Source organism: Desulfosporosinus sp. FKA (assembly GCF_002196785.1).
Lineage (GTDB): Bacteria > Bacillota > Desulfitobacteriia > Desulfitobacteriales > Desulfitobacteriaceae > Desulfosporosinus > Desulfosporosinus acididurans.
On the sequence record NZ_NAHZ01000032.1, the window covers coordinates 288,358 to 346,028 of the forward strand.

49 protein-coding genes (1 of these 49 running past the window's edge) are annotated in these 57,671 nt (G+C 42.1%); 35 read left to right on the plus strand and 14 right to left on the minus strand.

Annotation, left to right across the window (positions count from 1 at the left end; all coding sequences use genetic code 11):
* Window positions 1–69: 69 nt before the first annotated feature.
* Window positions 70–1,320, plus strand: coding sequence for an HD-GYP domain-containing protein (locus B5771_RS18315; protein WP_088188809.1), 1,251 nt, complete (start codon window positions 70–72; stop codon window positions 1,318–1,320).
* Window positions 1,321–1,529: 209 nt separating this feature from the next.
* On the opposite strand, the gene B5771_RS18320 is transcribed toward B5771_RS18315, so the two are convergent.
* The 8 genes from B5771_RS18320 to B5771_RS18355 all read right to left on the minus strand — a co-directional run bounded on the left by B5771_RS18320 (window position 1,530) and on the right by B5771_RS18355 (window position 8,177).
* A complete protein-coding gene (locus B5771_RS18320; protein WP_088188810.1) occupies window positions 1,530–1,895 on the minus strand; it encodes a hypothetical protein in 366 nt (121 codons plus the stop codon).
* Between the two features lie 4 nt (window positions 1,896–1,899).
* Window positions 1,900–2,418 (minus strand): hypothetical protein, encoded by a 519-nt coding sequence (locus B5771_RS18325; protein WP_088188811.1) that lies wholly within the window; start codon window positions 2,416–2,418, stop codon window positions 1,900–1,902.
* A gap of 133 nt (window positions 2,419–2,551) precedes the next feature.
* Window positions 2,552–2,923 (minus strand): hypothetical protein, encoded by a 372-nt coding sequence (locus tag B5771_RS18330; RefSeq protein WP_088188812.1) that lies wholly within the window; start codon window positions 2,921–2,923, stop codon window positions 2,552–2,554.
* A 2-nt stretch (window positions 2,924–2,925) separates the two neighbouring features.
* Entirely contained in the window at window positions 2,926–3,369 is a 444-nt protein-coding gene (locus B5771_RS18335; RefSeq protein WP_088188813.1) for a hypothetical protein, read from the minus strand.
* Between the two features lie 537 nt (window positions 3,370–3,906).
* Window positions 3,907–4,566, minus strand: coding sequence for a response regulator transcription factor (locus B5771_RS18340; RefSeq protein WP_088188814.1), 660 nt, complete (start codon window positions 4,564–4,566; stop codon window positions 3,907–3,909).
* Between the two features lie 24 nt (window positions 4,567–4,590).
* Window positions 4,591–6,927, minus strand: coding sequence for a sensor histidine kinase (locus B5771_RS18345; RefSeq protein ID WP_088188815.1), 2,337 nt, complete (start codon window positions 6,925–6,927; stop codon window positions 4,591–4,593).
* Window positions 6,928–6,990: 63 nt separating this feature from the next.
* A complete protein-coding gene (gene comX / locus B5771_RS18350; RefSeq protein WP_088188816.1) occupies window positions 6,991–7,152 on the minus strand; it encodes a competence pheromone ComX in 162 nt (53 codons plus the stop codon).
* Between the two features lie 110 nt (window positions 7,153–7,262).
* Complete coding sequence (locus tag B5771_RS18355) at window positions 7,263–8,177, minus strand: polyprenyl synthetase family protein (RefSeq protein ID WP_088188817.1); 915 nt, start codon at window positions 8,175–8,177, stop codon at window positions 7,263–7,265.
* A 324-nt stretch (window positions 8,178–8,501) separates the two neighbouring features.
* Here B5771_RS18355 and B5771_RS18360 point away from each other — a divergent pair, with 324 nt between their 5' ends.
* The 18 genes from B5771_RS18360 (at window position 8,502) to B5771_RS18450 (ending at window position 30,554) form a co-directional block, all read left to right on the plus strand.
* Window positions 8,502–9,833, plus strand: coding sequence for a HAMP domain-containing sensor histidine kinase (locus B5771_RS18360; protein WP_088188818.1), 1,332 nt, complete (start codon window positions 8,502–8,504; stop codon window positions 9,831–9,833).
* On the plus strand, window positions 9,830–10,456 hold the full coding sequence (locus B5771_RS18365) for a response regulator (RefSeq protein WP_088188819.1): 627 nt from the start codon (window positions 9,830–9,832) through the stop codon (window positions 10,454–10,456). The genes B5771_RS18360 and B5771_RS18365 overlap by 4 nt, the downstream gene beginning before the upstream one ends.
* 335 nt (window positions 10,457–10,791) lie before the next feature.
* Window positions 10,792–12,366 (plus strand): ABC transporter substrate-binding protein, encoded by a 1,575-nt coding sequence (locus B5771_RS18370; protein ID WP_088188820.1) that lies wholly within the window; start codon window positions 10,792–10,794, stop codon window positions 12,364–12,366.
* 150 nt (window positions 12,367–12,516) lie between these two features.
* Window positions 12,517–13,533, plus strand: coding sequence for an ABC transporter permease (locus tag B5771_RS18375; protein WP_088188821.1), 1,017 nt, complete (start codon window positions 12,517–12,519; stop codon window positions 13,531–13,533).
* A gap of 5 nt (window positions 13,534–13,538) precedes the next feature.
* Window positions 13,539–14,468, plus strand: a complete 930-nt coding sequence (locus B5771_RS18380; protein WP_088188822.1) for an ABC transporter permease — start codon at window positions 13,539–13,541, stop codon at window positions 14,466–14,468.
* A gap of 13 nt (window positions 14,469–14,481) precedes the next feature.
* Entirely contained in the window at window positions 14,482–15,465 is a 984-nt protein-coding gene (locus B5771_RS18385; RefSeq protein ID WP_088188823.1) for an ABC transporter ATP-binding protein, read from the plus strand.
* Window positions 15,462–16,430, plus strand: a complete 969-nt coding sequence (locus B5771_RS18390) for a dipeptide ABC transporter ATP-binding protein (protein WP_088188824.1) — start codon at window positions 15,462–15,464, stop codon at window positions 16,428–16,430. Before B5771_RS18385 ends, B5771_RS18390 begins: the two co-directional genes overlap by 4 nt.
* Before the next feature lie 560 nt (window positions 16,431–16,990).
* Window positions 16,991–17,527: a PadR family transcriptional regulator gene (locus B5771_RS18395; protein ID WP_088188825.1), complete on the plus strand. Its 537-nt coding sequence runs from the start codon at window positions 16,991–16,993 to the stop codon at window positions 17,525–17,527.
* A gap of 85 nt (window positions 17,528–17,612) precedes the next feature.
* Complete coding sequence (locus tag B5771_RS18400) at window positions 17,613–20,780, plus strand: efflux RND transporter permease subunit (RefSeq protein WP_088188826.1); 3,168 nt, start codon at window positions 17,613–17,615, stop codon at window positions 20,778–20,780.
* 2 nt (window positions 20,781–20,782) lie between these two features.
* On the plus strand, window positions 20,783–22,024 hold the full coding sequence (locus tag B5771_RS18405) for an efflux RND transporter periplasmic adaptor subunit (RefSeq protein ID WP_242966881.1): 1,242 nt from the start codon (window positions 20,783–20,785) through the stop codon (window positions 22,022–22,024).
* Window positions 22,025–22,678: 654 nt separating this feature from the next.
* Window positions 22,679–23,044, plus strand: coding sequence for a GntR family transcriptional regulator (locus B5771_RS18410; protein ID WP_088189001.1), 366 nt, complete (start codon window positions 22,679–22,681; stop codon window positions 23,042–23,044).
* Window positions 23,041–23,937 carry an ABC transporter ATP-binding protein gene (locus B5771_RS18415; RefSeq protein WP_088188827.1) on the plus strand — a complete coding sequence of 299 codons (897 nt, stop codon included), beginning with the start codon at window positions 23,041–23,043 and terminating at the stop codon, window positions 23,935–23,937. The genes B5771_RS18410 and B5771_RS18415 overlap by 4 nt, the downstream gene beginning before the upstream one ends.
* Window positions 23,921–24,652 (plus strand): hypothetical protein, encoded by a 732-nt coding sequence (locus B5771_RS18420; protein ID WP_088188828.1) that lies wholly within the window; start codon window positions 23,921–23,923, stop codon window positions 24,650–24,652. The genes B5771_RS18415 and B5771_RS18420 overlap by 17 nt, the downstream gene beginning before the upstream one ends.
* On the plus strand, window positions 24,649–25,368 hold the full coding sequence (locus tag B5771_RS18425; RefSeq protein WP_088188829.1) for a hypothetical protein: 720 nt from the start codon (window positions 24,649–24,651) through the stop codon (window positions 25,366–25,368). Before B5771_RS18420 ends, B5771_RS18425 begins: the two co-directional genes overlap by 4 nt.
* A 426-nt stretch (window positions 25,369–25,794) precedes the next feature.
* Entirely contained in the window at window positions 25,795–27,438 is a 1,644-nt protein-coding gene (hcp, locus tag B5771_RS18430) for a hydroxylamine reductase (protein ID WP_088188830.1), read from the plus strand.
* A gap of 321 nt (window positions 27,439–27,759) precedes the next feature.
* A complete protein-coding gene (locus B5771_RS18435) occupies window positions 27,760–28,416 on the plus strand; it encodes a hypothetical protein (protein WP_088188831.1) in 657 nt (218 codons plus the stop codon).
* Window positions 28,417–28,675: 259 nt separating this feature from the next.
* Window positions 28,676–29,965, plus strand: a complete 1,290-nt coding sequence (locus B5771_RS18445; protein WP_172408309.1) for an HD domain-containing phosphohydrolase — start codon at window positions 28,676–28,678, stop codon at window positions 29,963–29,965.
* Between the two features lie 28 nt (window positions 29,966–29,993).
* The gene (locus B5771_RS18450) at window positions 29,994–30,554 is read left to right on the plus strand and encodes a DUF5317 domain-containing protein (RefSeq protein ID WP_088188833.1); all 561 of its coding nucleotides are present in this window, start codon (window positions 29,994–29,996) and stop codon (window positions 30,552–30,554) included.
* 280 nt (window positions 30,555–30,834) lie between these two features.
* Here B5771_RS18450 and B5771_RS18455 read toward each other — a convergent pair whose 3' ends face one another.
* The 5 genes from B5771_RS18455 to nuoE form a co-directional block, all read right to left on the minus strand.
* Window positions 30,835–31,413 (minus strand): Uma2 family endonuclease, encoded by a 579-nt coding sequence (locus tag B5771_RS18455; RefSeq protein WP_088188834.1) that lies wholly within the window; start codon window positions 31,411–31,413, stop codon window positions 30,835–30,837.
* 114 nt (window positions 31,414–31,527) lie between these two features.
* On the minus strand, window positions 31,528–32,298 hold the full coding sequence (locus B5771_RS18460; protein WP_088188835.1) for a tRNA threonylcarbamoyladenosine dehydratase: 771 nt from the start codon (window positions 32,296–32,298) through the stop codon (window positions 31,528–31,530).
* A gap of 336 nt (window positions 32,299–32,634) precedes the next feature.
* Window positions 32,635–34,377: an NADH-dependent [FeFe] hydrogenase, group A6 gene (locus B5771_RS18465; protein ID WP_088188836.1), complete on the minus strand. Its 1,743-nt coding sequence runs from the start codon at window positions 34,375–34,377 to the stop codon at window positions 32,635–32,637.
* A 23-nt stretch (window positions 34,378–34,400) separates the two neighbouring features.
* A complete protein-coding gene (locus B5771_RS18470) occupies window positions 34,401–36,284 on the minus strand; it encodes an NADH-quinone oxidoreductase subunit NuoF (protein ID WP_088188837.1) in 1,884 nt (627 codons plus the stop codon).
* On the minus strand, window positions 36,281–36,790 hold the full coding sequence (gene nuoE / locus B5771_RS18475) for an NADH-quinone oxidoreductase subunit NuoE (protein WP_088188838.1): 510 nt from the start codon (window positions 36,788–36,790) through the stop codon (window positions 36,281–36,283). The genes B5771_RS18470 and nuoE overlap by 4 nt, the downstream gene beginning before the upstream one ends.
* A gap of 471 nt (window positions 36,791–37,261) precedes the next feature.
* Between nuoE and B5771_RS18480 the strand changes: the two genes are divergently transcribed.
* The 8 genes from B5771_RS18480 (at window position 37,262) to clpP (ending at window position 47,507) form a co-directional block, all read left to right on the plus strand.
* Complete coding sequence (locus B5771_RS18480) at window positions 37,262–37,720, plus strand: MarR family transcriptional regulator (RefSeq protein ID WP_088188839.1); 459 nt, start codon at window positions 37,262–37,264, stop codon at window positions 37,718–37,720.
* 94 nt (window positions 37,721–37,814) lie between these two features.
* Window positions 37,815–39,002 (plus strand): MFS transporter, encoded by a 1,188-nt coding sequence (locus B5771_RS18485; protein ID WP_088188840.1) that lies wholly within the window; start codon window positions 37,815–37,817, stop codon window positions 39,000–39,002.
* A 103-nt stretch (window positions 39,003–39,105) separates the two neighbouring features.
* Window positions 39,106–40,377, plus strand: coding sequence for a DUF445 domain-containing protein (locus B5771_RS18490; protein ID WP_088188841.1), 1,272 nt, complete (start codon window positions 39,106–39,108; stop codon window positions 40,375–40,377).
* Window positions 40,374–41,681: a DUF445 domain-containing protein gene (locus B5771_RS18495; protein ID WP_088188842.1), complete on the plus strand. Its 1,308-nt coding sequence runs from the start codon at window positions 40,374–40,376 to the stop codon at window positions 41,679–41,681. Before B5771_RS18490 ends, B5771_RS18495 begins: the two co-directional genes overlap by 4 nt.
* Before the next feature lie 733 nt (window positions 41,682–42,414).
* Window positions 42,415–43,644, plus strand: coding sequence for an ammonium transporter (locus B5771_RS18500; protein ID WP_088188843.1), 1,230 nt, complete (start codon window positions 42,415–42,417; stop codon window positions 43,642–43,644).
* Window positions 43,645–43,693: 49 nt separating this feature from the next.
* A complete protein-coding gene (locus B5771_RS18505) occupies window positions 43,694–44,032 on the plus strand; it encodes a P-II family nitrogen regulator (protein ID WP_088188844.1) in 339 nt (112 codons plus the stop codon).
* A gap of 667 nt (window positions 44,033–44,699) precedes the next feature.
* Complete coding sequence (locus B5771_RS18510; RefSeq protein WP_242966882.1) at window positions 44,700–46,799, plus strand: PAS domain S-box protein; 2,100 nt, start codon at window positions 44,700–44,702, stop codon at window positions 46,797–46,799.
* An 84-nt stretch (window positions 46,800–46,883) separates the two neighbouring features.
* Window positions 46,884–47,507 carry an ATP-dependent Clp endopeptidase proteolytic subunit ClpP gene (gene clpP, locus B5771_RS18515; protein ID WP_088188845.1) on the plus strand — a complete coding sequence of 208 codons (624 nt, stop codon included), beginning with the start codon at window positions 46,884–46,886 and terminating at the stop codon, window positions 47,505–47,507.
* Window positions 47,508–47,649: 142 nt separating this feature from the next.
* On the opposite strand, the gene B5771_RS18520 is transcribed toward clpP, so the two are convergent.
* Complete coding sequence (locus tag B5771_RS18520) at window positions 47,650–48,090, minus strand: hypothetical protein (RefSeq protein WP_348982961.1); 441 nt, start codon at window positions 48,088–48,090, stop codon at window positions 47,650–47,652.
* A gap of 170 nt (window positions 48,091–48,260) precedes the next feature.
* On the opposite strand from B5771_RS18520, the gene galU reads away from it, so the two are divergent.
* From galU to B5771_RS18560, 8 genes are all read left to right on the plus strand, one after another.
* Entirely contained in the window at window positions 48,261–49,148 is an 888-nt protein-coding gene (gene galU / locus B5771_RS18525; RefSeq protein WP_088188847.1) for a UTP--glucose-1-phosphate uridylyltransferase GalU, read from the plus strand.
* A gap of 195 nt (window positions 49,149–49,343) precedes the next feature.
* Window positions 49,344–50,150, plus strand: a complete 807-nt coding sequence (locus B5771_RS18530; RefSeq protein WP_088188848.1) for a hypothetical protein — start codon at window positions 49,344–49,346, stop codon at window positions 50,148–50,150.
* Window positions 50,151–50,621: 471 nt separating this feature from the next.
* The gene (locus tag B5771_RS18535) at window positions 50,622–51,362 is read left to right on the plus strand and encodes a hypothetical protein (protein ID WP_088188849.1); all 741 of its coding nucleotides are present in this window, start codon (window positions 50,622–50,624) and stop codon (window positions 51,360–51,362) included.
* Window positions 51,363–51,600: 238 nt separating this feature from the next.
* Window positions 51,601–52,665, plus strand: coding sequence for an acyltransferase family protein (locus B5771_RS18540; protein ID WP_088188850.1), 1,065 nt, complete (start codon window positions 51,601–51,603; stop codon window positions 52,663–52,665).
* A 119-nt stretch (window positions 52,666–52,784) separates the two neighbouring features.
* Entirely contained in the window at window positions 52,785–53,903 is a 1,119-nt protein-coding gene (locus B5771_RS18545; RefSeq protein ID WP_088188851.1) for an acyltransferase, read from the plus strand.
* Between the two features lie 161 nt (window positions 53,904–54,064).
* Entirely contained in the window at window positions 54,065–55,936 is a 1,872-nt protein-coding gene (locus B5771_RS18550; RefSeq protein WP_088188852.1) for a nucleoside-diphosphate sugar epimerase/dehydratase, read from the plus strand.
* Window positions 55,937–55,953: 17 nt separating this feature from the next.
* Window positions 55,954–57,309 (plus strand): nucleotide sugar dehydrogenase, encoded by a 1,356-nt coding sequence (locus B5771_RS18555; protein WP_088188853.1) that lies wholly within the window; start codon window positions 55,954–55,956, stop codon window positions 57,307–57,309.
* Window positions 57,310–57,617: 308 nt separating this feature from the next.
* Window positions 57,618–57,671, plus strand: the beginning of a protein-coding gene (locus B5771_RS18560) for a Gfo/Idh/MocA family oxidoreductase (protein ID WP_088188854.1). It continues 993 nt past the right edge of the window; 54 of the gene's 1,047 nt are visible here — the first part of the coding sequence; its start codon is at window positions 57,618–57,620; its stop codon lies off the right edge, out of view.

The following is a 57,671-nucleotide window of genomic DNA, read 5'->3' on the forward strand; positions in this document are numbered from 1 at the left end:
ACGATGACATAGCTAATTATTTCATGCTATTATGGGTTTATAAGCTTCAAGAATGATGGGGTTTGAAAAATGACTAACTTGCCCATTAAATTTAAGCGTTTTCTCCTGCTGATAACGGTTTTGGCGTCAGTATTTCTCATCGCTTCAATAGTTCATACAAAATGGACCTCAGCAATGATAACACATCTCTTGATCTTAGGGATACTTGCCGTACTTTGTGAATCATTTCCTGTAGCCTTACCGCGAGGTGGGTTTGTCACAGTAAGTTTTGCCGTTTTCTACACGGCGTTAATTTTATACCCTGGAGGCGTTGCTTTTTCAGTTTCAGTATTAGGAGGTCTCTTTCCGTTGGGGAGGGGCGCCAAAGAACAGCCTTTGTTTAAACGGCTGTATAACAGTTCTCAGTATTTGTTATCTCAAGCTGTTGCTCAATATGTTTTGTGGCTTGCGGGAATTGGCGGCGGTTTTCATAATAAGTTTCGTTCCCTCATCATATATGTCATGGTATCTCTAATTTACTTGGTTACCAATATTTCCCTTGTAACAATAGGCTTAAGTTTTCTAAAAGATAAGCCGCTGCGGGCAGTTTGGCTGAGCAATATGCGCTGGGTGCTGCCAAATATTATTATTCTCGCCCCTGTAGGGTACATAATGGCTTTGATTTATTATCACCATGGACCTTTGGGACTTTTACTGCTTTTAATACCTCTCTTAGCAGCGCACAGGTCTTTTCAGCTTTATATTACCATGCGAAAAGGTCATCTCGAAACCGTTGGCGCTCTTGTCCAGGCTCTTGAAGCAAAGGACATTTATACCAGCGGGCATTCGTCCAGAGTTGAAAAACTTGCACTCCTCATAGCCGAGGCCATTGAGATGAGTGAAGATAAAATTGAATTTCTGAAGTATGCGGCAGTTTTGCATGATGTTGGCAAGATCGGGATAAGCGATGCTATCCTTAATAAGGAAGGTGAACTTCTGGAGACAGAGTGGGATTTGATTCGCAGCCATCCCGTTATCGGACAAGGGATCATTGAAAATATTAAATTCATGTTTGATATTGGGAAAGTGATACGTCATCACCATGAACGCTATGACGGAAAAGGATATCCCGACGGAATTAAGGGGGAAGAAATACCCTTAGAATCACGGATCATCGCCGTTGCTGATACATACGATGCAATCATCTCTGATCGAAGTTATCGACCAGGTAGGTCACATGAAGAGGCGGTTGCAGAATTAATGAGAGTGTCAGGATCTCAACTTGACCCTGAATTAGTAACTATTTTCTGTAAGTATGTAGTTAATCATGCTCTGTTCTAGAGCAATTCGCCATTTGACGTTAGGAATAATGAGTGAAGGGGTTGTTGCAAGATGCATAAACGCCCCTCATTAAACAAAACCCTGCATAAATAGTGGTTTGAATTCTCCACTTATATGCAGGGCTTTATTTATAAAAACTGATAGATATTCATTATGCAACGGCCCCTTCTCAATGCTTCCATAGAATTTTGGATAGGTTAAACCATGGTTTAGGGATTGAAAGTATAAGAATCACTACTTTCTTTGTAAGTGTAACTACCGTTTGCTACATGCCTACCATCAATCATCCAATAATGGGTTTGCGATCTATCGGCATTACTGCCTACATCTGCCTGTGCGTAAGTAACTCCAGCTCCGTATTTATCGTCCATTAGCTCACCATCACAATAAAGTGCTGAAGTTACACTAACAGATTGGGTGCCAGAACCTGAGGTATATGAATAACCACCTACATATGAACTTTTATTAGTAAATTTTGAAACACCTGAATAAGAATACGCATATACTGGAATTGAATATAAACATAATACAATTAATGTCGATACAATAATTGTATATTTTTTTTTGCTTTTCATAATTTTAGTTTACCTCCTTCTTATCTATACGATCAGTTTTAGTTGGGTATTGTTTTGATACATTTGATACATCGTATTTAATAAGAGACATATTTCCATCCTTATGCTTAATTGCTACTAAAACTTCATCGCCATTCTCTCCAAGAAAAAAGACCGGAATTTTATCACCTTTTTTAAGGATGTGTTCCTTTACTAGCATAAAATCAGCAGCCGATACTTTGTTTTTTACATCTGATTGCAAACTGCCGGTAGTAAGACTGTCACTGGTAGTGCTATTTTTAGCATCAGATAAATCATCCATAAAAAAAGTTTTATACTTTTTAGTGTCTATAACAAATGTTTTAATAGCAGAATCCCTGACTTTTTGTTCTACTTCTAAATTTTTAGCTTTAACTGCTTTATTCATTTCTAATTGTGATTGTTGTATAGTTTCTGAATAGGCAACGTTTCCAACTAATAGAACAGTTAATAAGGATAATATGCCCGCAATTATTACAAGCTTTTTGGGTTTCGTTTTAATCATTTATCATTACACAACCTTTCAATTAAACTTCTTTCGAGGCGGTCTGCTTTGCTTCGTTTTTCTCGCGTTTTCGCTGGATTACTAGCTCAGAAAATAATTAGAGTATGGATATTTTAAATCACTTAAATTTATATCACTTCGATATAACAGCTGAATCTCCAACGTGGGCATTATATAAATTTCCCTGATAAACGATACCCGTCCCCTCAATATACCAATTTTGATTGCCCGCTGGATTATTAATACCTACATTAGCTTGCGCATAAGTAAGATTATTTTGATCGTTGTCAACATCAGTGGATACTATTTGATTATTTTCGTAAAGCACACCATATTCGTCAAGTTTAGTGGCACTAAAATTCAAACTCACAGATGAATATCCCCCTATATATGCACCCGTGTTGGTGAACGACTCAACTTGGGAGACAGACGCATACACAGGAATCGCAAGCGCACATATTAAGCTTAATGTCAATGGAATTAAAGTTAATTTTTTACCTTTCATAATCATTTTGCCTCCTTAGAATCTTCATGAATTTTAGTAGGTTCTCCGTTTCCTGATATGTCAAATTTCGTCATTGTCATAGAGCCATCAGCATGCTCGACTGCTATAGAAACATTGTTACCTTCCAAGAAATAAATTGGGGTATAATCACCTACTTTTAAACCCCCATCTCTAAGTAGTTCTGTATAAGCAAGCACCACTTTATTCTTTATTTCTTTAGACACAACATTACTATTATCATGTAAATCGCTCCTATAAAGTTGTTTAACTTTTGTTGTATCAATATTAAAGTTTTTGACAGCTAAATCTTTAATACCAATTTCCCTAGATGAATGAATAGTTTCAGAATTAGCATGATTAATATTCCCAAATAGTATAACTGAAGTTAATACTCCTACACCCAGTACACTTGTTGTAACCCATTTTAGAATGTTCCTTTTATTCATTTATCATTACACAACCTTTCAATTAAACTTCTTTCAAGTTATATGTTTATACAACTTATGTATATATCATTACACCTCCCACCACGCGAATCTCCCTTCACAAACACCCTAAAGTAGGTTTACAATATAAAGACCTACTATTTTGTGTAGGGGCGAACGCCTCCAGATCATTGGTTACTTTGCGGGTATGGATGATCTGGGGGCGTCTTTATTTAAATGGCGCAAACCATTTAAATGCAACAATGTTCTCTAGTATATAGCGATGTTGAACACATCATAAGATTACATAAATTTTAATTTTAATTTTTAAATTTAAGTTTCTGCAGGTGTATGTATGTTGCAAATTAATCGCTACATTTTCTACATCATTTGGAATATTAAACCTTATTCCTAATATTTACTTTACTATAATTCAAATACTTTTGCACCGAAAAAATGTTGCGGTTTACCACAATTATTTTTGTGGTAAACCGCAATCGAATTGATGGTGCTTGCATTTAAAAAGAGCCTCGCGGCTCTTAAATAATTTTACGTTATCTATATGAAGTCCTCATTTGGAATAACTCCAAGTTGTTTAGCTTCAAATATTGCTTCTGATCTCGAGCGAACATTCAATTTCCCAAAAATCCGAGTCAGATTATATTCAACAGCACGCTGACTTATTAACAAATAATCCGCAATTTCCTTGTTACCCTTACCTTTGGCAACTCCTTTAAGAATCGATAGCTCCTTTTCATCGAACGATACTCCTTTTAGGATTTCATTATTTCCCAATGCTTTAATCTGTACATCTTGACGCCTTAGCTGACGTAATAGGGATACGGGGATAACCGTTTCACCACGTAAAGCACATCGAATCGCAGTGACAAGTTGCTCTCTGGAAGCAGTCTTGCTGATAAACCCTGAGGCTTGTGCTTCTACCAAGATATTAAAGTAAGGTGTAATCTCATATCCTGTATAAATGATTATGGGCGTATTTGAACCGGTTTCAATGACTCTCCGAGTTAATTCTAATCCATTGATTTCTGGCAAGTTCAAATCAAACATCAGCACATCAAACGTCTGACTTCTCAATACTTCTAGAGCTTCCGAACTTGAAGTGACAATCGTTACGTTCATATCTTCTTCTTGTTCAATCATACTTTTGGTACCTTCACCAACAGAAGGATGATCATCAACTAATAATATGTGAATCATCTTTTTCCTTCCTTTCTGAATTACTTATTCCGTTACTACGGAATAAGCGTCAAGATCTAACTCTATTGAAATGTCAAAGCCTTCACCTAACGTTGAATAGAAACGTGTTTCGCCTCCAAGGCTCGAAACTCGCTCTTTGATTCCGGATAAGCCCATATGACTCGATGTGAATTCCATAGATTGGAGATCCATGCCCATACCGTTATCGTGGTAATTTAAGGTTAATAGACTATTGCTATTAGCTAATGTAAGATTAAGTTCTGTTGCTTTTGAATGTTTTGCCGCATTTGTCAGGAGCTCTTGTATAATTCGATAAATCGCCAATATATGTTCATAATCTAAATCCAAACCAAAATCCGTGGCATTGAAATTCACAACATAATCCGTTCGCAATTGAGCATCAGCGATTAAGTTCCTTATTGCTTCTACAATCCCTGACTCATTTAATAAAGTCGGAAATAGATCATTGCATGTGATCCGAATTTCATGGGTTACATCGAGCAGCCCTTCGGCAATCTTATTTAATTCTTCCCTTAGATCTAGAGGTAATCGGTCATCCGATGATATTATTTGTAGTTTACGATACCACAATATTTGCTCTTGAAGTACAGAATCGTGCAGGTCTGAGGCAAGACGGCGTCTTTCCTTTTCCGATAAGTTAAAGAGAAGGCGGGAAACCCATGGACGAGCAGTGTCTTTTTGTCTGACCGCCTCCTCTAATTTATCGATTAAACCCTCAATCATATGTAGGTTTTCATAAACAACGCTAACATAAAAAGAGATGGTTTTAAGCCATACCCTTTCGTCTTGGTTATAATGGGTTCTATTGATTTTCCCCCTAATCCATAGAAGGAGATATTTGTTCTTCTCTTGACTCACTGTTAGTAAGACCCCATTGTCTATATCTATCAACTCTCCTACCGAAATTAAGTTGACATTGTTTTTTAACCAGTCTAGAATAGTTGATTCCGGTACATCCTGAGTTCCTGCTTTTATTAATAATGAGTAGTCCGAGTCCGTTAAATCCAGTTCTAATAAGGAAATAGATTTGACGGATAAAACGTCTCTTACTTCCGTTATTAATTGTTCTTCTAAATCGGATGTCTTCATTACTTTAGTAATATTCTGAGAAAACCGATTTAAACTCGCTTGAAAGTTAAATTTTTCTCTAAATAGTTTCGAGCGAAGGCTCAAATCAAGTTCTTCTTTGGCATAAAGAAAGGCTATAATCCCAATATAAGTCACAAGACCAATCCGAACTCTCTCGACAAACGTAAATCCCTTGGCAAGATTGAATAAGAACCAAAGGTAACCTGAAGCGGGAATGAGGCTTATTATACAGTAATAACGTATCCGATTAATGATAAAGTCAATATCGAACAGACTGTTTGCAGTGATTAGATAAAAAAATACAATAGGAATAAAAACTAAAAAAGCTGCGCCTAAAGCTCCGGGTATAAGTTCCACACCAAAAACAAGGCTCGGGAAACCAACTAAAAAGATGAATGGGGAAAACGCAAGTATTACACCGACAATAATGATAGTAAAAACCGATCCATGTATAGTATTCCTATAACGAATATAACGGGTTGCTAAGATGTAAAAACAAAGGAACGTCTCGATTATAAAGTTAGCAAGGAAACAATACCTAATATTTAATGAATATAATCCGAAAATTTGAAACAACAAGTTAATACTAAACAGTAACCCATTAACTATATAGAAGATATACAAATATTTTCTGCTATATAAAATAAATCCATACCTTTTAAAGTAAGCAATTAAAAATTCCACAATTAAAAGGGGGATTAATGAGAATGTAATCCTATTGATGGTTATTCCCGGAATATCCATCCTTGAGGACGCTCCAGCACTAATATAACTTAATCCAATAGTAAGAAAAAAAAGAATTAGTATACGTGCTGAAATATCATTACCTTTTTTTAGATACAAGAAAATGGAAAAGGATGACAATATACCAAACAAAACTAATGGCATTACTAGATCGTACTGAACTTGCTCAGGAGTTATAGTGTTGGTCACTTTATACACTATAGATTCCTGGTTTTTACGTATAACTAATGTTTTTGCTCGTTCAATAGCATTATATTGTACTATGGTTGGATAATTACTTGGTTGGATTTCGTCAATTAATGAAACAATATCTCCAGTTTTTATGCCTTGATGCTCTGCCCATCCTAGTTCATCCACATCAGTTATCTGCCATATGCCTGAGGGATTCTTTTCAACACTTATACCAATGTATGGGATATTAATTATTACTGACAGTAAGTGGTATAGCAAAAATAGTATCATTATTGCAGAAGCTGAGAACGCGAAAACCCTTTTTAAGTCCCCCATGTAAAATTCCTTCCTAAAAAAAGAGCCAGGAGCTATCCTGACTCATCATGAATCTTCTTTTCTTTACCAATACAATAATGGTGAGATAACATCCGGACTTTGGAGAACATCGAGGACAGCCTTTTGTTCAATTTTCGTTAAGCCGATTAAGTTTAGTTTACCCTCAATTAATTTTTCCTTTTCATCAGGATTTTGTACCAGATATTCAACGACTTTTTGTAACAATACCCTTTCCCCCTTTATAAATTTACCCAAATAATAACACAAAATTTTCCTTTTAACACCGAAAATATAATGCGGGTTTCCGCAATTTTTTTGCGGTAAACCGCAACTATTTAAAAGTAGCGTAATAATTTATTTTTCCATTCTTTCTGAACACTCATTTTATCGATCAGTTCAATCGCCTGAAGCTGATTTATCCTAATAATGATTTGGGCATATTCAAGAACACCTGATTTCCTAATTAACTCTTCATGTTCTGTACGTGCGTTTAGCAATTCATTTTTAGTAGTTTTTTCGGTAAAATAATCCCTGACAAACTGATACTGGGATTGTTGTAGATTTAGCAAATATAAAGTAGGGAGAGTTTTTCTTTTATTAACCAGATCATTTTTGGGGTCCAATCGAACGATATCGTTGATATCGTTTTTAATTTGAGCGATAATTCCTAAATGCTCTGCATAGTTGTTCACTACATCATGATGATTTTCACTTGCTAAAGCCGTTCCTACGAGACATGCAGAAGCCATGAGGGAGCCCGACTTTGATCTTACCATTTCAATATAATCCTTCTCGGATTCAATCAAATCCACAAGATCAAGGTGTTGTCCATTAATGGCTTTTATAACACACGAATTGAGGTAATTAGTCGCCTTTACTTTTTTATTTAGTTCAAATGAAGTATGTTCTAGACTTTTTGTACTTAGCATTAATAGACCCGTAGCTATGTTCATAACTATTGCATGATCAATATTATTCCATGGGACTGAAAAGTTGTCATTGTCCTGCAAATCGTCAAAGATATCCAACGAAAGAATCATTAGCTCCACCGCAGCTGCAGCTCGGAAAATATCTGTTGACTGACCACCAAACATCTGATAATGGAAAATAACAAGCTGACCGAAAGGAAAGTGACCTTCCGTTTTGTATCTAACGAATTCTGACATATACTTTTTAAGTTCTTGAGTTGGGAAATAGTCATGTATTAACTGTAACATCACTTGTTCGATCATGGTCCAATTATCTTGCAAAAAAGCTACCTCCTAATTCTCGCAAAAAGTGAATAACCAAGCGCAAGCTGTACTACAAGGGATAAATATCTGATTAGCTTTGACAGCCTTTTAAGAATTTGGCTATTTTTAAACACAACCTACTATATCCTTACATTCAAATACTATTATCACATATCATTCATATAAAACGTGTCATAAGTGGTCGAATTATTAAGACTAAGAAACATAAAATAAGAAAAGTCTTGAAGAGGATTATTGTTCCCTTTCAAGGCTTTTTTGATATCCGGCTTTCTTTTTCATGGTATACTTATAATAATAATAATAAGCGAAGGGAGGCAAGCTGTGAGGAAAATTCTTAAGTCTATAAAAATATGGATAGGAATTATATTGTTCCTATTGGGAATATTAATACCTTATTGGATAAAACCGCAGCTTATTGGCTTGGACCAACTACTGCAAACGATGCATCATAAGACAGACGGAAGTGCCTTGATGGTAAATGCCTTCCTGATCGTGTCTATAAATACGATTATTTCTATACCTCAGTTTCTCAGCGTGGTTATGTTAGGGGATGGAATGGCGGAGGTCTTTGAACGGCCTGCCTTAAAAACCGTCATCCCTTTGACCGTTGTTCCTTGCGCTTATGTAATTGTAAACTTGGTTACTCCTTTAAACTACAGTTTTGGAGCTACGGACATTTTTTTATGGCTCATGATTGTAGTGATGCAGACCTTAAGCAAACAAAAATTGAATATTGGGATGAAACTCTTGGTTTTTTCTCAATTAATTTTTGGCGTCGCTTGGTTAAATCAAGTTCCTTTTCTAACACCTTACGGCTTTGGTCAGGGTTCCTTATCGTTTAAATTAAAACAATCGGCAATTCAAATTGGATTTGGCGAGGTTTTAACGCTTTATGCCAATGTGCTGTTCTTTATCTTCGTTGCCAGTGCAATCACGTTGTGGGTTTATTTGATTTTATATATGGAGAAATGGGCGATTTCTCAGGATTTGCTTCGTGCCCAGCTTGAAGCAAACGAATCCCGTTCGGGACGAGAGGTGCTTCATTTAGTTCACGATCTAAAAACGCCGTTAGCGACCATTGAGGGGCTGGTTTCTCTTATGGAGACGCGCTGGCCGGATTCAAAGATGCAGGAATACTGTCAAACGATTTATCGTTCCATTAATTCTATGAGTGCCATGGTATCGGAGATCTTATATGAAGATCGCAAAAATTGGTGTGAACTAAAAGACCTAATTGACTATATCCGAGCCACCCGTCTAAGTGGGACAAACTTATCCGTGGATATTGAATTAGAGGGAGAACCGCGCTCAAATCTCTATATTAATAAAATCAGGTTAACTCGGGCAATCATAAATTTGATTGACAATGCCTTAGATGCAGTGCAGAATCGTGAAAATGGGAGGGTTATTTTGCGTGCCAAAACATTGGAAAATACAGTGAACCTTGAAGTGGAAGACAATGGCTATGGTATAACAGCAAGCGATGTTAAAAGAATCTGGAAGACCGGCTACAGCACCAAAAACCATCCTGGTTTTGGCCTGGCCTTTGTACGACAGGTCGCTGAAGGGCATGAAGGATTTGTTAATATAAAAAGCGTCGTCGGTCAGGGAACTAAGGTTTGGATAACCTTGCCTTTGGGAGAGAGCCAATGAGAATAATAATTATGGATGATGAGCAGTCACTGCGCTATACCTTAAGTGAAATATTCAGTTTTGCCGGCTGGGAGCCTATAGCTTATCCCAATGGCAGAGAAGGAATCGAAGGCTTCCTTACCCATGGAGCAGATATTATTTTAGTCGATTATCATATGCCGGAAATTGATGGTCTTGAAACGGTTCGCTTGATTAGAGAACATGATCAAGAAATCCCTATCCTTGTTCTCACTGTGGATGAACGGCAGGAAATTGCTGATCGTTTTCTGGATGCAGGCGCTACTGACTTTGCCCTTAAACCGGCCAAGGCACCGGATTTAATTGCCCGGGTCCAATTGCACATGCGGCTGCTGTATATGACTAAGGCGGTACAAGCCAATACCAAAGTACAAAACGAAGTTTTTGTTACCAAAGGAATTAGTAAATCAACGCTTTCGTATATCGAACGATATCTTACCGATTGTCCTGAACCTTCTACCGTAGAGGAGATCTCCAAAGAGCTGTCTCTGGCGGTCCCTACCGTTTATCGCTATCTTACTTATCTTGTTAATAATGGTAAAGTTCAATCGATACCGAGTTATCAAAAAATCGGTCGGCCCAAAAATCGCTATTGTTGGATCTGATTTGTGATCCAGGAGTTAAATTATAGTTGGGAATAGCAGCGGCACTTACTATGAAGCATATTAGTAAGTGCCGTATTTATTAATCCAGTTTTTAAGGTCCCCACGTCTATAAGTGGGGGGTGGGCCCTTCGTTACTTTTCGAGGGGTCTGTTGAGGTGTCTTATATAATAGTAACCGATTTAGGATTGTATACAATAATCAAACACTTTTTATCTTTTTTATTTCTTTAGTTGGTCAGGTTCATTTGCTATAATTAGGGAAAATAATTTGGAGGTGTTATATAAAATATAGGAAATATGTGATATTTTCTAATTCAACAAAGTAGGAGGAAGAAAATGAGAAAGATAAGAAGAATGATGGCCCTTGCTCTATCTGCAACCCTTGCCCTTGTTTCCTTAACAGGTTGCGGCAGCAGCTCTACTAACGGCAGCGCAGCGAGCAGCGGTTCAGCGAAAGGCAGCGATACCTTGGTTTATGCTCAAGGGGCAGAACCTAGAGGATTGGACCCGGCTCTCGTTGATGACGGCGAATCCGCTAAAGTAATGAGTAATATTTATGAAGGACTTTTAAAGTATGATAAAGATTCCACGAAGGTACAACCCTGCCTGGCTACAAGCTGGGATATAAGCCCTGATGGACTCAGCTATACCTTCCATCTTCGTAAAGGTGTTAAATTCCAAGACGGCACTGATTTTAATGCCGATGCAGTGAAGGCTAATATTGACCGTCAACTGCCGCCTAAGGTTACTCAGGATATGGCATATGCCTCCTTTGTCTTCGGTTCTGTGAAAGACGTACAGGTAGTTGATCCAAATACCGTTAAAATTAATTTGAAGTCTCCCAGTACTCCTTTCTTAAAGAATTTGGCAATGGCCATGGCTGCTCCCATGATTAGTCCTAAAGATCTTAAAGATAATAACAATAACGTTAACCAAAAACCTGTAGGAACAGGACCCTACAAATTTGTTAAGTGGGATAAGGATCAAGACATTGTCTTAGTTGCCAATGATCAATATTGGGGAACTAAGCCTCTGATTAAAAATGTTGTCTTTAAGTTTATCAAAGACAATTCAGCCCGCGTTGTTGCCTTAAACAATGGTGAAGCTGATGTTATTGATGGTATTGACGCTACTGTTGTAAAACAGATTACCGATGCCGGCAATAAGATTTTCCAAGCACCGGGCATGAACATTAACTACATGGCTTACAATACCTCACGCAAACCTTTCAATGACAAAAATCTCCGCGCCGCTATATCTCAGGCGATCAATGTTCCTGAAATGGTGAAGAGTCTGTATAAAGGTTATTCCGAACCTGCAACCTCAATTATGCCAACCTTCATGGAAGGGTATGACAAGAGCATTTCTCAAGTAGCCTATGATCCGCAAGCTGCCGCCAAAACGTTAAAAGCTGCCGGATTAACGACTGTTCACATGATTACGTATACCAACCCAAGACCTTATAACACTGCAACCGGTCAGGTATTGGCCGAAGCTATTCAAGGTTATCTTTCCAAAGTTGGAGTTACCGTTAAAATTGATTCCTATGACTGGACCACTTATAAACAAAAAATTAAAGAAGGAGATTATGATATTGCCTTCTACGGTTGGGTCGGCGATAACGGAGACCCGGATAACTTCATGAACCTCTTATCGGATCCCGATCCGACGATGAATATTGCCCTTTATAACAATCCTCAATTCAACGACTTAATTAAAAAAGGCGTAGCTACCCCTGCCGGTGATGCTCGCAACGCAATTTACACTCAATTAGAGAAAATTGCAGCCGCTGATGCTGTGTGGCTTCCCATTTCCCACGCTCAAACCCTTTGTGCTTACAGACCTAATGTCCAAAACTTCTATTTCCATATGACTGGTATTACTCCTTTTGTAGGTGTATCCAAGAAATAACTTTGGTGTAGTTCTTTAAGAATTTAGACTGCCGAGAACCGGTTTCAAGCCGGTTCCCGGTTTGTTTATTTTATCTTTTAGTTCGATGGGGGGGGGAGAGTTTATCCTTCAGCTTTAGAGAACGAGTTCACTTGGGGAAAGGTGTTGCTAATGCTCAGATATATCATAAAACGTTTATTAATGTTGATTCCCGTGCTTTTAGGGGTTTCGATTATTGTTTTCCTGATCATGCGCGTATTTTCACCGGATCCTGCGCCCATTGTTTTAGGCCAGCATGCCACCCAGCAGGCTGTAGCTGCCTGGCGGCAGGTCAATGGCTTAAATGACCCCATCTATTTGCAATATTATCATTATCTCACAGGCGCATTGACGGGAAACCTTGGAACGTCCTACTATACTAAGCTCCCTGTTGTCAAAGAAATCATGTCACGTTTTCCGGCGACCATTGAACTGGCGATTGTTGCCATCATTTTGGCCTCATTTTTCGGTATAGTGATCGGTGTAATCTCTGCAGTCAAGAAGAACTCGATTTTCGATAACGCCGGTATGTTCATAGCCTTGATTGGTGTCTCGATGCCGATTTTTTGGCTGGGAATATTGTTAATTATTCTTTTCTCAGGTGCCCTGCACTGGCTTCCGTCCAACGGTCGGATTAATCCCCTCTTAGAGCCTGCGCATATCACTGGGTTTTTCCTCATTGACAGCCTGATGGCAGGTAATATGGATGCTTTCTTTGATGCCTTGCGGCATCTTATTTTGCCGGCAAGTGCTTTGGCCATGTATTCCATGGCGATTATCACCAGAATGACCCGCTCCAGCATGCTGGACACGCTGCAGCAGGACTTTATTCGAACGGCCCGGGCCAAAGGAGTTCCGGAGGGCAAAGTGATCCGCAAGCATGCCTTGCGCAACGGCTTGATACCTATTGTCACCGTAATTGGTCTGCAGTTAGGCAGTCTTCTCGGCGGCGCTGTATTGACAGAGACAGTTTTCTCCTGGCCGGGTATCGGCGCTTATACTGTGGAATGTATTTTAAAATCTGATTTTCCAGTGGTTCAGGGTGTGGTATTACTGGTAGCTACGATTTATGTCTTAATGAATCTCATCGTCGATTTGATTTATGCCTTCCTTGATCCACGTATTAAATATTCGAAAAAAGAGGTGTAGCTTGTATGGAACCAAAATATTCTTCAAATTCCGATGAAAATCTACAGGCTGCAGAATACGTGGAAAAACCGGAGTCGCAGCTTAAAGCAATGTGGGAAACACTCAGACAGAACAAAGCCGCAGTTGCCGGCCTGTTTATCATTGGAATTTTAGCAATTATTGCTCTGACCGTTTGGCTAAGTGAGCTCATGGGCAAACAGATATTACCCTATGACCCTAATTATGCCGATATGACGAAAAGTTTTATTAAACCTAATGCCCAGCACTGGTTTGGCACGGATCAGCTAGGCAGGGATATGTTCAGCAGAATCCTTGACGGAACTAAAATCTCCTTGTTCGTAGGTGTTACAGCGGTAGCTATTTCCTTAACCATTGGAGTTATCTTTGGTGCTATTGCTGGTTATCGCGGCGGTAAAACGGATACAGTGATTATGAGGCTTATGGATATGATGCTGGCCATACCGTCGATCCTATTGGCTATCGCCTTTATGGCAGCCTTAGGCAAGGGCTTGGATAAAGCGATTATTGCCATTGGACTGGTATCTATTCCTGAGTATGCCCGTATTGTACGCGGCAGTATTCTTTCGGTTAAAGAAAATGATTATGTTCATGCGGCCAAAATTATGGGCAACAAAACGAGCCGTATTATCTATAAACATATTCTTCCTAATGTCATTTCCGTAATTGTTGTTAGGGCTACTTTGGGCGTTTCTACTGCAGTGTTGGATACAGCAGCCCTGGGTTTTCTGGGTCTGGGAGTACAGCCGCCCTTTGCTGAGTGGGGCGATATGCTTGGCCGGGCCAGGGGCTTCATTTTCTCGGCGCCTTATACACTCATCTTTCCCGGTATTGCCATCACGATTACTGTGTTGGCCTTTAACCTGTTAGGTGACGGGCTGCGGGATGCCCTTGATCCCAAATCCAGAATAAAATAAGGTGGTGAACAGGATGTTGCTGGAAGTAAAAAATTTGACAACGGAATTTAAGCTGAAGCGCGGTATAGTCAAGGCTGTCGATGATATCAGCTTTACGATAGATAAGGGTGAGATTCTGGCTATTGTCGGTGAGTCCGGCTCGGGTAAAAGCGTCACGTCTCTTTCCATCATGGGCCTTTTGCAAAAACCGGGCAAGGTTACCGGCGGGCAGATTTTTTATAAATCTCAGGATTTAAGTACCTTGAGCAAAAGAGAATTGCAAAAACTTCGCGGCAATCAGATTTCCATGATATTCCAAGAGCCAATGACATCTCTTAATCCTGTTTGGCGTATCAAGGATCAGATCATGGAAAGCATTATGCTTCATATGAAACTTTCGAAAAAGGATGCCCTAGCACGGACGATTGAGATGTTAGAAACGGTTGGAATACCATCAGCGACCCAGCGGGCCAACGATTACCCCCATCAAATGAGCGGCGGTATGCGCCAAAGGGTAATGACAGCGATGGCTCTGGCCTGCAACCCCGAACTATTGATTGCCGATGAGCCTACGACAGCTCTTGATGTGACCATTCAGGCTCAGATTTTGGAACTTCTTTATCGCATGAGAGAAAAGTTCCATATGGCAGTAATGCTCATTACTCATGATTTAGGCGTGGTTTCTGAAGCCGCTGACCGTGTTATTGTTATGTACTGCGGTAAAATTATGGAAGAGGCAGATGTTAGAACCTTATTCAATAATCCGATGCATCCCTATACGATCGGTTTGCTGAAGTCCATCCCGCAAATCGATAATGACAGCGACGAACGCTTATATATGATCAAAGGGATGGTCCCTAACCCTCTGAATATGCCTAAAGGTTGTCCCTTTTCTGATCGCTGTGAGCAGAGTATGGAGCGATGTACTCAAGAAATGCCCCAATTGCAGGACATTGACGGCCATAAGGTCCGGTGCTTTTTACATGATGCTAAGGAAGGGGGATCGGTTAAACAATGAGTGAAGTGTTGATGGATATCCAGGACCTTGCGAAACATTTTGTAATCGATACCAATTTCTTTGGTAAGCCTGTCTCGGTCTTAAAAGCTGTTGACGGCGTGTCCTTTAGCATCAATCAAGGTGAGGCCTTTGGCTTAGTCGGCGAATCCGGCTGTGGAAAAACGACTCTCGGCAAGATTTTAGTAAATCTTTACCGGCCGACCAGCGGCAAATTATTTTTTGAAGGTAAGGATTTGACAGTTCTTAATGAAGAACAGCGCCGTGCATATTGTAAGGATATCCAGATGATCTTTCAGGACCCCTACGCTTCACTGAATCCGAAAATGACGGTAGGTGACATCATTGCTGAGCCGATTCTGATCAATGGCCTGCTGCCGAGAAATCAGGTAGAAGAGCGTGTGATCTATCTTTTAAACTGTGTAGGGCTGGCTCGCCACCAGCGTAACCGTTATCCGCATGAATTTTCCGGCGGGCAGCGTCAGCGTGTCGGAATTGCTCGTGCCTTGGCGGTAGAACCGAAGATCATTGTCTGTGACGAACCAGTATCCGCTTTGGACGTGTCCATTCAGGCTCAGGTTTTGAATCTGTTAGGAGATTTGAAGGAAGAGTTTGGCCTGACCTATCTCTTTATTGCCCACGGCTTAAATGTTGTTAAACATATTAGTGACCGCGTAGGCGTCATGTATTTGGGCAAACTGGTAGAAGTTGCTCCGAAGAAAGAACTTTATGCCAATCCTTTGCATCCCTATACCCAAGCTTTGCTTTCTGCTATTCCTGTCATAAATCCTGAGAAGAAAAAGGAACGCATCATTTTAGAGGGGGACGTACCCAGCCCCATCAATCCGCCTGCAGGCTGTCGTTTTTGTTCTCGCTGCTTTAAAAAACTGGAACAGTGTAAACTTAACGAACCAAAACTTAAAGAGGTTTCTCCCGACCATTTTGTCGCGTGTGATTTATTTGATTGAAAAGAAAACTTACAGTTAACTATAGTAAGAAATGAAATATTAACAGTGTTAGTGAACTCGTGGACATTATTGCCGAGCCGCCTTTCCCGATAGGAGTACTTAGCGGCGAAGGAGGACTCTACCCTACCTGAAGTAACCCCGCTTGTAGAAGCGTGGGCCTTAAAAACTGGATAAAAACAAGTAAACTGGTTATACTATCAAAAGCCCCTTAGTTTTAGATTTTAAGTCACAATCAATAATTCAATAATCTTGTCCCAATATTTTATGGTTATCTCTATTGGGGCATTGCGCAAGGACCTCCGGACGCGGAGGTCCTCATTATTTTACCCAACTCACAAATTTATCTCCCATAATAAGGTTTAACACTTTCTAAAGATCTTTTTCATTAAATCCTAACAGAATTCGTTTATCCTATAAAAAGGGCATGTTATAAGCTGATGATACAGAAGAGAATTTAATCAACATAATTTGGAAGTGAAATGGAGGTGATTTCTTCTTGACTGGTACTCCTAATAATACTACTATTGCAAGTAGTACTTAAATGAGGATGGGTGGAATCTATGTTATCAAATAAAGAACTTATGTTATTAAAATTCGTCAAGACTAAACCGTCCTATGCTTATGAAATAGAAAAGATGATTGAAGAACGCGAAATAAGAACATGGGTCAAAATTGGGGGCACGACAATTTATCAGGCCTTAGATAGGTTATGTAATAAGGGCCTTCTCAAATACAAAATTGAAAAAGAGGGTAACATGCCTCAACGGAAACGCTACTACATAACGGAAAACGGCAACAGAGCCTTTGAAAACGCAACTGAAAAAATTTTGAAACACAGTGAGCGGTATTACTTTGATTTAAGCGTCGGGTTGTCCTGCCGCAATTTAATGGAACCGGAAATTTTTAAGCAAAGCATTCAAGAACGCTTAACAAATCTAAATGATTTTGTGAATCATTTTAATGAAAAGTTCGCCAAAACAAAAGAGTTATATCCCATGAAAAGACTTATGGTCAAAGAATATCTCCTGTCTCATTATCTGCTGGAGCAACAGTTTCTGGAAAAAATCTTAAAGGAGATGGACAATAAAGGCGAATAATAGTAAGCGCTCCGTTTCACAAAACTAAATGAAGATTTTAATTTGCAGTTTATGAATGACAATGTCAAGTTTGGAGGTTAATTTGGTGGGTATTACTGAACTATCGATAAAAAGGCCTGCAACTATTATTATCCTTGTAGTTTTACTTCTCGGACTGGGAATTATTGGATACAACAGTATGGGTGTAGACATGCTGCCCTCTATGAATATACCTGTTATTACAGTGTCTACCAGCTATCCGGGTGCTGGTTCCGAGGAGATTAAGAAAGAAATTGTCTTGCCCATAGAGAACGCTGTCTCAGGAATTAGCGGTATTGATACTCTCTCATCGACGGCTAGGCAAGGTTCCGGAACAACGGTTATAACCTTTACTGAGAATACCGATATTAACTCAGCCCTTATGGATGTCGAAAAGGCTGTGGACAGAGCCCAGCGGCAATTGCCCGCAGATGCGGATAAGCCGATCATCCAAAAGATTGATCCTAATGCTTCTGCTGTCATGATCCTTACTGTGTCCGGATCTACGTCGTATGATCAAATCTATAATGTGGCTTATAATGTCCAGCAGGAACTGCAGAATCTTCCGGATATTGGGCAAGTATCTCTAATGGGAGCCAATGCTAAACAGTTACAAGTAAAATTGGATAAATCTGCGGTTGAATATTATGGAATTAACCTCAAAACATTAATGGCCTTAATTGGTTCTGAAAACGTCAATACTCCGGCAGGAGACATCGTTCAAGGCCAAAGTGACTTGACGGTGGACATGGTTGGGGAATTCCAAAATATTGATGATGTCAAAAATATTATGGTTCCTACCAGTAACTCCGGTAGTGTTCGTTTGGGTGATATTGCCCAAATTAATTTCGATTACCCGACGAATGATACCTCAATTAAATTAAACGGTAAAAGTGCTATAGCCATAAGCATTCAAAAACAAAGTGATGCTAATGTGGTGAACACGGTTGACGGAGTTAAAAAAGAACTTGTCAACATTAGAAAAACTCTACCCAAAGGCGTTGATCTGACGATTGCCAACGATACTACAACCTCGATTAAGGCTTCGGTAGCCAATATTAAGGAAAATATTATCGAAGGTATTATTACCACAGCCTTGGTATTATTCCTGTTCTTACGAAACTGGCGCTCATCGCTCATAGTTTTAATTGCCATTCCAACGTCCTTGGTCTCAACATTTTTTGCCATGTATCTCTGCCATTTCACTCTCAATATGATGTCGCTTTTAGCCTTATCACTTTGCATCGGTATTTTGGTTGATGACTCTATCGTCGTTCTGGAAAACATTCTTCGGCACCGGGCTTTAGGTAAAGATTCTAAGCAAGCCGCTCTGGATGGACGGCAGGAAATTGGGATGGCAGCTATAGCCATCACTCTCTGTGACGTTGTAGTATTCACACCTGTAGCGTTTGTATCGGGAACTTCAGGACAATTGTTTAAGCAATTTGGTCTTACAGTGGCTTTTGCTGCACTATTCTCGCTCTTTATTTCCTTTACGGTAACTCCCATGCTTTCGTCAAGAATCTTACGTGATGAAATTAATCCCTTTGATTCCAAAGGAAACAGTAAGTTAAGAAGACACCTTCTCAAGGTCATGGAGCGTTCTGGATTATTCCAAAAGGCCAAGGACATTGGCCAAACGTTACACCCCTTCGAAAGAGCCACAGAGCTTTATAAAAAGACTCTGCTCTGGTCATTGAAGCATAGGCTGAAAATTATCGCCGTCTTTGTAATCGGGGTTATTGTCAGTATTTCTTTGCTGCCCTTAGGAGCTATAAAGACAGAGTTTATTCCCCAGACCGACAATAATCAGTTGTCTGTTAATCTGTTGCTTAATCCTGGGTCCAGTCTTGAGCTAACTGAAAGTAAAGCAAATGTTGTTGAAAAGTATTTGCGGTCTTTGCCGGAAGTTACGAGCATTTTTTCCAGAGTAGGCGGCAGTGATAAATCTACGGCTAATTTCGTCGTGGGACTTGTCGATAAAAGTCAGCGCAAGAAGACCCAAGCCCAAGTGGGCGATGAAATCCGTAGATGGAGTAAAAACCTTACCGGCACCAACGTATTTGTATCTCAAGCATCCATGGGTTCAGGGGGATTTGGCTTTGGCGGCGGCGGCCGAGGCGGCGGAGGTACGATTCAGATAAACCTTGAAGGCAGCGATACTAATGTTTTAAGAACGATCTCTTATAAAGTTGAAAACTTAGTGAAATCAATACCAGGTATCGTTGATGTAAATAACTCCGTAAGACAAAATGAAAATGAAATCAGGGTCAATGTTGATCGTTTAGCCTGTAATCAATACGGTGTATCTCCTTCTGATGTGGCAACAATTTTGAGAACGAGCATTGCAGGATCAACAGTGGGAGAGTACACGGACACTGACGGAACCACCCATGATATCGTCGTAAGTTTTGAAGATAATCAGATAAAGACTCCGGAGGACATCGGTTCGATTAAGATCGTCAATAACGCAGGACAGCAAATTGCTTTGAATCAGGTTGCTTCTATTGTAATGGCAGATAGCCAAAAAACCATCTCCAGGCAGGATAGATTAGATGTCATCAATATCACGGCCAATTTGCAGAATGTGGCGTTGGGAACTGCGAATGCTGAAATTCAGAGCAAATTGAGCACAATCTCCCTGCCCTATGGCTATAGTATCAAATTTGGCGGAAACCAAAAAAGTATGTCTGATTCTTTCGCAAGCCTCGGCGAGGCTTTGGCAGGATCAATCGTACTTGTTTACATGATTCTTGTCGTCTTGTACGAATCCTTCTTAACCCCCTTAATCAGAATGCTTTCCCTGCCGTGTGCCATTATTGGAGCATTTGGCATGCTGGCGATTACAGGGAATACCTTGAACTTGACAACCATGATAGGACTCATTATGCTCGACGGTTTGGCATCTAAAAACGGGACTTTGCTTATTGACTATACCAACACCTTAATGAAGAGAGGCGAACCCTTAAGAGAGGCCTTGATTGAATCAGGAACAACTCGCTTGCGGCCGATTATTATGACATCATTGACGATGATCGTAGGAATGCTGCCCGCCGTATTTACTCACGGGCAGGGAAGTGAGATGAAAGTCGGGATGGCCCTTGTAATTATCGGGGGTATGATCGCCTCAACGATATTCACTCCCATTATCTTACCTGTAGTCTATACCGTCATGGATGATCTGAAAAACCGTCCTCGAAAAAAACGAGAGATTTTAAAACATACGGAGGCTTAAGAATGATGAGGTATATAAATAAGCGTATCGCTATTTCCGTTTTGAGTATTGGTATGTCCTTCATTTTGACAGCTTGTGGGACGGCAGCCCCTAAACAGCAGAAGAGTTTGGTCAATGTTAATGCCGTACAAGCACAGATGGGTTCAATAACAACTAATGTTGAATACTCCAGTCAACTAAAACCAATTCAAACGACAACAATATCCCCGAAGATTGCCGGAAAGGTTGCTTCAATTCAAGCAGATGTCGGAACTGCGGTTCAGGCCGGTCAGGTGCTTTTCACTCTGGATTCGAGCGATCTGCAAGCCCAGCTTCAGCAGCAAGAAGCAAATCTGGAGGGAAGCCGTGTTAATTATGAAAAAACTGAGGGGTCGAGTTATCAGCAGCAGCTGCTTCAAGCAGAACAAACCCAACAAAATGCTCAAATAACTTATAACAGCGCCCAAGACACCTATAACAAAGATCTAAGCTTATATAACGCCGGAGCAATTTCGCAGCAGAGTTTAGAGAATGATAAGCAAAAGCTCGATGAAGCAACTGTTGCTTTAAATTCCGCCAATTCAAATCTAGAACTATTAAAGAATCAATCAGGCCCACAGTCTGTTGAAGCAGCGGCAGCTCAGGTGAAGCAAGCTGAGTCGGCAGTAAATTATGCCCAGCTTCAGCTTCAAAATACAACCATAACCTCACCGATTTCCGGGACTGTTTCAACTCGTAACGTTGAAGTTGGTGAGATCGCATCGAGTGCGGCTCCGGCTTTTACGGTTATTAACACTAAAACTGTCGTTGCTGAGATTAGCGTCCCGGATACAGTAGTCACCCACCTTCAAAAAGGCCAAACAGTACCCGTAAAGATCAGCGCTCTTAATAATAAAACGGTTAATGGAACGGTTAACATCATTAGCCCTGCGGCTGACAAAACGAATTCCTATGTTGTTGATGTTGATTTAGATAATTCTAATAACGAACTAAAGGGCGGGATGTTTGCCAGAGTCGTTCTTCCGCAAGAACAAAAGAATAATATTCTGACTGTACCGAACGAGGCAATAACCGTGGAGGATGGAGTTTCTTATGTTTATGCAGTCGTCAATAATACAGTCAATAAGATTCCAGTAAAAGTTGGAATATCCAATGATAAAGTCTCTGAGATTGTCAGCGGCTTAAAATCGGGGGAAAATGTCATTACAGAGGGGCAAATTTTCTTAAGCGACGGACAAAAGGTGAAAATCTCCAAGACAAAATAATGGTTATCGGCAGCGTGAAAATACTGAAGAGCGGAACTCATGATAATAAATTTGCTCGAGAAGACGTTTATAACGCCTTTTCGAGCATTTTTTTGCTTTGTCCAGTTTTTTAGCGGGGACGTGTAGAAACTTAACATTAAAAATCAAAAGTAGGTTCAGATAGCGAAAGGCGATCTCGCTTCACTAGTATTGTGGAGCGAGATCGTCTCAAATTGAGGGCTTTTAGCCTTCAATCGAAAACAGCCTGCCTGCAAGAGACAGGCCGCTGCCGATTAATAATAAGATTATTATCAATTTCATGTTTCTCACATCCTATAATGGTACTTACTGTATTCATTTAGTAGGTTTTCTCCATGGATTTGGAATATCCTTCCAGTTATATTCTTTATGGTTTTTCGACATTAGCGTACTCGTTCAGCTAAAGCCGAAAGCCCCTAGCCTATAACAAATTCTGTCGCTCTGAAGACTAAACTCTACCCCCACCGAAACAAGGTATGGAAACCTTTTGCAACAGCCACCTTACGATTGGATGAACCAATGTTTACGTTGAAAAATAACGCCAAAGACTATATACTACATTACATCAGTAATGTACTACATGTCCCTAACATCTCTAATTTGGGAAGTGAGAATGTGATCCTGAATTCCGACAGTATGAAACCTATCTACATTCAAATATCCGAATGGCTGGAAACGGAAATTTTACGGGCTAACCTTAAAGAAGGGGAGCGTATTTACTCGCAATACCAACTGGCAGAAATGTTTAATATTAATCCTGCTACCGCAGCCAAAGGGCTCAATATTCTCGTCGATGAAACTATTGCTTATAAGAAGCGGGGCTTGGGTTTGTTTGTAGCGCCGAATGCCAAACAGTTTATTCTTCATAAACGCAGAAGCCAGGTTTTGAAACAGATGATTAACGAACTTGTTCTTGAAGCGAAGCATCTGGATGTTAAAGAGACCGAATTAATGGATTTGATACACCAGGTTTTCAATGAGATTGAGGAGGATAAAGAATGACAGTTATTCAGGGGGAGAATCTTACCAAATCCTATGGCAAAATTTTAGCCTTAGACAATCTGACCTTCCGAATCGAAGAAAATAAACTTACCGGCCTAATCGGCAGAAATGGTGCCGGAAAAACAACACTGCTGAAACTCATCGCCGGGTATTTGAAGCCCAGCCGGGGAGAGATCAACGTCTTTTCTCACAATCCTTTTGACAATCTTCAGGTCTCTGCCAAGATCATCTTCATCGACAATCATATGGCTTTTCCCACTGCCTTTAGTCTCGATGATATCTTAACCGAAGTTGCTCACTTCTATCAAAATTGGAACGCCAAACTTGCCCACGGATTATTTGACTATTTTTCCTTCAATCCGAAGCAGCGTCATAGCAGCTTATCCAAAGGCAATCAAAGCACCTTTAACATGATTATCGGTCTTGCTGCCCGTTGCCCGCTGACCATCTTTGATGAACCGACAAGCGGGATGGACTCTGCTGTACGAAAAGACTTTTATCGAGCCTTGCTTAAGGACTACCTGGAATATCCCCGCACTATAATCCTCTCCAGTCACTTGCTGAGTGAAGTCGAGGATATTTTAGAAGATATTCTTCTTCTCAGGGACGGGACTAAATGCCTTCATCAATCGGTCCTCGAGCTTAAAGAATATGCTCTTGGTCTTAAGGGACCGAAACAAAAAGTTTTAGAACGGCTGAAAGGGCAGGAAGTTTTACATACTGAGGAGTTCGCCCAAGGCAGTTTGTATGCCGTGATAAAAAGTCAAGGGTTAACCTCTCAAGGGTTCCCTAAGCAGGAGGATCTTGAACTTCTGCCGGTGTCACTGGAAGACCTGTGCATTTACTTAACAGGCAATGCCAAAGGGGGGATTGACCATGTCTTTGAACAATAATTTAGTGGCAGTTGCTTCACGACAATATATCTACAAGTTAAAGGCTAATATGTCGGGGGTCTATTCTTTGATCTTTATCCAAGTTTTGGCGTTGTTGTTTTCCCTCAGCGGAATTCAGAGCATGTCTAGTGCTTCTGATACTTTGAGGGTTGATGTTAAATATTATTCCGGAGATATAATGATCGCGTTTACATTCATTTGGATGTTCTTTATGGCCTTAAGATTGACATCAATCAATTCTAAAACCATGGATTTTACGCTTGTTACGAACCGTTTATCAAGTCATTTGTCCAATATAGGACTATTGCTGACAACAATAATCTTCGGCAGCATATCGTCATCTTTAATGGGCTTTGTGCTTAAAATCATTATGTATTTCACCTTTGATCACTCTCAGATAGGGGTTAACGGTTTCTACCCGGTTATGTCAGACATTTTGTTAGGGATTATCACGACAGGTCTCTATATGACCCTGATTGCTTCCCTGGGTTATCTGTTAGGGATCTTAATTCAGATCCATGTGCTCTTTGTAGTATTCTACCCCGCGGCTCTCTTCGGACTGGAAAAAGTAAATCCGCAAATGTTAAAGTCATCCTTTGATTTCTTTGCCTCTGAAACGTCCCCGTTACTATTTGCCATAAGAATTATTCTTTCGTCTCTAATCGCGTTTTCCCTCAGTTGTTTGCTTTCCAATCGCATGGAGGTGAGGAAATGAGTAGTATTATTGGTCTTCCCATAGCTGTTGCCATCTTGGTTGTTGTAATTATGCTGGCTAGGAAATTCGGAACTATAGTTGTGACCTTTATGAGCTGGCGAAAAAGTGCGATTATAGCAGGCGTTTATCTCCTTGGCCTGATCTTAGCCGTTGTGATTGCAGCGATATTGCCCAATCATGGTTTTGGGTTGATGGAGAGAAGCCATCCAAGGGGGGGCATACAAAAAGGAGATGTATGGGTTACTACCTTCCCTTCCATTAGAACTCAGAAGGATTTTGAGAGCCAGCCCGGACTGTATTTGAACAGTCGGCAGACGTTTAAAACAGATCAAGGGACAGTAAAACTTGGTTTTGCCCCGAACCCGGGACACTTTCAAATTTACGTTGAGCAGAAAGAGACGGATGACGGCAAAATTGATGTTTTGACCTATAGTACTCCATTTTATGTTGGAGACACAGACTATACAAAACTGCTTCAGCCGCCCAAAGTTACCTTTCAGGATGGATTATTAGTAATAGAACCTGTTCGACAAACGTTAACCCTTAAATTATTCAAGCCGAATTTTACTCAGAGCCAATTTGAAGGTCAAAATGCGGTGAACTTGCAAGATGGTTTAAGCACTAGTTTTGGTTGTAGTGACGTTTTATTGAGAGTTCCTAAAAGTACGAAGATCGATAAAGGGCAGAATTACTTGCAATACCTCGATAAGGATTAACAGGGATTCAGATCAAGTTAGGATAAAGATTCAGATAATAATTGATAATAATATTGATAGGAATATATTTATATTAATATATTCATGGATATTAATATTAAATGTGGTAAAATCTATAAACTTGGTCCGGTTTTTAAGCGAGGCAGTGTAAAAAACTTAACTCACAAAATTCGAAGTGGGTGGCAGATAGCCAAGGCGTTCTCGCTCAACTAGTATAGTGGAGTGAGAATGCCTTTATTTAATGATTACGAAGCCCCGATGTTCAGCTTAAGCTGAATGAGTTCACTAGCGCGTGATTAGGGTGTGACTTTTATCACACCAAAAGACTTGTCTTGGTCACAGTGTTTTCTCCTAATTTGCTTTAAACTAACTATTGTCAGGTTGAGTTAAGACAAAACTTTAAATAAAATATAGGGGGAAACACGAATGAGTATGTTTTGCTATCAATGTCAGGAAACAGCGAAAGGAACCGGCTGCACCATTAAAGGAGTTTGCGGGAAGACAGAAAATGTTGCTAATTTGCAAGATCTTCTCATCTATACCTTAAAAGGAATTTCTATCTTTGCCCTTCAAGCACGAGAGATGGGGATTGTCAGACCAGAGATTGATAAATTCATTATGGAAAGCCTCTTCACTACGATTACCAATGCTAACTTTGACAGAAGCCGTTTCGTTGCAAGAATTGAAGAAGGACTAAACCTTCGCGACGAACTCAAGCAAGCCATTATTAAAGCGGGCGGCACCATTCCTGCAGACTTGCATGACGCTGCAACATGGACAGGTTCTGCTGGAGAATTTGATCAGAAGGCAGCTCTCGTGGGAATTTTAACGACAGAAAATGAAGATGTTCGTTCCTTGAGACAGTTACTCACCTACGGCCTAAAGGGCATGGCGGCCTATGCGGAACACGCTTATACCTTGGCTTATAAAGAAGATGGAATTTTTGCCTTCATTGAAAAAGCTTTAGCAGCTACGTTAGATGATACCTTAGCAGCAGATGCTCTCGTTGCCTTGAACTTAGAAGCAGGAAAATATGGCGTTGAGGTTATGGCTCTTCTGGACAAGGCTAATACCACAACCTATGGCAATCCTGAACTGACTAAAGTGAATATCGGGGTCAGAAACAATCCCGCTATCCTGATCAGCGGTCATGACCTGAAAGATCTTGAAGAATTACTGATTCAAACCCAAGGTACAGGTGTTGACGTTTATACTCACGGTGAAATGCTCCCGGCCCATTACTATCCGGCCTTTAAGAAATACGACAATTTCGTAGGCAACTATGGAAATGCTTGGTATAAACAAGATAAAGAATTTGAATCCTTCAATGGACCGATTTTGCTAACCACGAACTGCCTTATTCCTCCCAAGGATTCCTATAAAGACCGCCTCTATACAACAGGAGCTGTAGGCTTTGAAGGGATTAAGCACATCTCTGACCGCGGCAACGGCCAAACCAAAGATTTCTCCGCCCTTATTGCACACGCTAAGCAATGCCCGTCCCCCACTGAGATTGAAACAGGGGAAATAATCGGCGGTTTCGCTCACAATCAAGTCCTGGCCCTGGCCGATAAAGTTGTTGAAGCAGTAAAATCAGGTGCCATTAAACGCTTCTTCGTCATGGCTGGCTGCGATGGCCGCATGAAGAGCCGCGACTATTACGCTAACTTCGCCGAGGCTTTGCCGAAAGACACTGTGATTTTGACCGCAGGATGTGCAAAATATAAATACAATAAATTAAACTTAGGAGATATCGGCGGCATTCCCAGAGTTCTTGATGCGGGCCAATGCAACGATTCCTACTCTTTGGCAGTAATTGCCCTTAAACTCAAAGAAGTTTTTGGACTTGACGATGTGAACCAGCTTCCTATTTCCTACAACATCGCCTGGTATGAGCAAAAAGCGGTTATCGTTTTACTGGCCCTCCTTTATCTGGGTGTAAAAAACATTCACTTAGGGCCCACGCTTCCGGCCTTCTTATCCCCGAATGTTGCTAAAGTTCTTGTCGAAAACTTTGGTATTGCAGGTATTACCAATGTTGAGGATGATCTGAAGATCTTCTTAGGATAATTAGAAGTGAGGATCTTAAAAACAGGATAAAAGAGTTGCAGTGAACTGGAGAGCCGGTTTGCTGCAACTCTTTCTTTTGCTTTAGTAAGCCTATTGCTGTTTTTGTTTATATAAACTTCAGGTAAATCCAAAATATCTAATTAATGTAAATACATTGAAGCGTTTCTTTAAATTTGCGAAAATATAATATAAATTTACAAAAGTTTTACATGAAAATTCTGTCATAATTGCCAGTTACCTTAGGAGGAAAAAGAATTTTCGCGTCGAAAATAACTTAGATAGAACTTTAAACTTTATTTTAAAGGATCGAGGAGTGTTTTCATGTCGGAAGTGACTTTTTCTAGCCAAGACTGGGAGCAGGCCATTATGCAAATTAAATCGGTGATTGCTGCTCGTATTAATCTCGATAATCAAGGAGAAATCGAAGAAGTTCATGTTCTGGCTAATTCAGGAAGGCCTCCTAAGCAGGTAGTCCGAGATGTCGAATCAGTGATGGCAGCAAAGTTTGGTATGGCGATTGATCATAAAAAGATTAGTGTGGCACAAGTCGGGGATGATGAGGAAAATAATGCACTCGCTGTTGTTGAGTCAACTCGACCAAAATTGGTTGGCGTTACCCTCAGAACCGTTAATGGTATGGCTGAAGTTAAAGTTGAACTATTGTCTGGAGATAAGCTGATTGAAGGAATTGCTGAGGGGCCATCTTCCGCCTACAACAAACTTCGCCTCTTCGTTGATGCCACCCTTAAGGCACTTGCCTCCATTACATTAAAAGAATTTATATTTGTAACTGAAGATGTAGGTATTATGCGACTGGCTAAACAAGAGGTCGCTTTAGTATCTATAACCTTAATAGCCCCTATGGGAGAGCAGTCCTTGACCGGATGTGCTTTGGTCCGGAGTGATGACCGAGAAGCAGTGGTCAAGGCGACTCTGGATGCAGTCAACAGAAAGCTGAAATTTCTCCTAAACGATTAACTTGCTAATTTTGGCCGACTTATTAACAATTATATTTTGAATTCTGTTTATTCCCTTGAGCGAAGCGGAAAAAACAGCGGAACGGAAAAAGAGCGGAGCGGTTAAACTATGCCTTTGAAAAAAATCAAGGAGGTTTACCGCAATGAGCAAATTATTAAAAGCTATTACTGTTCTCGTAACACTCGTTCTTGCCGGCGGCGCTAGCTTCAGAATCTGATTGTGAAAGAGTCGGCCAAATAATTCTTTAGAGGTATTGAAGATGCATTCATTATCCAAAAGATTTAAAAGCCTTTTTATGTTAGTTACTATATTAGCCGTTTTAATATTAGTTATTTCCGCAAAAAATTCAGTTTGGAATAATAACCAGTTTATTGACATTCTAATTTTCAGTATTTTAGCAGTTGCCAGCGAATCTCTTCCAGTTGCTCTTCCAAGAGGTGGATTTGTTACAGTTAGTTATTCAGTATTCTTTTCAGCAGTGATCCTTTTTCCTTCTTGTGGAGCTCTTATTGTTGCAGCCGTGGGAGGCCTTTTTCCCTTAGGAAAAGCGTCCAAAGATACGCCCCTATTTAAACGTGTATTTAACGGTTCTCAATATCTATTATCGCAAGCAGCGGCTGTATATGTTTTAAAGCTGACAGGAATAAATAGTTTTCATACAAAATTTTTTTCTTTAATAGTTTATATATTGGTAGCCTTTGCTTACATGATTACTAATATTTCTATAGTAACTTTAGCTCTGGGCTTTCTTCAAAGAAAATCTCCTTGGTCAATATGGATAAGTAATATGCGTTGGGCTTTGCCAAACTTCATGGCTCTTGTGCCGGTGGGCTATTTAATGGCCTTAATCTTTTATAATTATGGAGCCTTAGGACTTTTTCTGCTTTTTATTCCCCTCTTGGCTTGCCGCCATTCTTTTCAACTCTATATGGATATGCGTGAAAATTACCTCAATACCGTAGAAGCTCTTGTCCAGGCTCTTGAGGCCAAGGATAAATATACTAGCGGACATTCGGCTAGAGTTGGGAAACTTGCTGTCGCCATAGCAGAAGAAATTAAGATGAACGAAGATAAGACGGAGTTTCTCAAATATGCGGCCGTATTGCATGATGTCGGAAAGATAGGGGTTAGCGAAGTAATCTTGAATAAAGAAGGCAAATTGTTGGATTCGGAGTGGGAATCCATTCGCAGTCATCCGGTTATTGGGGAAACCATTATCAAAAGTATCAAATTTATGTTCGATGTCGGGCAAGTAGTTCGCCATCATCATGAGCGTTATGATGGCAAAGGCTATCCCGATGGGATTCAAGGAGAAGATATTCCCCTGGAGTCCAGAATTATTGCTGTTGCCGATACCTATGATGCGATTACGTCAGATCGAAGTTACCGTAAAGGTAAGACTCATGAAGAAGCCATTGAAGAGCTGAAGAGAGTTGCCGGGTCACAATTAGACCCTAAATTGGTCGAAGTTTTTTGCAGAGTCGTCACACTGGAATCGGCATCGCAGATAATTAATGCCGGGAAGGTTCAGATAGCTTCGTCCTGCTGAGCATATTAGATGGAAGTTGAGGTAAAGTATGCTTATTGAAACCTTGATTTTATCGCTGATTATAAGTTTGGTATGCGGAGGAAAACTAAGTTGTTTGGGTGAGCTAGCCTTGCGGCAGTTTTGGCTTGTCCCAATGGCTTTTTTGCTGCAAGGCGTTGTTTACTGGGCGAGTCTTCGACATATCGGACTAGGCCCTAGTTGGCTAAGTTCGTTTCTTGATACAGGGTCATATCTTTTGCTGCTGATCTTTACTCTTCGCAATCGTTCCCTAAAGGGAATGTGGTTAATTGCTGGGGGAGTTTTCCTTAATACCTTAGTAATAGCTTTAAATGGAGGGGCTATGCCCGTTGATCCCTTTTTTCTGCCGGAAACCAGCCGGAAGGCGCTGCTGGTCGGGCAGGGTACGCATGGATTAATGACTGCAGCAACTCATCTAAAGGTTTTGGGGGATCGGTTCTATTTGGCTGTTCCTGGGCTTCAAAAACAAGTGTTTAGTATCGGAGACTGCCTAATTGATATAGGATGCTTTACGTTGATTTTCAGGACGACAAGGAGATTGGCCAATAAGCAAGAACAGCAAACTACTTAATCTCCTCATCTCTTCATTTCCAAAATAATCTCTAATTCACTATTTTGAGGTCTTTAAAGAAACGGACTATAAAGGGACCGTTGCATAATGAATATCTATCTGTTTGTAAATAAAACCCTGCATATAAGTGGAGGTTTAAACCACTATTTATGCAGGGTTTTGTTTAATGAGGGGCGTGCGTTTATGCATTTTGCAACAGCAAGTCTTTCATGTTTAAGTAGGTTCCTTGGGGAAGTTCCTTACTATTTTGAATATGTTTGCAGCTTATGATAATAAATGATTAAATGCCTGCAAAAACTGGCTCTAGGTCTATGATAAGATCCGGAAAGATACTCACTGAAATTTGGCCTTCTTCTGAGAACACATCTGGCCTGCCGTATTTTTTATTGTTCTGCAAGGTAAAAACACTAACAATCTTAATCTCCGGCTCAACAATCCAATATTCTCTTACGCCAGCCTTTTCGTATTTGTTGAATTTCACCAGTTTATCATTCCTTGCCGTTGAAGGTGAGGTTATTTCCATGACTAGTTCAGGAGTTCCAAAATACCCTGTTTTTCGAAGTTTACTTTCATCACAGATTACTGCAATATCGGGCTGAGAAACGACATTAGAGATTTCTTCATCAGTTTCATTAAGTTCAGGGATACAGAGGTCAAAGGGAGCAGCAAATACTTGGCATGTCTTATGTAGTAAGTAATTGGAGAGTTGTCTGAGTAATTCTCTTGAAATACTTTGGTGTTGCCAGGTAGGAGCTGCCTGCCTATAGGGTATCCCATCAATGATTTCCCACCGCTCACCTTCCGGCCACGTTAAGTAATCGGCGTAGGTATATTTCTCCTTTGATTCCGGTATGGGCATAAAATCACTCCTTACTGGAAAATAACTTCAGGTTAAGTATACCATATCTGATTATCATAATTACATATTTTGGAATACAAACGATGGTGTATTTCCATAAATGGGGGTAGGCCCTTATCCCTTTAATAAATCCCGGACAACTTCTCCCGCTATAAGCAACCCAACCACCGATGGCACAAAGGAGATGCTTCCTGGGGTTTGACGTTTTTGCATCGTGACTGTTCCTTCGTTTTCGGAATTTATAGCCGTTGAATTGTCGGACGAAGGAGCCGCCGGAGAGACTGAAGAAAAAGGGGCGATCGGAAGATCGGAACTGGAAACTACCTTCACGCCGCGAGTGATACCTTCTTGACGCAGTAATTTGCGCATGGTTTTCGCCAGGGGGTCGCCACTAGTCTTAGAAATATCACTGACTCGGTAATTTTCGGCTGTAAGCCTGTTGCCGGCCCCCATACTTGAGATGAACGGTATTTCCCGTGCAAAACATTCTTTGACTAAAATTACTTTGCTGGAGACTGTATCGATGGCATCCACCACATAGTCCGGTTTCCTTTGCAGGAAATCAGCAGCATTTTCTGCTGAAATAAATTCTTTGAAGGTTTCAACGTGAGCCTCCGGATTTATCTCTTTGATTCGGCGTTTCATAACGTCTACCTTCGCTTCACCAATCGTGGAGTGAAGAGCATGGATTTGACGGTTGAGATTAGAAATGCTGATTTCATCAAAATCAACCATAATTAAATGGCCAACTGAGGCGCGCGCCAGTGCTTCGACGGTATAGGAACCGACTCCGCCTATTCCGAAAATGAGGACCGTACTGAGGCGAAGTTTTTCTAAGCCCTCACTGCCAATTAAAAGTTCAGTTCTCGAAAATTTATGTTCCATCGTGTCCCCCATATAGAGAATTATTTACCGTTATTGTAGCATAACCATCTGTCAATAAGCTAACCTTTGAGATAACAGCGGTCTTTAATCTAACAATATTAAGGCGATCTCACTCCACAATACCAGTGAAGCGAGATCGCCTTTCGCTATCTGAACCCACTTTTGTCGCCGCTAAGGATTCTTATCGAGAAAGGCAGCTTCGGCAATAATATCACATTATTGTGGCCAAACCCCGTTGTTCGGCTTTAGCTGAACGAGTTCACTAGCTAAGAACGCCATATAAGCAGCAGATATTTTGGGCAGAAACTTCTCTTGAACGGACGACGATAGAATTAACTAAATCTTTGGCCGTTGCGTAAAACTGGTATGGAGAAGTTCATGAGCCCTTTCGCCGTAAGGCTCGCCGATATAGTTTTTGTAGAGTTCTAAAACGGCAGGATTTTCGTGAGATTTACGGCGTGGTTTGGATCGATCTTCTTCGTAAATGGCGGCAGCGCGGGCTTTAAGAATTTCCACATTGCCATGATGATAAGGCTGCCCGCCACCGCCGATGCATCCGCCGGGACAGGCCATAATCTCGATGGCATCATACTCGGCTTCACCGGTTTGGATCTTTTCCAGAATTGTGCGCGCATTGCCCAGACCATGGGTTACTGCTATTTTAAAGTCCCGTCCTTCGATAGGGATAACGGCTTCTTTAATGCCATCCATGCCGCGGAGATTCTCGAACTCGACTTGTTCCAAGGGTTTTCCTGTCAGCCATTCGTACGCGGTTCTCAAGGCAGCTTCGATAACTCCTCCCGTCGTGCCGAAAACAACTGCAGCTCCCGTTGACTCGCCTAAGGGATGGTCAAACTCTTCATCGTTAAGCCGTTCAAAATGAATTCCTGCTTCTCGAATCATGCGGGATAACTCCCGGGTGGTAATAACAATGTCCACATCCGGTGTGACAGGATCTTGCCCGAGTTCCGGCCGAGCGGCCTCGTATTTTTTAGCGACGCAAGGCATGACTGATACAACGGTTATTTTCTGAGGATCAATGCCGTAGGTATCTGCATAATAACTTTTGGCTAAGACGCCTAACATTTCGTGAGGGGATTTGCAGGTCGATGGGATATCCAGGAGATCAGGGAATTGATGTTCAAAGAATTTAACCCAGGCGGGGCAGCAGCTTGTCAGGATCGGCAGCCGTCCTCCATGTTTCAGACGGTGAATGAATTCTGTAGCCTCTTCCATAATCGTTACGTCTGCCCCAAACTCCGTATCAAAGACACGGTCAAAGCCGAGACGGCGGAGAGCTGCCACCATTTTACCAGTGACAATGGTCCCCGGTTCCAGACCAAAACCTTCGCCCAGCGCAACTCTCACTGCCGGGGCTGTTTCCACAATTACATAGCGTGACGGGTCGTTAAGAGCTTTCCAGACCTTATCAACTTGATCCAATTCCATTAACGCTCCTGTTGGGCAGACAGCAATGCATTGACCGCAGAAGGTGCATGAGGTTTCATGCTGGGGTAAATCAAACGCAGTTTTTACAACAGTCTCAAAACCACGTCCGACGGCGGAATAAACACCGACAGTTTGCACATCGTTACACATCGTTTCACAGCGCCGGCAGCGAATGCATTTGTTGGGATCACGAATAATCGCCAGACTTGATTTGTCAATTTCAAATTCAGTTTCTTCGCCTTCGTAGGTGATATTCCGCACTCCAAGATCGGCTGCGAGAGCCTGGAGGTCACAATCCAAATTCTTGGCGCAGGTTAAACATGATTTCGGATGGTCGGAGAGCAGGAGCTCCACCATGGTTCGTCTGGCCTGGATAGCTCGGGGCGTATCTGTTTTAACGACCATATTAGGAGATACCGGGGTCGAGCAAGCGGGAGCCAATGTCCGGCGGCCTTCAACCTCGACCAGGCAGACACGACAGGAAGCGATGTGATTATTGAGTCTCATCTCATGTAAGTTCAGATAACATAAGGTTGGAATATCGATATTAACGGTTCTCGCGGCATCTAGAATAGACATTCCATCGGGGACAGTAAGGGGTATGTCGTTAATCGTTAATTGTACATCCATAGAGAAGCCTCCTTCTGGGGTCCTTAATGGCGAATGATGGCGTCGAAGCGGCATTTTTCCAAACATGCTCCGCATTTTAGGCAGCGTTCTTGATCAATGATGTGTGGTTCTTTGGGCGAGCCTGTAATACAGCCTGCCGGACAATTTTGGGCACAAAGAGTACAGCCCTTGCATTTATCGGTAATATCGTATCGAAGCAAGCTCTTGCAAACGCCCGCCGGGCACGTTTTATCAACGATATGAGCGAGGTATTCATCTCGAAAATACTCAATAGTGGATAAGATGGGGTTGGGGGCGCTTTGGCCCAGGCCGCAAAGCGAAGAATCTTTAATGGTCTTGCCTAATTTCTCAAGCTGATCCAAATCATCAAGGGTCCCTTTGCCTTCGGTGATCTTCGTAAGAATTTCGTGGAGACGTTTCGTTCCCACACGACAGGCCGTACAGCGGCCGCAAGATTCGTCAACGGTAAATTCTAAATAGAACTTGGCAATATTGACCATGCAATCACTTTCATCCATAACAATCAGCCCGCCCGATCCCATCATTGAACCAATGGCGATTAAGGATTCATAATCAATCGGAGTGTCCAAGAATTTTGTGGGGATACATCCTCCTGAGGGGCCGCCTGTTTGCGCGGCTTTGAAGGTTTTATGATGCTTAATTCCCCCGCCGATATCAAAAATAATTTGCCGCAGTGTCGTTCCCATAGGAACTTCTACCAGTCCTACATTGTTAACTTTTCCTGCCAGGGCAAAGACCTTCGTTCCTTTGCTTTTTTCTGTACCAATCCCTGCGAACCAATCCCCTCCCTTTAAAATAATTGGGGGAATATTGGCCAGAGTTTCGACATTATTGACGCAAGTCGGTTTACCCCAAAGTCCTTGTTGAGCGGGAAAGGGCGGTTTAACCGAAGGTTCGCCGCGGGTTCCTTCGATAGAATGGATTAGTGCTGTTTCCTCTCCGCAGACAAAGGCTCCTGCTCCATATTTAATTTCAATGTCAAAACAGAAATCGCTGCCTAAAATGGTTTTGCCGAGCAATCCGTATTGCTTGGCTTGTTTAATGGCGATTTCCAAGCGATGAATGGCCAGGGGATATTCAGCCCGGATGTAGATAAAACCGTGGGAGGCACCAATGGTATGTCCGGCTATCAACATAGCCTCTAAGACACTGTGCGGATCTCCCTCCAAAATTGAGCGGTCCATGAAAGCTCCCGGATCACCTTCGTCCGCATTGCAAATAATATAACGATTATTCGCCTCATTGTTGTGAGTCAGTTCCCACTTCACACCGGTGGGAAATCCTCCGCCGCCGCGGCCGCGCAGACCGCTTTGCTTGATAACGTCAATGACCGATTCCGGTGTCATGGTAAATAAGACCTTGGCTAAGGCTTGATAGCCATCGACAGCAATATATTCCAGGATATCCTCAGGTGAAATCAAGCTGCAGTTGCGCAAGGCAATACGCATTTGGCTGTGATAAAAAGGAAGGTCTGAAGCGATGCGTTCTTCAGTATTTGGATCTTGATAGAGAAGGCGTTCAAGGGGTTTTCCCTGAACGAAATGTTCTTCAACAAGCTCAGGCACATCTTTGGGAGAAACCTCAAGGTAGAGGACGTTATCGGGGTGAACTTCAAGAATGGGGCCTTTTTCGCAGAAGCCGAAACAGCCCGTTTGCAGAACATTAATTTGTTCTGCAAGGCCGCGTCGCTGAAGCTCTGCTTTAAGTTCCTCGACTATCTGAGGGCTATTCGAGGCGTGACAGCCTGTTCCGCCGCAGACCATAACCTGTCTTGGCTTTCCTTGAGCCTCTGAGACAGAAATTGGTTGGGCAGATCGTCGATTCTGAAGGAGAACCTGGTGTTGAGCTTTTAGGTTATTAAGGTCGTCTCTGGTTTTTAGTTTCATGTTGATGTTCCTTCCTTCAACGCAGGTTCTCGGTATTCATCTAAGATCTGTTTGATATCTTCCGGGTGGATAAGGCGGCCATAGACTTTACCATCGACCATCATAACAGGGGCAAGGCCGCAGGCCCCAATACAACGCAAGGAATCAAGGGAAAAATGTCCATCCTCCGTCGTTTGGCCGGTTTTAATTCCAAGCTGTTTTTCAATTTCTTGCTGCAATTTCTCAGCACCTCGAACAAAACAGGCGGTTCCCATACAAACATTAACAACATGTTTTCCCCGAGGTTTCATTGTAAAAAAAGAGTAGAAGCTTACGACCCCGTAAACCTTGGCTGAAGGAATATCAAGTTTTGCTGCGATATGACGCTGGAGTTTATCCGGCAAGTAGCCAAAAAGCTGCTGGGCATGATGCAGAATGGCAATCAAGTTTTCCTTTTTATAAGGAAGGCCGTCAATGTAGCGGTCAAGCTGTTGATAAGGATTATATGGGGAAGGGTTGTCACACATTGGGAAACCTCCTTCTATTAGTACATAAAGTTAGCATACCCATTGATAAAAAAATTACGTATTAAAAATTCGTGTTAAAGGCGTGTTAAAGGGACGGTCCTATCAACACACTTTCAAAACTGTCAGTGGCGTGAAATGAGTTGAAACGGGTTTTAACTTCGTGAGACAAGAAGTCTCTCACCTTTCAGGTGTGTCAGAGGCACCTTTCAGGTGTGTCAGAGGGACGGTCCCGTTAACACTCCTGTTAACACTCTCTGCTAATACTCTTTCAAACTGTCAGTGGCGCGAAATGAGTTGAAATGGGTTTTACCTCGTGAGGCAAGAAGTCCCCCACCTCTTTAGGTGGGGGATGAATTGCCGTTTTTCCAAAAGTGTGTCAAAAGGACCGTCCCCCTGACACATTGACCTGAAGTATTTACGAAGCTTATAATAAGCTTGGATCAATACTCTCTCGGGGTAAGGAGTGAGACTATGGATCAGGAGCAGAATTTAAAACTTGTAGAAGAAACGGAGCTTTTGTTCAGAAGAGTCTGGAAAAAATACCAGAACTTCTTGATGTTTGCTTCATGTGAGTTATCCATGCAGCAAATGATGTTCCTTAAATTATTGGAACAGAAAGGCACCTGTACTCCTTCGGATATTGCTCAGCAGTTCGAGATTACTTTGGGTGCCGTAACGAGTTTTGTGGACCGCTTGCATAAGTTGGGTCTGATTTTGCGAACTCGCAGTGAGGAAGACCGCAGAGTTGTTCTCATTCAGCTTTCTCCCCAGGGAGAAGATGCACTCTTAACCTTTGAGAGGGAACGAAAGAAAAAACTTAGTTGTTTAATGCAGAGGCTCGATCCTTTGCATCTCAACAAATTAAATACGGCTTTGGAGCAATTGAATTCCGTTTTGGCTGAATTGGAAGCCAACCCTTTTACTGAATAGGCGTCAATTAGAGAATAGTCCTGTTAGATATTTTAGAAATTGCAGATTTGGGGATAGCTAAGACGATGAAAAGGAAGAAGTAGGAGTTTTTTTTATGAGCAAAAAAAATATCGGGCCTATGGCAATATTGTTTATTATTCAATTTTTGGTTATGGTAGGGTTCGGAATCGTCGTGCCGATCCTTCCCTTTTTAGTCAGCAAACTTGGCGGAGGCGCCTTTGCCTTAGGAGTTTTCATGTCCGCATATTCAATTATGCAGTTCTTTTTTGCACCGGTCTGGGGCAAGCTCTCAGATCGAATCGGCAGGCGTCCCGTTATCCTCATAGGGCTTCTTGGCTATGGCGTAACTTTTTTAATGTTCGGCATGGTCAACAATCTTTATCTATTAATTGTCCTCAGGGCTTTGGCGGGAATCGTTTCCTCAGCAACATTACCCACAGCTATGGCGTACTTAGCAGATATTACCGAAGGAGCAGATCGTGCCAAGGGAATGGGGATGATCGGTGCGGCCATGGGGATGGGAATGATTTTCGGACCTGCTTTGGGAGGATTCCTGGGAGAATATAGTTTCTCTCTTCCTTTTTTTGTGGCAGGGGGGTTGGCGTTATTACTCCTTCCCTTTACCTGGTTTTTCTTGCCGGAATCGCTTAAGGAAATGAATAAAGGCTCAGGCCGAAAGAGAGCCAGACTTACTCCTCAGGTTCTCAAAGATCCTTTATTTTTCCTCTTCGCCTTTAATTTCACCTTGAATTTTACGATGTCCATGTTTGAGAGTACCTTTGCTTTATTAGCCGCAGCTAAAGTAGGTTTCGGCCCTACGGATATGGGGATAACCTTTGCTATTATGGGAATCTTTGCTGTGATTGTTCAGGGAGGACTTATCGGGAAATTAGTCAAAACATTTGGGGATGCTAAACTCGTCAATACAGGAGCACTCTTATGTGCCGTCGGCTTGTCGTTGATTATTATCTCGGCAGATGATAAAAGTATAGTTTTTCTGATTGCCTCGACGGTTATCTTTATGGTAGGCAATTCCTTAATGGTTCCCACTAGTTCGAGTCTTGTCTCCAAACAAAGCAATCGGGGACAAGGAGCATCTCTTGGTCTCTTTCAATCGTTTGCCAGTCTGGGAAGAATTCTCGGGCCTGTAACTGGGGGAGCTCTTTTTGCCTTGTATATGGGGCTGCCGTATATGACGGGAGCGGCCATTTTAGTGCTTGTTGTAATACTGGCGGGACGTAAAATTAGCATCAAAGTTTCTGAGCCTCTGGTACAAGATTAAAAAATAGAATAAACTAGGGAAGAAGTTTTGTGGGGGTGGGCCCTTCGTATGAACGAGTTCACGCTTTAACCCAAGATTTAAAGAGCTTAATGTAGGTGGTTTTATGGTTAAGAAAATAAATAATACCCAAAGCGCTAACCTCACCCTAGGGGGAATTACCTTAGGGTTTTTGTTGAGTTATCCTTTTCACGCTACAAGTTTTTGGGGCGGACTTATCTCCAGCGGGTGCAGTGCGGGAATGATCGGAGGACTTGCCGATTGGTTCGCAGTGACAGCTTTATTTCGGCGGCCTTTAGGAATCAGGCCTGGCAAACTGCTGCGTACAGAAATTATCCCCAGAAATCGCGAACGGATTTTCAACGCTCTGGCGGATATGGTTCAGGACGAATTACTGACTAAAGATGTCCTGAAACAAAAACTAGGGATGTGGGATTTTTCAGGGGAGTTGCTTAAGGTCTTTCAACAGGATCAGGTCAAGGAATCTGCCAAACAACTGCTTGTTGACTTGACCGAGGAACTTAAGCGCTCTTTGGACATGAACAGTCTATCTCGATCTCTGCAGGGACTATTGCAAGAGAATCTGATCAGCCAAGAAAACCTGAGTAGGTTGGAGCTTTCGGAAACCTTAATTGCCGTTCTTGAATTTTCTCTTGAACATGGTCAAATTGATCATTTATTACAGGCTTTATGTAAGGCTATGAAAGAACTGCTGCTCCAACCCGCGGTGGATAGAGCACTGACAAACATGATTGAGGCAGCCTTAATACGATATGGAGCTAATAACCCGACGCGCAAACTCGTTGGTAAGTTTTTGCCCTCACCGGCAGTTCTTGCCCAGGGTATTATAGATAAAGGGAAGACCGCTTTGCAGGACGGAACTGTTGAGCGCTGGCTGAAGGAATCGGTTCGGAAGGGCATTATAAACCTGAAGACGAACCCGGAAATGCAGGACAAGGTCAGTCAACTTTGTGCTAAAGCATTAACGGCCCTTACATACACCGACAGCGATCTGCCTGAAGAGGCTGAGTCGACCAGGGAAACAAGTTCTGATTTAGTACCCAAAGTTATCGAACGCGGCTTGAAGAAGCTGCGGGATGACTGGGATCAAAATCTGGAAGCAATAAAGCATAAGCCGGAGTTAAGGAAAGCCTTCAATCGAGAAGTTCGAAGCTTCCTGGAAAGACAAATTGAAGATCATCATGATATTATCGGACGAACGGTCCGCGAAGGACTTTATCCCTTAACGAATGATAAGCTGGTCACACTGATCGAAGAGAAGGCGGGCAATGATTTGCAGATGATACGGATTAACGGATCTCTTGTGGGCGGCCTGGTTGGGATGCTGATTTATGTATTGGGGATGGTGTTCCGATGAATTATCATAAGAAAGCCAACATCACACTTGCCCTTGTCTTTATTGGCTTTTTAGGGTCTGTTTTCTTAAAATACACTTACCTACAAAGCGTAGGCTGGCAGCTTCTTAATTTCATCCTTGAAGCAGCCTTGGTGGGTGGGATCGCCGATTGGTTTGCGGTCACGGCCATTTTTAAAAAGCCGCTGGGCTGGGGGTATCATACAGAGCTCATTCCGCGTAACCGCGTGAAACTCATTGAAGCTGTGGCGGGGATGGTCCAAACAGAACTCTTGCACATGGACATAATTCGCCGAAAAATCTCTGAAATCCCCTACCTCGATGCACTTATTCAGTTTGTGGAAAAGCAGGGAGGGGCAGCCTATTTAACGGACAAAGCCGTTTTTTTCCTGCGGCACACGGCGGAAAAACAGGACCCAGCTGTCCTGGCAGAGAAATTAACCGGGTTTCTCCAGCAGAAAGCACAGACTTGGCCCTTAGCTCCGAAGGTTGAGAAGTTAAGCCGCTGGGCCTTAACTAAAGGCTATCTTGATCAAGGTTTGGATCGCTTCGTGGAACTGCTTTGGGAAAAGGCCTCAGAAGGAGAGACTCGTCAGCTTATTCTTAATTATTTGGAGACCATTAAAGCCGAGAAACTAGGCAATGGCGGGACAATTTTTCGAACCCTCTTGGGTTTTGTAGAAATGTCTGACGGATTAAATATGGAAGAAGCAGCAGATGCCCTGCATATCGAACTACTGCTTAACCTGCGTAAGTTTAATGACCCAGCAGATCCCCTGCGCCAAGCCCTAAGAGAAAGTCTCGTCAACAATCTGGAATCCTTAACAGCAGACACAGACTTCCAAGCACAAGTCGAATCCTGGAAAAAAGGCCTATTGCAAGAGAACTTTTTCCAGGAACTTCTCACCAAAATCCTGAGTATTTTCCTGAACACAGCTTCCTCCGCCGAATCGGAAGTCCTAAACAACGTAATCGCCCCCTATATCCAACAGGGCTGGGACGACTTTCTGAACAATAAACACCTTCAAGAACGCCTTAATTCCATAGTCATAGATATCTTGTGCCAGGTTATCCAAAATGAACATCACGAAATTGGCATGATCGTCAGGGAAACCCTCACAAGCTACTCAAATGAAGATTTGAATCAATTTGTCGAAGAAAAAGCCGGAAACGATCTTCAATGGATTCGTATCAATGGCTCAATGATCGGCAGCCTTGTAGGTATGTTCTTGTTTTTCTTCTTAAATTACATCTATGATCCTTATATCGGACCCTTTATTGTGCATGTAGCTCAGCTCATTCATTAAAAGCCCTGCATAATACTTCGCGCTTGATCTTTTCGGAATATGGATTTTCGCAGCCAATTATTCGCAAGGGCCGTTGCATGCATGTCTATCTGTTTTTATAAATAGAATTCTGCATATATGGAGGATTTAAACCACTATTTATGCATAATTTTGTATAATACAATGTGTTTATGCATTTTGCATCAGTCCCTTGTTTGGATTGTAAGGGAAATTGTACGCTGATCTTCGAACTTCTCAAGCTCGCTTTCAATACCTTCTCATTAGCCACTCTGATAAATAGACCTCAGAGGAAGGGATCTTCGACCACATGAGGGAACTCATTGCATGGAGAGGCGGTTTGGCCCACAAAGGTTGCGTGGGAAGCGAAGCCAGTGGTTCACATCAGGTATTACCCTGTGGTTCTGGTGTAGCTCCCGCGCAACCGAGTGGGCGAGCCTTGGAATGCTGAGTGAGCGGTGTGGGCGAAGCTCCCCGACCCGAAGGACCTATTTTTAAACTTCCAAAGGTGCCAAATTAGCGTGATGTACTATGGAGCCATCAGGTATACAAAATTCATACCCACCAGGGGATTGCCAAACGACCATTTAACGTGCTAGAATACCAAACATAAGGTGTGCACAACCTAGACCCAATATTAAGAAAACCGAAACAAAGCAATGGCGCTTTGAGTTAACTCTTTAATCGGAGTAAACTCAAAGCGCCATTTTATTTTCTAACGAGGGGGAATAACAAAATGGATACAGGAGATACAGCGTTCGTCTTAGTGTCAACAGCACTTGTCCTTTTAATGACGCCCGGATTAGCATTCTTTTACGGAGGCATGGTCCGCAAAAAGAACGTCCTTAGTACGATCATGCATAGTTGGATTATTATAGGACTTATATCATTACAGTGGATTTTAATAGGCTATACCTTAGCCTTTGGACCGGATTTTCATGGTATTATCGGCAGTTTAAATTGGTTAGGTTTAAACGGAGTAGGGGCAGCTCCTAATCCGGATTACGCGGCCACGATTCCCGCCATTGTTTTTATGGCTTTCCAAATGATGTTTGCTGTGATTACTCCAGCCCTCATTAGCGGTTCCTTTGCAGAGCGAATGCGCTTCCCGGCCTTTATTATCTTTTCACTTCTCTGGGCTACTCTAATTTATGATCCGCTTGCCCATTGGGTTTGGGGAGTGGGCGGTTTCTTAAGAACACTCGGGGCATTAGATTTTGCAGGCGGAAACGTGGTTCATATCAGTTCCGGATACTCAGGCCTAATCGTGGCTTTAGTATTGGGAAAACGTAAAGGTTTAGGTAAAGACTCCATGGCGCCTCACCACATCCCCTTTACCGTCTTGGGAGCAGGACTCTTGTGGTTTGGCTGGTTCGGTTTTAACGCCGGGAGTGCTTTGGGGGCTAACGGCCTCGCCGGTATGGCCTTGGTGAATACCAATACGGCTGCCGCCGCAGCTGCCATCGCCTGGGCTGTAGTAGAACGTTATCATCGCGGAAAATCAACAGTTCTCGGCGCAGCCAGCGGAGCCGTGGCAGGTTTGGTTGCCATTACACCGGGAGCCGGATTTGTAACGCCTCTTTCGTCAATTCTCATCGGTTTTATCGGCGGAATTATTTGTTATCTGACCATTAGTGTAATGAAGGCAAAATTCGGATATGATGATGCTTTAGATGCTTTTGGCTGCCATGGAATTGGCGGAACCTGGGGAGCTTTGGCTACTGGTATTTTTGCGACCAAGACGATTAACCCTGCCGGTGCCAATGGACTATTGTACGGAAACCCTTCACAATTGGTAATTCAGGCTCTGAGTGTTTTAGCGACGGTAGCCTTTGCTGTTATTGGTACTTGGATACTTTTGAAAATTGTCGGCCTGTTTACGAAATTGCGAGTAAGTGACGATCAAGAAACGATTGGCTTGGATCTGTCGCTTCATGGTGAAGAGGCTTATCCGGACTTTATCTGATCTCAGCATAGTTAATGTTAATATTTTGAACGAGCAGGGGGGAATCTTGATGAAGAAGATAGAGGCTATCATTCGGCCTGGAAAGCTGGACGTTGTTAAAGATGCCTTAAGCAATCATGGGGTTAATGGTTTGACAGTGACGCAGGTTATTGGCTGCGGCAAACAAAAGGGGCATACCCAGGTCTATCGGGGAGTTGAGTATAATATTCATCTTATCCCCAAAGTAAAAATTGAGATTGTAGTTAAAGATCAAGATGTTGATGCGATAATTCAGACGATTGTGCAGGAGGCAAGGACAGGGGAAATTGGAGATGGGAAGATCTTCGTCACATCTGTGGAGAATGCCTTTACCATCAGAACGGGAAATGTCGGAGAAAACGCTCTATAACCCACATGTTTGTTATCTTTAGCTGAACAAGTTCACTGCAAAAATGTTGAGGTTGGGATTTGATGAAATGAAGTCAGATCCCAACCTTTTCGCTTGTCCTCCAGTAAGCTGCAATTAGTGGGCAGGACAATATATCCTTAAGACTAGTAGGCAGGTATAATAGATCATTAAGGCGCAAGCTTTGATACACAGGCATTAAAAAATAAGTGATAAAAACCAAAATACTGTAAATTTTATATTTGACTCAATTTTACAAATGAAGGTTACAGCTACTATATACAGTTGCTTTTTTAAAGTCCACCATCTATATATGGTATTGAGAAACATTATGAAATTGGTCCGTTTTTTAAGACCCCACTTCTACAAGTGGAGGTGGGTCCTTCGTTAACTTCAGGTGGGGTAGAGTCCTCCTTCGCTGCTAAGTATTCCTATTGGGAAAGGCGTCTCAGCAAAATGTCCACTGGACATTATTGTATCTGAGGCCCCGATGTTCAGCTTTAGCTGAACGAGTTCACTATGGTACATTGAAGATTAGACTTTTTGATATTATGAAATTGATTCTACAATAGAATATAAAATGCAATTAAAGAAAGGATTATTAAAAAATTTAGAGAACTTTTTAATCATGTTCTAATATAAGCGCCTAAGGCAGCAGGAGAATGAATAAGTGCACAAAACTATAGACTTAAGAGCAAAAATTTTATTATCAATTGGCATAATTACCTTACTGTCCTTTGTGTTTATCACTTATAGCCTATCGACGGAATCGAGTGAAATGGCCAAGGTTTCGGCTTATCAATCGGCCGAAGAAAGCGCTGAAAAAAATGGCACCTATGTAAAGGCTAACCTGGATTTTGCTATGGACACGGCGAGAACACTGTCCTATACATTTCAACAAGTGCGGCTTACTCACCATCCTGACCGGGTAGTAATGGGCAAGATTCTTGCTAAAGTCCTGCAAGATAACCCTCAGTTTACTGCAGTCTGGACCCTCTGGGAACCGAATGCTCTTGACGGCAAGGATGCAGACTATAAGAACAAACCAGGTTATGACGGCACAGGTCGTTTTATACCTTATTATAGTAATCGAAATGGCAAGATTCATTTAGAACCCCTCGTGAATTATGGAACCCCCGGTGCAGGAGATTATTACTTAATTCCCAAGAGAACAAATAAGGAAACAGTGATTGAACCTTGTTGTTATCCGATTATGGGTAAAAACGTCATGATAACCAGGGTGGTTGTGCCAATTATGATCGAAGGAACCTTTGATGGAGTTGTTGGAATTGACATTTCCTCTGAAACCTTTCAGAAGGCGATAACTTCTGCCGGCCCCCTGGAAAAAGGATATATAAGCCTTTTGTCCAATGATGGCAGGTTCGTGGCGAGCAGTAATACCTCTAAAATAGGCGCGTCCGTCGATGACAGCAGCGCAAAAGAGGCGATTAAACAAGGAAAACGTTTTAGTACAACGAATAATGATTCATATGAAATTTATAAACCGATAACGATTGGCAGAACGACAACGCCTTGGTCTATGTCAGTTCATGTTCCTATGGGTTTGATTCTCGAGGAAGCCACTAAGAAACGCAGAGAGATTGTTGTTCATGGGATCATTTGGACCGCAATTATTAGTTTAATACTCTTTTTTGTTGAGAGCAGGATAACCAATCAACACCTGAAGAAGGAGATCAAGGAGCGGCAAGCGTTTCAGGAGCGTATTTTACGCTTAGCGTCTATTGTCGAGTCTACGGATGAAGGAATTATCGGTTTGAGTTTGGAAGGGATCATCTTGGATTGGAACCGAGGGGCAGAAAGAATATACGGCTATACTAAACAGGAAATTATCGGCAAAACGATCAAAGGCTTAATTCCTCAAGACAGAATGCAGGAACTTGGAGATATTATTTGGAACGTTTCTCACGGGATTTCAGTAACCAACAGCGAGACCCAGCGTATAAAAAAAGACGGACAACCGATTTATGTCTACCTGACCGTTTCCCCTATTAAGAATCAAAGGGGAGAGATTATAGGCATGTCGACAATCGTTCGTGACATAACAACCCAAAAAATATTGGAAAAAGAAATGACAAGAATGGAACATATGAATTTGATCGGGGAAATGGCTGCGAGCATTGGCCATGAGGTTAGGAATCCCATGACAACGGTTAGAGGGTTTTTGCAGCTCCTTGAAGCCAATCCAACGTCTGAGCATTATAGAAATTACATCCCCCTTATGATTAGTGAGCTTGATCGTGCCAACTCGATTATCACAGAGTTTTTATCCATCAGTCGAACGAAGGCCACCGAGTTTGCCCGGGGAAACCTCAACGATATTTTAGAATCCATTAGGCCTCTTCTGGAAGTGGATGCAATACGCGAGGACAAATTGGTCGTCTTGGAAAAAGAAGAGGTACCGGATTTGTTATTAAACGATAAAGAGATCCGGCAATTGATTATTAATCTGTCCCGCAATGGTTTGGAAGCCATGAAAGAAGGCGGTCAGCTGTTTCTTTCAACCTTCTTGCAGGACGATGAGAAGGCGGTCATCTTATCGATCCGCGATGAGGGAACAGGTATTAGCCCTGAAATTATCGACCGCTTAGGCACTCCTTTCTTAACAACAAAAGAACAAGGAACTGGTTTAGGCCTGGCAGTTTGTTATGGCATTGCAGCCCGTCATGATGCCAGTATTGACGTCGTGACAAATTCGCAGGGAACAACATTTTTAGTAAAGTTTAAGCTTAAATCATTTGACCTTAACTGACCTTTGTTATAAAATAAATGTAATCGGCCAGAATATATTAGGTTAAATACTGCTAATTAATATTGTGAATAGGGGGAATTATAAATGGGTTATCTCGTTCCAATGGTTGTGGAGCAAACCAATCGCGGAGAGCGCTCCTATGATATCTACTCTCGTCTTCTTAAAGACAGAATCATTTTTCTTGGCGGCGCAATCGACGACGATGTAGCTAATCTTGTTGTGGCGCAAATGCTTTTCCTTGAAGCAGAAGATCCTGAAAAGGATATCAACTTATACATCAACAGTCCGGGCGGTTCAATTACAGCCGGAATGGCTATTTACGATACCATGCAATACATTCGTCCTGACGTACGCACCATCTGCATCGGGATGGCTGCCAGTATGGGAGCTTTTCTGTTAGCTGCCGGAACGAAAGGAAAACGCGCTGTTCTTCCTAATGCCGAAGTGTTAATCCATCAGCCCTTAATCGGCGGACATGGCCTTTCCGGGCAAGCTACGGAAATTGAAATCCATGCCAAACAATTACTGCGTACTAAGGCAAAAATGAACAAAATTTTGGCTGAAAGAACAGGCCAACCATTGGAAAAAGTTGAAAAAGACACGGATCGGGATTATTATATGACGGCTGAAGAAGCAAAAGAGTATGGTATAGTCGATCAAGTAGTCGAGAAGGCCGAATTGAAGAAAGAAACAAAAGAAAATAGTTAAGAGATAACTAAAGATTTTCAGTGGCCCCGCTTGCAGAAGTGGGGGTCTTAAAAACTGCAATAAAATTAAAGGCTGAAACAAAATCGATGTCCCGATTTGTTCCAGCCTTTTCTGCTATTAGTCCGCAAATTCCAAACGTTAATTAAATTATAATTTTGTCTAAATAATCATGCAGAAACTCAAAGCCTAGGCCGGCTAAGAACCATTCAGGGGCCATTTTTAAGGTGATAAGTCCGTTAATGTTTAAAGGATCAGAATAGTGCCAGGGGCAGTGCCCAAGAATGACTGCCAGCATTAAACCGCTGGTATACTCAACAAGCCAAATAAGCGTTAAATAAAAGGTACAGCGTATCCACCAAGGGATAGTATGGATTTTGCTGTGCAGAGGCTCGAGAAATACAGCAAGCCCATAGATTGGGAACATTACCAAAAAGGTAAATCCCTGCATACTGTAATCGCCTTTTAGCAGAGAGGCGGTCCCCGTATAGATGACCTCAAGAACGAGGCCGACTATTCCGTAGATTAGAAAATGTTTTAATGTTTTCATGGGGTTAGTATGGTTGATCAGAAGTGGCCCATACATAGTATTAATAAGTATCTATTGGCAGATGTGGCTTGTGATTCCTTGGCTTCCTTATTATACTAAAATAATAGGTATATGGAAGGAACTTTTTGGCTTATTGGCGAATGTGTAAGAGAGTTCTATTATATACATAATGGACAAATAAGTGTTATGAAAAAGGAGAGTCAACTATGCGCAAAATTCGCAAAGCCGTAATACCGGCAGCAGGACTGGGTACTCGATTTTTACCGGCAACGAAGGCCCAACCGAAAGAGATGTTGCCTATTGTCGATAAACCAACAATTCAATATATTGTGGAAGAAGCCATTAATTCCGGGATAGAAGATATTATTATCGTAACCGGCCGCAATAAACGGGCTATTGAAGACCACTTTGACCGCTCCATGGAACTAGAAACGTATCTGGAGAAAAACTCCAAGGGAGAACTGCTGGATTTGGTTCAAGATATCGCAAGGTTAGCGGATATCTATTACGTTCGCCAGAAAGAAGCTTTGGGCTTAGGCCATGCAATCTATAGCGCGCGTAAATTTATTGGTCAGGAACCCTTTGCCGTTTTGTTGGGTGACGATATTATCAATTCTGAAGTACCTGCCTTGCGGCAAATGATGAACCAATATGAGCGTTATGGTGCCAGTATGGTCGGAGTTCAGGAAGTATCTTTGGATGATATTTCCAAATACGGAATTGTTGATGGTGAAAAGTTTGCTGAGCGCTTATACCGGGCTAAGAATCTGGTTGAAAAACCGCAGCCGGAAGACGCCCCTCTGACTCATCTGGCCATTATGGGACGCTATATTTTAAATCCGGAGATATTTGATCTGTTAGAAGCCCTGCCGCCGGGCAAAGGCGGGGAGATACAGCTTACAGATGGTATTAAGGAACTAGGGCGCTATCAGGAAGTTATGGCTTATGAATTTGACGGCCGCCGGCATGATGTGGGTGATAAGCTGGGGTTTGTCGAGGCCACTATTGAATATGCCTTGCGCCGGGAGGATCTTGCCGAAGAACTAATGAGTTATTTGCAAAATCTCGTACGAAATATTGGTAGCAATGAATAGGAATCAACAAATTATTATGATAAATGCTGAGTCATTTTCGCGAAAAAGTATTACTCTAAAGCGTCTGTTGGCAAATCGATACTTCTAGAGACGGAAAATAGGTCGTGTCACACAGCAAAAGTGACAAGCTTCTCTCCCAATAATTGGTAAAATACTCACGTACCAAGAAAAAAGAAATAAGGAGGGAAGAGACCAATGAGGCCAATGGATAAGAAGCGGATAGCGACTGTTGCGGGAACGCTGGTTCTGGCAGGCGCTGTTGTTGCCGCCGGGGTTTATGGACCCAGTGTGTGGAAAGTATTTCGGCAACAAAGCACGGTATCAGACCAAGCAGTTATTCAGAATCCAGTAGTTGACAACACCAATACACCTGGCAACAATGCGGCCGCCAGTGGCACAGGCACAGGCACAGGGACGGGAACCGGGCCCGGAACTGGATCTGGATCTGGGACTGGTGCGTCGTTGCCTGACGGTGGGGCAGCACCCGGAAAAGCTACGCCAACCGTAATTGCTCCCAGTGCGATTAACACGCCTGCTCAAGGTGACACAGGTTCCAAAAATAAATATAAGGAACCGGATACGACCAAAATCGACGTGGCGCCATCGGTTGCAGCTTACTTCGGAGACAACGCATTAAGCAATGATGCCAAAACGTTAGCCTTTGGCACTGCGTGGAACATCCATCAATATGTGGATGGCTATCTGTATGGACCGGCAGCAGGTCCTCAAATGAACGAACAGGATATCAAAAAGTACATCATCTTCCACAAGACTCTTTGGGACAAGCAGCTTAAAAATGAGCCCAATGCAAGCAAAGCAGCAGCGTTTACGAACTATTTCGACCTTCTGCTAAATACGGGGATCGATGCCTTTGATTCGAAAGATAAGGCTCGAATTGAGCAATTCCATCAGGGGATTCATGACTTAGATAGTCATATCTTTCGCAATGATACAAATTCTAAAATCTATGGGGCAACGCCGTTTGCAACTAAACGGACCTAATTCAAGGCTTTGTTAAGCAGTAATAACAGAAGGGGCATGCAGCTTAGTCGGAGCAAGTAAACTGGCAAGGAATGCGCAGAATTATTTCCATGGTGCAAACGGCAATAGGTATCACGCATAGATTATTTTTCAAAAGACATAAGGGTTAAGCATGTTGAGATGACACATGGAAAACCTGATTTTAAAATAGAATTTCGCTGTCTAAAGGGATGATCTTAGACGAAATTTGACTTGCTGTTAAACAACTGAATAAACAACTTGATTCAGTAGACTGTGACCTTGTTTGACAAGGTTGAAAACTAATTAAGTTGTTGCAAGAAAAACTACCCATAGCAATTGAATAAATCGCAAGGCCTGCCCGAATGGACAGGCCTTGCGATTTATTTCTTAAATTAAGGCCTAAATGTCTAAAAATCTTTTTCACTGGTCATGATAGTAGTAAAAATCCAGTTGAAGGAGATTTTGGTCTTTATGCGTAAAATGAATTACCTAATAGGCGGGTTGACGCTAGGTTTGGGGGTTTTGACAGGGATAATAGGAATGTCATTAGTTGCAAATTCCAGTTCAGCTGCCTCCTTTATTAACAAGCTGCGGGGGCAGGAAAATGTCCATACCGTTTCGGTCCCAGTTGCTGATTCAGGTCAAGTCCCGCAAACGGGCAATACAGAAACGGATACCTCCGTAAATAACCCGACTTCGGATCAAACATCGGGAAACTCTTCCACTCCAGGTCAGAGCGACTCAAGTTTAAGTGCTGATACAGCAGCTCAAAATGGCGGCAGCCAAGGACAGACCAAAGGGACCTCCGTCCCCGCGGCTTTAAAGAATCAAATCATTGCCGATTATAAACAAGATATCGGGACGTTTTTTGATGCTTGGAAGTCGGTGGATATTGACACCTTCCGCTTAAAGCTTGCCAAGGCCTATTCCGGAGAGATATATGAAAAACATGCACGGCGCGCCGAAGAATTCCTAGTTCAGGGCATAGGTTTGGACGTTACCTCCGTTAACTTTGATCGGGTCGATGTAGAAAGTGCCGATGATAATACAGCAACTCTGCGAGTAGATTACCGTTACACCGCCAGGGATTACAATATCACTGAGAGCGTTCCTGTCGGGGAAGAGCATGAACAAAATGTACATGTTCGCGTGAACCTGATGAAATTGAATTCTCATTGGCTGATTACCGGTGAGAGCTCCATCAGTAATTAAAAGATCCAAGATGCTCCGCTTCCAACGGCTAGATTTACTCACAAATCTGCTGGTGCTAAGCGGAGCATTTTTTTGAGGAAAGAACAGACAACTTTGCCATAAACAGTTAATGTGTTATTCGGCTTTAGCTGAATGAGTTCACGGCCAAACTTTCTTAGCGTGCAGAAACGGCTGGTCTATGATAAACTATCCTGAGTTCAATTAATTAATAAAAGAACAAGGGAGGCCGAAGGGAAAGGTGGGAACCGACTTAGCCCAGGAAACGAAACACCTTGAATGGGCCGATATTTTAAAAGGCCTGGGAATTTTGACCGTTGTCTGGGGACACGCAGGAAGCAAAGTTTCCTTCTATATGTTTTGGTTTCATATGCCCTTGTTTTTTTGGATCAGCGGCTATTTGTACAGCTTTAAACCTATGTCCAAAGGTACTCAGTATGTTCAGCGCAAAGTAAAGCACCTTATAGTCCCCTATGTGTTTTATCTCGTTCTTTTGACTCTGCCGGTTCTTGTCTTCAATGGTTACAAAGGTTATTCGGCGCTGGAATTTTGGCATCAGAATTGGGAAGCCCTTTTATTGGGAGGCAGTCTTTTAGGAGGAGTATATGCTACCTTTTGGTTTCCAACTGTTTTGCTTTTTGTTCAGGTCGTTTATGATGTTCTCTGTCGTAAGCTTTCTTCTCCTTTGGTGAGAGGGCTGATAATTGCAGGGTGCTTCTTGCTGGCTTATGGTGAATCACGCTATCTGCCCAACACCTTTGTGCCTTGGAATTTAGATGTCGGCCTCTATGCCATTGTGTTTTATGCTCTCGGACATTTCATGAGACGAAGAAAGCTTCTGGAAGACCTGAAAATACGGCGCATGGCTTTCGGGATTGCATGGATCATAGTTTTAGGCTTTATTTATTTATATGCTCACCATTTCCTGGACTATGGCTTGGATATGAAACACCGTCAATACTATTATTTCGGAACAAACCTTCTGCTTCCGGCAGCGTTTATCGTGCTTTTCGTTCAACTGAGCATGTTTCTTGAACACATTCAGGGGCTGAAACAGGGATTACGCTATATTGGGGAAGCATCCATGGTGATTATGTATTTGCATCCCGGTGCAGCTGCTTTTGCTCGCCGGTTCCTAGCCGTCACTCCTCTGCGTTTTTTTGTTATCGGGATGATTGTCCCTCTTCTCTTTTATCAGGTTATACAGCATGTCCCTTACGGACGCTATTTTGCTCTGGGTGAGACTCGCCAAAAGGATAACCGAAACCAGACCGATTTTTGTAATCTTTCCAACAAATCAGTATAATTATAATAGATAACTCGGGAATCACTCCTGCTTGTAGAAGTGGGCAAGTGCATATAGCGGTCTGTCTCATCGAAAACAGATAAACGAGTCATTATACTAAAGAGGAAACGTAGAGATTAATGAAAAATCAAGGGGCTCAAGCCAAAACAGAGAAAATCGCCGAAATTAATATTCTTAGGGGATTTAGCATTTTAGCGGTTTTAGCAATCCATACGACAGGCTACTTTACAAAAGTTCAGCCTTATAAAACCTTAGCTCTTATGGGTATTTGGACGGATGTATTTTCTCAATTTGCCGTTCCTTTATTTATTGCCATTTCTGGTTTTGTTTTAGCGAAGAATTATCGTCAAAATTTCCCTGTGACGAAGTTTTACATTAAAAGGGCACGTTCGATTCTTCCCCAATATGTAATTTTTTCCGTCTTGTATACGGCGTTTAATCATTGGCAGGAAATGCAGAACAGTTCGCTGCCGGCTAATCTGAAGCGAATTGCTGAAAGCATCTGGCATTCCGACGCATCCTATCATTTGTGGTTTTTTGCCATTATTATTGAGCTGTATATTGCCTATCCTTTGATTATTAAAGGGTATGATTTTTGTAAAACACGCAGCAAATCGGAATACTTTCTCACGGGAATGCTCGTTATCCAAGTTCTTTGGATGGTGGGCACTCATACCGCATATGCCAATGTCATTAAGGTTAACGGAATTGCCTACCTTTTCTACTTCACGCTTGGAATTTATGCCTTTGACCATTTCGCTCAATTAAGAACGTTCCCTAAGAGTCTGACGCCGATTTGGGGAACGATGTCTCTGATTTTGACCTTTGGAGCCAGTTTTTTTATTGTGATCGGTTTAACCACCGGTCATACCTATGATGAAATTCCGCCCTATTTCACAACGGGTTCAGAGCTTGTTTATCCGGTTTTGAGACTGGTAACCTTCCTTTTCTTATGGAACTTGGCCGGCAGCCTGGCTCGGAGCAGGAGTTTTTGGGCAAAGGTCATGACGAGACTCGGGGATTATTCTTTTGGGATCTACCTCATTCATCTCTTTTTTAATCAAACAACGATTAATATTCTTAGCAGTCATCAGATAGGCCCCAATCAATGGACTTTCTATCCCATTGTCTTTACGGTAACCTTAATTTTAAGTTATGCAGGAGTTCGCATCATCAGCTATTTGCCCTTTAGTTATTACTTAATCGGTTTTGGGCAGCAAAAAGCGGGTAAGCGTTAAGCTGCAAAAAATACCAAGAGGCCGTAGCTTGACGGGATGTTTGAGTTGTAAAAGCATATAAGTTGTAGTAAACTTTAGAACGATAAAGATTCATTACTTTTTGTACTGTCAGAATGTATAATTTTGTTTTCTTTAGGTATATCAGAAGGGGCTGAAACTAAGTGTTATTTCGTAAACGTACATTAATCCTTATGCTGATTGATGCTCTGTTAATCAACATAGCAGTTTTTGGCAGTTTTTATTTACGTTTTGAGATCTTTTGGCAAATTCCATCAGAGTACTATCAAACCTATTACCATACAGCCGTAGCGGCCACGATTTTGTATATTGTTGTTTTTTACATATTTGGTCTGTATAACAGGCTTTGGCAATATGCCAGCACCGGAGAGCTGCTTTCCATTATCTATGCTGTAACTGTGGGAACAGGCGGGACAGTAGCAGTTGTATATTGCTATAGTGTTGTTATATCAAGATCTCCCTTGAGAATGCCCAACTTGGCTGCTGTTTTGCTCTGGTTGGTCATGGTTATTTTAATTGGCGGTTCGCGCTTTATCTGGCGTATAGTGCAGGAAAATGTCCTTGATCGGCATGTTCCGGGTTCCCAAAAACAAGTGCTCATCGTAGGAGCCGGAGATGCCGGTGTTTTAGCTGCCAGAGAATTGAAAAACCGCAACTACCGTGATGGACGCCCGGTCGGCTTTATCGACGACGACCGCGAGAAGCAAAAGCTTCAGCTGCTGGGGATTCCTGTTTTAGGAACACGTAAAGATATTAACCGCGTTGTCAAAGGTCACAATATTGATGAAGTTATTATTGCTATGCCTTCGGCTTCAGGCGACTCCGTCCGTGAGATTGTGCAAATTTGCGAAAAGTCCGGTGTCGATTTGAAAATCATGCCTGGTGTATATGACGTCATCAGCGGAGATATTAATATCAAGCCTATTCGGCAGATTCAAGTGGAAGATTTATTGGGCCGTGATCCTGTTTCCGTCGATTTAGAAGAGGTAGCAGGCTATGTTTCCGGCGAGACGGTATTTATTACCGGTGCCGGAGGTTCCATCGGGTCAGAAATTTCCCGACAGGTTGCCAGGTTTAATCCCGGGAAACTGGTGCTGATTGGGCACGGAGAAAACAGTATTTTTGATATTGAACAGGAACTTCGCTCGGAGCGGCCAGGTATTGATTACGTTACTGAAATTTTAGATATTAAAGACAGGGAAAAAGTGTTTTTGGTATTTAGCCGGTATAAACCAGGGGTAGTCTTTCATGCCGCAGCCCATAAGCATGTTCCTCTAATGGAGCGGAATCCGGAAGAAGCCCTGAAAAATAATGTGCTGGGTACTCAGAATCTAGCGGAAGCTGCCGATGAATATAAAGTTAAAACCTTTGTCTCCATATCTACGGATAAGGCGGTCAACCCCACCAGTATTATGGGAGCAACTAAGAGGACCGTTGAATTAATGATCCAGAATTTGGACCGCAGGTCGCAGACAAAATTTGTGGCGGTGCGTTTTGGCAATGTTTTAGGAAGCAGCGGCAGTGTTATTCCCACCTTTAAGAAACAAATTGCCAAAGGAGGCCCTGTCACCGTAACTCATCCGGAGATGATACGTTACTTTATGACCATCCCGGAAGCGACCCAGTTAGTGATCCAAGCCGGAGCTATGGCTCAGGGCGGAGAGATCTTTATTTTGGATATGGGCCAACCGGTTAAAATTTTGGACTTAGCTAAAGACTTGATTCGGCTTTCAGGTTTTGAGCCTGATGTCGATATTAAGATACAATTCACAGGGATTCGGCCGGGAGAAAAACTCTATGAGGAATTATTGACAGCGGAGGAAGGCATCACGTCTACGAAACACAGTCGAATATTTGTGGCAAAACCAAGCTTTATTGACGTGAGTGTTTTGGAAGAACTTACGCATGTAGTTCGCGAGCGAGGCAGTTCTTTGACACGTGACGAAGTGATCTCCTTGTTGCAGACTGTCATTCCGACCTTTCACAAGAAGAACCCTAACGCTGTAGCCAAATAAGGAGGAATTGAGTCATTATGATGACCGTAAAAAATGTGATTACTAGTGAGGATGTTATTGCCAAGGCCCTCAAAGAAAAGATCCTAAAACACGAAGCTCGTATCGGGGTCATGGGCTTGGGATATGTAGGTCTCCCCTTGGCTGTTGAAAAAAGTAAGGTCGGCTTCTCGGTAATTGGTTTTGACATTAATTCTGTTCGGGTTGATCGTGTTAATGCTGCCGATAATTACATCGGCGATGTTAAAGATCAGGATCTGACAGATATGGTGGGCAAAGGCTTATTAACTGCCACGACAGATTTTTCCCGTTTGGCTGAATGTGATGTCGTAATCATTTGCGTTCCGACTCCTTTAACCATCACCCGAGATCCGGATATTTCCTACATTGCTGCTTCTTCAGAGAAGATTGCCCAATACATTCGCCCAGGACAATTAATTACGCTGGAAAGCACCACCTATCCCGGTACAACAGAGGAAGTCATTCTACCTCTTTTGGAAAAGTCGGGTCTTAAAGTGGGAAAAGACTTTTTCTTGGCCTTCTCGCCGGAACGGGTTGACCCAGGCAACAAACGTTTCAGTACGAAGAACACCTCTAAAGTCGTTGGGGGCATGACTCCTATTTGCTTAGAGATTGCCTACGCGCTTTATATGCAAACCATCTCGAACGTTGTTCCTGTCTCTTCTCCTGCAGCAGCTGAGCTGACTAAGGTCTTCGAGAATACCTATCGGGCCGTCAACATTGCCATGGTTAACGAGCTGATGATGCTTTGCGACCGCATGGGGATTGATATTTGGGAAGTGGTGGAAGCTGCCGGAACGAAACCCTTTGGTATTCAAACTTTTTATCCCGGCCCTGGTGTCGGCGGTCACTGTATTCCTATTGACCCCTTCTATCTTACCTGGAAGGCTCGGGAATACGATTTCCATACGCGGTTCATTGAATTGGCGGGGGAAATTAATGTCGAGGTATCCTACTATGTTGTTAATAAGCTGGTCAGAGCTCTCAACAGCGAAAATAAGAGCTTAAAAGACGCTAAAATACTTGTTTTAGGAGTAGCCTATAAAAAGGATATTGACGATGTCCGTGAATCTCCGGCCTTAAAGATCATGGAGCTTCTGCGTAAACAGGGAGCTAATGTCACCTACCATGATCCCTATATTCCGGTGATTGAACCTCATGGCGGAAGTACTGTGCATCTGGAGAGCGTACCTCTGACTGATGAAGTATTGGCAGATGCTGACGGAGTTCTGATCTTAACCGACCATAGTGCGGTGGATTATGCACGTGTGGCGGCAAAGGCGAAGCTCGTCGTGGATACCCGCAATGCTACTAAAGAAGTCCAGGAGAATCGGGACAAAATCTCTAAAATATAAGGTTTTTGCGCCGGAAACGGCGGAGAAACGGAAACCTGACTGAAATACGCGCTTAAGGGGAATCTTCACGATTCCCCTTAAACCTGTATATAGTAATAGTTATTTTTTACCAAAAAACTATACCACCGAAGTAAGGTATGGGAACTACTCCACTTATCGAAGTGGGAGTCTGATGATTGGATAAAGATCTCAAGTCTGACAAACAATAATTTGAAATAGGCTGTAAGCCTAAAGGAACTTTTATAGTTTGGCCCATGAATAATGGAAACTGTTACCAGATAAATTTTAAAGAAAAGAGATGTGGATTGATGAGTGAAGAAAAGAAAATTCGCTTTGCTATTATCGGATGTGGAAGAATAGCT

What these genes read in the sequence shown, in the direction of transcription:
- B5771_RS18425 (WP_088188829.1), top strand. Translation starts at nt 24,649, where the DNA reads ATGAGTAGTATTATTGGTCTTCCCATAGCTGTTGCCATCTTGGTTGTT.
- B5771_RS18555 (WP_088188853.1), top strand. Translation starts at nt 55,954, where the DNA reads ATGATGACCGTAAAAAATGTGATTACTAGTGAGGATGTTATTGCCAAG.
- B5771_RS18330 (WP_088188812.1), bottom strand. Translation starts at nt 2,923, where the DNA reads ATGAAAGGTAAAAAATTAACTTTAATTCCATTGACATTAAGCTTAATA.
- B5771_RS18490 (WP_088188841.1), top strand. Translation starts at nt 39,106, where the DNA reads ATGGTTAAGAAAATAAATAATACCCAAAGCGCTAACCTCACCCTAGGG.
- B5771_RS18455 (WP_088188834.1), bottom strand. Translation starts at nt 31,413, where the DNA reads ATGCCCATACCGGAATCAAAGGAGAAATATACCTACGCCGATTACTTA.
- B5771_RS18420 (WP_088188828.1), top strand. Translation starts at nt 23,921, where the DNA reads ATGTCTTTGAACAATAATTTAGTGGCAGTTGCTTCACGACAATATATC.
- galU (WP_088188847.1), top strand. Translation starts at nt 48,261, where the DNA reads ATGCGCAAAATTCGCAAAGCCGTAATACCGGCAGCAGGACTGGGTACT.
- B5771_RS18485 (WP_088188840.1), top strand. Translation starts at nt 37,815, where the DNA reads ATGAGCAAAAAAAATATCGGGCCTATGGCAATATTGTTTATTATTCAA.
- B5771_RS18410 (WP_088189001.1), top strand. Translation starts at nt 22,679, where the DNA reads ATGAAACCTATCTACATTCAAATATCCGAATGGCTGGAAACGGAAATT.
- B5771_RS18495 (WP_088188842.1), top strand. Translation starts at nt 40,374, where the DNA reads ATGAATTATCATAAGAAAGCCAACATCACACTTGCCCTTGTCTTTATT.
- B5771_RS18345 (WP_088188815.1), bottom strand. Translation starts at nt 6,927, where the DNA reads ATGGGGGACTTAAAAAGGGTTTTCGCGTTCTCAGCTTCTGCAATAATG.
- B5771_RS18415 (WP_088188827.1), top strand. Translation starts at nt 23,041, where the DNA reads ATGACAGTTATTCAGGGGGAGAATCTTACCAAATCCTATGGCAAAATT.
- B5771_RS18450 (WP_088188833.1), top strand. Translation starts at nt 29,994, where the DNA reads ATGCTTATTGAAACCTTGATTTTATCGCTGATTATAAGTTTGGTATGC.
- nuoE (WP_088188838.1), bottom strand. Translation starts at nt 36,790, where the DNA reads ATGTGTGACAACCCTTCCCCATATAATCCTTATCAACAGCTTGACCGC.
- B5771_RS18370 (WP_088188820.1), top strand. Translation starts at nt 10,792, where the DNA reads ATGAGAAAGATAAGAAGAATGATGGCCCTTGCTCTATCTGCAACCCTT.
- B5771_RS18520 (WP_348982961.1), bottom strand. Translation starts at nt 48,090, where the DNA reads ATGTATGGGCCACTTCTGATCAACCATACTAACCCCATGAAAACATTA.
- B5771_RS18530 (WP_088188848.1), top strand. Translation starts at nt 49,344, where the DNA reads ATGAGGCCAATGGATAAGAAGCGGATAGCGACTGTTGCGGGAACGCTG.
- B5771_RS18545 (WP_088188851.1), top strand. Translation starts at nt 52,785, where the DNA reads ATGAAAAATCAAGGGGCTCAAGCCAAAACAGAGAAAATCGCCGAAATT.
- clpP (WP_088188845.1), top strand. Translation starts at nt 46,884, where the DNA reads ATGGGTTATCTCGTTCCAATGGTTGTGGAGCAAACCAATCGCGGAGAG.
- B5771_RS18445 (WP_172408309.1), top strand. Translation starts at nt 28,676, where the DNA reads ATGCATTCATTATCCAAAAGATTTAAAAGCCTTTTTATGTTAGTTACT.
- B5771_RS18480 (WP_088188839.1), top strand. Translation starts at nt 37,262, where the DNA reads ATGGATCAGGAGCAGAATTTAAAACTTGTAGAAGAAACGGAGCTTTTG.
- B5771_RS18405 (WP_242966881.1), top strand. Translation starts at nt 20,783, where the DNA reads ATGATGAGGTATATAAATAAGCGTATCGCTATTTCCGTTTTGAGTATT.
- B5771_RS18365 (WP_088188819.1), top strand. Translation starts at nt 9,830, where the DNA reads ATGAGAATAATAATTATGGATGATGAGCAGTCACTGCGCTATACCTTA.
- hcp (WP_088188830.1), top strand. Translation starts at nt 25,795, where the DNA reads ATGAGTATGTTTTGCTATCAATGTCAGGAAACAGCGAAAGGAACCGGC.
- B5771_RS18390 (WP_088188824.1), top strand. Translation starts at nt 15,462, where the DNA reads ATGAGTGAAGTGTTGATGGATATCCAGGACCTTGCGAAACATTTTGTA.
- B5771_RS18320 (WP_088188810.1), bottom strand. Translation starts at nt 1,895, where the DNA reads ATGAAAAGCAAAAAAAAATATACAATTATTGTATCGACATTAATTGTA.
- B5771_RS18465 (WP_088188836.1), bottom strand. Translation starts at nt 34,377, where the DNA reads ATGGATGTACAATTAACGATTAACGACATACCCCTTACTGTCCCCGAT.
- B5771_RS18505 (WP_088188844.1), top strand. Translation starts at nt 43,694, where the DNA reads ATGAAGAAGATAGAGGCTATCATTCGGCCTGGAAAGCTGGACGTTGTT.
- B5771_RS18460 (WP_088188835.1), bottom strand. Translation starts at nt 32,298, where the DNA reads ATGGAACATAAATTTTCGAGAACTGAACTTTTAATTGGCAGTGAGGGC.
- B5771_RS18435 (WP_088188831.1), top strand. Translation starts at nt 27,760, where the DNA reads ATGTCGGAAGTGACTTTTTCTAGCCAAGACTGGGAGCAGGCCATTATG.
- B5771_RS18380 (WP_088188822.1), top strand. Translation starts at nt 13,539, where the DNA reads ATGGAACCAAAATATTCTTCAAATTCCGATGAAAATCTACAGGCTGCA.
- B5771_RS18385 (WP_088188823.1), top strand. Translation starts at nt 14,482, where the DNA reads ATGTTGCTGGAAGTAAAAAATTTGACAACGGAATTTAAGCTGAAGCGC.
- B5771_RS18535 (WP_088188849.1), top strand. Translation starts at nt 50,622, where the DNA reads ATGCGTAAAATGAATTACCTAATAGGCGGGTTGACGCTAGGTTTGGGG.
- B5771_RS18340 (WP_088188814.1), bottom strand. Translation starts at nt 4,566, where the DNA reads ATGATTCACATATTATTAGTTGATGATCATCCTTCTGTTGGTGAAGGT.
- B5771_RS18375 (WP_088188821.1), top strand. Translation starts at nt 12,517, where the DNA reads ATGCTCAGATATATCATAAAACGTTTATTAATGTTGATTCCCGTGCTT.
- B5771_RS18325 (WP_088188811.1), bottom strand. Translation starts at nt 2,418, where the DNA reads ATGATTAAAACGAAACCCAAAAAGCTTGTAATAATTGCGGGCATATTA.
- B5771_RS18470 (WP_088188837.1), bottom strand. Translation starts at nt 36,284, where the DNA reads ATGAAACTAAAAACCAGAGACGACCTTAATAACCTAAAAGCTCAACAC.
- B5771_RS18395 (WP_088188825.1), top strand. Translation starts at nt 16,991, where the DNA reads ATGTTATCAAATAAAGAACTTATGTTATTAAAATTCGTCAAGACTAAA.
- B5771_RS18315 (WP_088188809.1), top strand. Translation starts at nt 70, where the DNA reads ATGACTAACTTGCCCATTAAATTTAAGCGTTTTCTCCTGCTGATAACG.
- B5771_RS18335 (WP_088188813.1), bottom strand. Translation starts at nt 3,369, where the DNA reads ATGAATAAAAGGAACATTCTAAAATGGGTTACAACAAGTGTACTGGGT.
- B5771_RS18500 (WP_088188843.1), top strand. Translation starts at nt 42,415, where the DNA reads ATGGATACAGGAGATACAGCGTTCGTCTTAGTGTCAACAGCACTTGTC.